General features: G+C 60.9%; 52 protein-coding genes and 1 pseudogene (2 of these 53 running past the window's edge). 20 read left to right on the top strand and 33 right to left on the bottom strand.

The window, feature by feature from the left end; all coding sequences use genetic code 11:
- On the top strand, positions 1–2,146 hold the 3' portion of the coding sequence (locus AC0T4W_RS16765) for an EAL domain-containing response regulator (RefSeq protein WP_476320881.1). 5 nt of this gene lie to the left of the window's left edge; only the last 2,146 of its 2,151 coding nucleotides appear in the window; its start codon lies beyond the left edge, outside the window; it ends in the stop codon at positions 2,144–2,146.
- An 88-nt stretch (positions 2,147–2,234) separates the two neighbouring features.
- Here the strand turns inward: AC0T4W_RS16765 and AC0T4W_RS16760 are convergent, their stop codons facing one another.
- The 4 genes from AC0T4W_RS16760 to AC0T4W_RS16745 all read right to left on the bottom strand — a co-directional run bounded on the left by AC0T4W_RS16760 (position 2,235) and on the right by AC0T4W_RS16745 (position 7,096).
- Entirely contained in the window at positions 2,235–3,140 is a 906-nt protein-coding gene (locus tag AC0T4W_RS16760) for an acyltransferase (protein ID WP_476320879.1), read from the bottom strand.
- Between the two features lie 205 nt (positions 3,141–3,345).
- The gene (pta, locus tag AC0T4W_RS16755) at positions 3,346–5,439 is read right to left on the bottom strand and encodes a phosphate acetyltransferase (RefSeq protein ID WP_476320877.1); all 2,094 of its coding nucleotides are present in this window, start codon (positions 5,437–5,439) and stop codon (positions 3,346–3,348) included.
- A 97-nt stretch (positions 5,440–5,536) separates the two neighbouring features.
- Positions 5,537–6,724, bottom strand: a complete 1,188-nt coding sequence (locus AC0T4W_RS16750) for an acetate kinase (RefSeq protein ID WP_476320875.1) — start codon at positions 6,722–6,724, stop codon at positions 5,537–5,539.
- Positions 6,725–7,096 (bottom strand): DUF3565 domain-containing protein, encoded by a 372-nt coding sequence (locus tag AC0T4W_RS16745; RefSeq protein WP_476320873.1) that lies wholly within the window; start codon positions 7,094–7,096, stop codon positions 6,725–6,727.
- On the opposite strand from AC0T4W_RS16745, the gene AC0T4W_RS16740 reads away from it, so the two are divergent.
- Together AC0T4W_RS16740 and AC0T4W_RS16735 are read left to right on the top strand one after the other, a co-directional pair.
- Positions 7,065–7,550 (top strand): FKBP-type peptidyl-prolyl cis-trans isomerase, encoded by a 486-nt coding sequence (locus AC0T4W_RS16740; RefSeq protein WP_476320871.1) that lies wholly within the window; start codon positions 7,065–7,067, stop codon positions 7,548–7,550. The genes AC0T4W_RS16745 and AC0T4W_RS16740 overlap by 32 nt on opposite strands.
- 223 nt (positions 7,551–7,773) lie before the next feature.
- Positions 7,774–8,256 carry a glutathione peroxidase gene (locus AC0T4W_RS16735; protein WP_476320869.1) on the top strand — a complete coding sequence of 161 codons (483 nt, stop codon included), beginning with the start codon at positions 7,774–7,776 and terminating at the stop codon, positions 8,254–8,256.
- Between the two features lie 77 nt (positions 8,257–8,333).
- Here AC0T4W_RS16735 and AC0T4W_RS16730 read toward each other — a convergent pair whose 3' ends face one another.
- From AC0T4W_RS16730 to AC0T4W_RS16705, 6 genes are read right to left on the bottom strand one after another with little or no spacing between them, the layout of a single operon-like run.
- The gene (locus tag AC0T4W_RS16730) at positions 8,334–9,665 is read right to left on the bottom strand and encodes a DUF58 domain-containing protein (protein WP_476320867.1); all 1,332 of its coding nucleotides are present in this window, start codon (positions 9,663–9,665) and stop codon (positions 8,334–8,336) included.
- A gap of 40 nt (positions 9,666–9,705) precedes the next feature.
- Positions 9,706–10,812 (bottom strand): AAA family ATPase, encoded by a 1,107-nt coding sequence (locus AC0T4W_RS16725; protein WP_476320865.1) that lies wholly within the window; start codon positions 10,810–10,812, stop codon positions 9,706–9,708.
- Entirely contained in the window at positions 10,809–12,059 is a 1,251-nt protein-coding gene (locus tag AC0T4W_RS16720; RefSeq protein WP_476320863.1) for a DUF4350 domain-containing protein, read from the bottom strand. The genes AC0T4W_RS16725 and AC0T4W_RS16720 overlap by 4 nt, the downstream gene beginning before the upstream one ends.
- A complete protein-coding gene (locus AC0T4W_RS16715) occupies positions 12,056–13,639 on the bottom strand; it encodes a DUF4129 domain-containing protein (RefSeq protein ID WP_476320861.1) in 1,584 nt (527 codons plus the stop codon). Before AC0T4W_RS16715 ends, AC0T4W_RS16720 begins: the two co-directional genes overlap by 4 nt.
- The gene (locus AC0T4W_RS16710) at positions 13,626–14,606 is read right to left on the bottom strand and encodes a stage II sporulation protein M (RefSeq protein ID WP_476320859.1); all 981 of its coding nucleotides are present in this window, start codon (positions 14,604–14,606) and stop codon (positions 13,626–13,628) included. The genes AC0T4W_RS16715 and AC0T4W_RS16710 overlap by 14 nt, the downstream gene beginning before the upstream one ends.
- Positions 14,603–15,325: an RDD family protein gene (locus tag AC0T4W_RS16705; RefSeq protein ID WP_476320857.1), complete on the bottom strand. Its 723-nt coding sequence runs from the start codon at positions 15,323–15,325 to the stop codon at positions 14,603–14,605. The genes AC0T4W_RS16710 and AC0T4W_RS16705 overlap by 4 nt, the downstream gene beginning before the upstream one ends.
- A gap of 164 nt (positions 15,326–15,489) precedes the next feature.
- Between AC0T4W_RS16705 and sbcB the strand changes: the two genes are divergently transcribed.
- Complete coding sequence (gene sbcB / locus AC0T4W_RS16700; RefSeq protein WP_476320855.1) at positions 15,490–16,920, top strand: exodeoxyribonuclease I; 1,431 nt, start codon at positions 15,490–15,492, stop codon at positions 16,918–16,920.
- A 103-nt stretch (positions 16,921–17,023) separates the two neighbouring features.
- Here the strand turns inward: sbcB and mvaT are convergent, their stop codons facing one another.
- Positions 17,024–17,398 (bottom strand): histone-like nucleoid-structuring protein MvaT, encoded by a 375-nt coding sequence (mvaT, locus tag AC0T4W_RS16695; protein WP_476320853.1) that lies wholly within the window; start codon positions 17,396–17,398, stop codon positions 17,024–17,026.
- A 301-nt stretch (positions 17,399–17,699) separates the two neighbouring features.
- On the opposite strand from mvaT, the gene purU reads away from it, so the two are divergent.
- From purU to AC0T4W_RS16680, 3 genes are read left to right on the top strand one after another with little or no spacing between them, the layout of a single operon-like run.
- Positions 17,700–18,551 carry a formyltetrahydrofolate deformylase gene (purU, locus tag AC0T4W_RS16690; protein ID WP_476320851.1) on the top strand — a complete coding sequence of 284 codons (852 nt, stop codon included), beginning with the start codon at positions 17,700–17,702 and terminating at the stop codon, positions 18,549–18,551.
- A 45-nt stretch (positions 18,552–18,596) separates the two neighbouring features.
- Complete coding sequence (locus AC0T4W_RS16685) at positions 18,597–19,022, top strand: CBS domain-containing protein (RefSeq protein WP_476320849.1); 426 nt, start codon at positions 18,597–18,599, stop codon at positions 19,020–19,022.
- A gap of 27 nt (positions 19,023–19,049) precedes the next feature.
- A complete protein-coding gene (locus tag AC0T4W_RS16680) occupies positions 19,050–19,235 on the top strand; it encodes a hypothetical protein (protein ID WP_476320847.1) in 186 nt (61 codons plus the stop codon).
- A gap of 43 nt (positions 19,236–19,278) precedes the next feature.
- Here AC0T4W_RS16680 and AC0T4W_RS16675 read toward each other — a convergent pair whose 3' ends face one another.
- Positions 19,279–21,156, bottom strand: coding sequence for a methyl-accepting chemotaxis protein (locus tag AC0T4W_RS16675; protein ID WP_476320845.1), 1,878 nt, complete (start codon positions 21,154–21,156; stop codon positions 19,279–19,281).
- A gap of 129 nt (positions 21,157–21,285) precedes the next feature.
- On the opposite strand from AC0T4W_RS16675, the gene AC0T4W_RS16670 reads away from it, so the two are divergent.
- Positions 21,286–22,785: a helicase HerA-like domain-containing protein gene (locus AC0T4W_RS16670; protein ID WP_476320843.1), complete on the top strand. Its 1,500-nt coding sequence runs from the start codon at positions 21,286–21,288 to the stop codon at positions 22,783–22,785.
- Positions 22,786–22,843: 58 nt separating this feature from the next.
- On the opposite strand, the gene AC0T4W_RS16665 is transcribed toward AC0T4W_RS16670, so the two are convergent.
- Complete coding sequence (locus AC0T4W_RS16665) at positions 22,844–23,056, bottom strand: hypothetical protein (protein ID WP_476323732.1); 213 nt, start codon at positions 23,054–23,056, stop codon at positions 22,844–22,846.
- Positions 23,057–23,720: 664 nt separating this feature from the next.
- Here AC0T4W_RS16665 and AC0T4W_RS16660 point away from each other — a divergent pair.
- A complete protein-coding gene (locus AC0T4W_RS16660) occupies positions 23,721–24,005 on the top strand; it encodes a hypothetical protein (protein ID WP_476320841.1) in 285 nt (94 codons plus the stop codon).
- Between the two features lie 9 nt (positions 24,006–24,014).
- On the opposite strand, the gene AC0T4W_RS16655 is transcribed toward AC0T4W_RS16660, so the two are convergent.
- Complete coding sequence (locus AC0T4W_RS16655; RefSeq protein WP_476320839.1) at positions 24,015–24,572, bottom strand: tetratricopeptide repeat protein; 558 nt, start codon at positions 24,570–24,572, stop codon at positions 24,015–24,017.
- A gap of 220 nt (positions 24,573–24,792) precedes the next feature.
- Between AC0T4W_RS16655 and AC0T4W_RS16650 the strand changes: the two genes are divergently transcribed.
- Positions 24,793–25,926: a M14 family metallopeptidase gene (locus tag AC0T4W_RS16650; RefSeq protein WP_476320837.1), complete on the top strand. Its 1,134-nt coding sequence runs from the start codon at positions 24,793–24,795 to the stop codon at positions 25,924–25,926.
- A gap of 52 nt (positions 25,927–25,978) precedes the next feature.
- Here AC0T4W_RS16650 and gcvT read toward each other — a convergent pair whose 3' ends face one another.
- The 7 genes from gcvT to AC0T4W_RS16615 all read right to left on the bottom strand — a co-directional run bounded on the left by gcvT (position 25,979) and on the right by AC0T4W_RS16615 (position 35,138).
- Positions 25,979–27,103 (bottom strand): glycine cleavage system aminomethyltransferase GcvT, encoded by a 1,125-nt coding sequence (gcvT, locus tag AC0T4W_RS16645; protein WP_476320835.1) that lies wholly within the window; start codon positions 27,101–27,103, stop codon positions 25,979–25,981.
- A 126-nt stretch (positions 27,104–27,229) separates the two neighbouring features.
- Positions 27,230–28,606 carry an L-serine ammonia-lyase gene (locus AC0T4W_RS16640; RefSeq protein WP_476320833.1) on the bottom strand — a complete coding sequence of 459 codons (1,377 nt, stop codon included), beginning with the start codon at positions 28,604–28,606 and terminating at the stop codon, positions 27,230–27,232.
- A gap of 114 nt (positions 28,607–28,720) precedes the next feature.
- Positions 28,721–29,974: a serine hydroxymethyltransferase gene (gene glyA / locus AC0T4W_RS16635; RefSeq protein WP_476320831.1), complete on the bottom strand. Its 1,254-nt coding sequence runs from the start codon at positions 29,972–29,974 to the stop codon at positions 28,721–28,723.
- Between the two features lie 213 nt (positions 29,975–30,187).
- The gene (gene gcvP / locus AC0T4W_RS16630) at positions 30,188–33,040 is read right to left on the bottom strand and encodes an aminomethyl-transferring glycine dehydrogenase (RefSeq protein WP_476320829.1); all 2,853 of its coding nucleotides are present in this window, start codon (positions 33,038–33,040) and stop codon (positions 30,188–30,190) included.
- An 18-nt stretch (positions 33,041–33,058) separates the two neighbouring features.
- Positions 33,059–33,442, bottom strand: a complete 384-nt coding sequence (gene gcvH / locus AC0T4W_RS16625) for a glycine cleavage system protein GcvH (RefSeq protein WP_090248917.1) — start codon at positions 33,440–33,442, stop codon at positions 33,059–33,061.
- A 409-nt stretch (positions 33,443–33,851) separates the two neighbouring features.
- Positions 33,852–34,655, bottom strand: a complete 804-nt coding sequence (locus AC0T4W_RS16620; protein ID WP_476320827.1) for a transglutaminase family protein — start codon at positions 34,653–34,655, stop codon at positions 33,852–33,854.
- 222 nt (positions 34,656–34,877) lie between these two features.
- Complete coding sequence (locus AC0T4W_RS16615) at positions 34,878–35,138, bottom strand: YebG family protein (protein WP_476320825.1); 261 nt, start codon at positions 35,136–35,138, stop codon at positions 34,878–34,880.
- Between the two features lie 284 nt (positions 35,139–35,422).
- Between AC0T4W_RS16615 and AC0T4W_RS16610 the strand changes: the two genes are divergently transcribed.
- Positions 35,423–35,929, top strand: coding sequence for a phosphate-starvation-inducible protein PsiE (locus AC0T4W_RS16610; protein WP_476320823.1), 507 nt, complete (start codon positions 35,423–35,425; stop codon positions 35,927–35,929).
- A 7-nt stretch (positions 35,930–35,936) separates the two neighbouring features.
- Here AC0T4W_RS16610 and AC0T4W_RS16605 read toward each other — a convergent pair whose 3' ends face one another.
- From AC0T4W_RS16605 to AC0T4W_RS16580, 6 genes and pseudogenes are all read right to left on the bottom strand, one after another.
- Entirely contained in the window at positions 35,937–38,573 is a 2,637-nt protein-coding gene (locus tag AC0T4W_RS16605; protein WP_476320821.1) for a DEAD/DEAH box helicase, read from the bottom strand.
- A gap of 98 nt (positions 38,574–38,671) precedes the next feature.
- A complete protein-coding gene (locus AC0T4W_RS16600) occupies positions 38,672–39,547 on the bottom strand; it encodes a helix-turn-helix domain-containing protein (protein WP_476320819.1) in 876 nt (291 codons plus the stop codon).
- Between the two features lie 101 nt (positions 39,548–39,648).
- Positions 39,649–39,882: a thioredoxin family protein gene (locus AC0T4W_RS16595; protein WP_476320817.1), complete on the bottom strand. Its 234-nt coding sequence runs from the start codon at positions 39,880–39,882 to the stop codon at positions 39,649–39,651.
- 26 nt (positions 39,883–39,908) lie between these two features.
- On the bottom strand, positions 39,909–40,913 hold the full coding sequence (locus tag AC0T4W_RS16590; RefSeq protein WP_476320816.1) for a permease: 1,005 nt from the start codon (positions 40,911–40,913) through the stop codon (positions 39,909–39,911).
- Between the two features lie 100 nt (positions 40,914–41,013).
- Positions 41,014–41,119, bottom strand: a pseudogene (locus AC0T4W_RS16585) (arsenical-resistance protein); the annotation flags it as partial.
- A 42-nt stretch (positions 41,120–41,161) separates the two neighbouring features.
- Complete coding sequence (locus AC0T4W_RS16580) at positions 41,162–42,235, bottom strand: ArsO family NAD(P)H-dependent flavin-containing monooxygenase (protein ID WP_476320814.1); 1,074 nt, start codon at positions 42,233–42,235, stop codon at positions 41,162–41,164.
- A 107-nt stretch (positions 42,236–42,342) separates the two neighbouring features.
- Here AC0T4W_RS16580 and AC0T4W_RS16575 point away from each other — a divergent pair, with 107 nt between their 5' ends.
- Genes AC0T4W_RS16575 through AC0T4W_RS16555 form a run of 5 tightly spaced genes read left to right on the top strand, consistent with a single transcriptional unit; the run spans position 42,343 to position 45,738 of the window.
- Positions 42,343–43,143, top strand: a complete 801-nt coding sequence (locus AC0T4W_RS16575; RefSeq protein ID WP_476320812.1) for a metalloregulator ArsR/SmtB family transcription factor — start codon at positions 42,343–42,345, stop codon at positions 43,141–43,143.
- Positions 43,140–43,850: an arsenical resistance protein ArsH gene (gene arsH, locus AC0T4W_RS16570; RefSeq protein WP_476320810.1), complete on the top strand. Its 711-nt coding sequence runs from the start codon at positions 43,140–43,142 to the stop codon at positions 43,848–43,850. Before AC0T4W_RS16575 ends, arsH begins: the two co-directional genes overlap by 4 nt.
- Positions 43,851–43,883: 33 nt before the next feature.
- Positions 43,884–44,378 carry a phosphatase domain-containing putative toxin gene (locus AC0T4W_RS16565; protein ID WP_476320808.1) on the top strand — a complete coding sequence of 165 codons (495 nt, stop codon included), beginning with the start codon at positions 43,884–43,886 and terminating at the stop codon, positions 44,376–44,378.
- Between the two features lies 1 nt (position 44,379).
- Complete coding sequence (locus AC0T4W_RS16560; RefSeq protein WP_476320806.1) at positions 44,380–44,712, top strand: YnfA family protein; 333 nt, start codon at positions 44,380–44,382, stop codon at positions 44,710–44,712.
- Positions 44,713–44,736: 24 nt separating this feature from the next.
- Entirely contained in the window at positions 44,737–45,738 is a 1,002-nt protein-coding gene (locus AC0T4W_RS16555) for an ArsJ-associated glyceraldehyde-3-phosphate dehydrogenase (RefSeq protein WP_476320804.1), read from the top strand.
- A gap of 337 nt (positions 45,739–46,075) precedes the next feature.
- On the opposite strand, the gene AC0T4W_RS16550 is transcribed toward AC0T4W_RS16555, so the two are convergent.
- Positions 46,076–47,095, bottom strand: coding sequence for an IS110 family RNA-guided transposase (locus AC0T4W_RS16550; RefSeq protein ID WP_476316403.1), 1,020 nt, complete (start codon positions 47,093–47,095; stop codon positions 46,076–46,078).
- A 172-nt stretch (positions 47,096–47,267) separates the two neighbouring features.
- Here AC0T4W_RS16550 and arsJ point away from each other — a divergent pair, with 172 nt between their 5' ends.
- Complete coding sequence (gene arsJ, locus AC0T4W_RS16545; RefSeq protein WP_476320802.1) at positions 47,268–48,485, top strand: organoarsenical effux MFS transporter ArsJ; 1,218 nt, start codon at positions 47,268–47,270, stop codon at positions 48,483–48,485.
- A 122-nt stretch (positions 48,486–48,607) separates the two neighbouring features.
- Here the strand turns inward: arsJ and AC0T4W_RS16540 are convergent, their stop codons facing one another.
- From AC0T4W_RS16540 to AC0T4W_RS16520, 5 genes are all read right to left on the bottom strand, one after another.
- On the bottom strand, positions 48,608–48,997 hold the full coding sequence (locus AC0T4W_RS16540) for an arsenate reductase ArsC (RefSeq protein ID WP_476320800.1): 390 nt from the start codon (positions 48,995–48,997) through the stop codon (positions 48,608–48,610).
- A gap of 147 nt (positions 48,998–49,144) precedes the next feature.
- Positions 49,145–50,260: an ACR3 family arsenite efflux transporter gene (gene arsB, locus AC0T4W_RS16535; RefSeq protein ID WP_476320798.1), complete on the bottom strand. Its 1,116-nt coding sequence runs from the start codon at positions 50,258–50,260 to the stop codon at positions 49,145–49,147.
- 2 nt (positions 50,261–50,262) lie between these two features.
- Positions 50,263–52,029: an arsenical pump-driving ATPase gene (gene arsA, locus AC0T4W_RS16530; RefSeq protein WP_476320796.1), complete on the bottom strand. Its 1,767-nt coding sequence runs from the start codon at positions 52,027–52,029 to the stop codon at positions 50,263–50,265.
- A gap of 15 nt (positions 52,030–52,044) precedes the next feature.
- Positions 52,045–52,404: an arsenite efflux transporter metallochaperone ArsD gene (gene arsD / locus AC0T4W_RS16525; RefSeq protein ID WP_476320794.1), complete on the bottom strand. Its 360-nt coding sequence runs from the start codon at positions 52,402–52,404 to the stop codon at positions 52,045–52,047.
- Positions 52,405–52,476: 72 nt separating this feature from the next.
- Positions 52,477–52,830, bottom strand: a complete 354-nt coding sequence (locus AC0T4W_RS16520; protein WP_476320792.1) for an ArsR/SmtB family transcription factor — start codon at positions 52,828–52,830, stop codon at positions 52,477–52,479.
- A gap of 262 nt (positions 52,831–53,092) precedes the next feature.
- On the opposite strand from AC0T4W_RS16520, the gene AC0T4W_RS16515 reads away from it, so the two are divergent.
- The 3 genes from AC0T4W_RS16515 to AC0T4W_RS16505 form a co-directional block, all read left to right on the top strand.
- Complete coding sequence (locus AC0T4W_RS16515) at positions 53,093–54,040, top strand: DnaJ C-terminal domain-containing protein (protein ID WP_476320790.1); 948 nt, start codon at positions 53,093–53,095, stop codon at positions 54,038–54,040.
- Positions 54,040–54,342, top strand: a complete 303-nt coding sequence (locus AC0T4W_RS16510) for a chaperone modulator CbpM (protein ID WP_476320788.1) — start codon at positions 54,040–54,042, stop codon at positions 54,340–54,342. Before AC0T4W_RS16515 ends, AC0T4W_RS16510 begins: the two co-directional genes overlap by 1 nt.
- Before the next feature lie 102 nt (positions 54,343–54,444).
- Positions 54,445–55,386, top strand: the 5' portion of a protein-coding gene (locus AC0T4W_RS16505) for an HlyD family secretion protein (RefSeq protein WP_476320786.1). Its footprint extends 129 nt past the window's final position; 942 of the gene's 1,071 nt are visible here — the first part of the coding sequence; it begins with the start codon at positions 54,445–54,447; its stop codon lies beyond the right edge, outside the window.

Below are 55,386 nucleotides of genomic sequence, written 5' to 3'. Positions count from 1 at the left end.
ACACGTGCAGTTAACGGTCGCCGCCATTACGCAGACTCTGCTGGTGGTAGATGACCGTCCGGAAAATCTGGAGGCCATGCAAGCCCTGCTGGAAGAAGGCGACTGGAAACTGCGTTGTGTTGACTCCGGCGAGGCCGCCCTGCAGTGCCTGCTTGAAGAGAACGTTGGTCTGGTGCTGCTGGATGTGCAGATGCCACGCATGGATGGCTTCGAAGTCGCTCGGTTGATGCGCGGTAACCCGCGTACGCGCTACACCCCGATCATTTTTATCTCCGCCATTGCGCAAACCCAGGATTCGGTCATCAAAGGCTACGCCACCGGCGCGGTGGACTTTATGCTCAAACCCTTCGATCCCAGCGTATTGCGCCACAAGATTCATGCCCTGCTCGAACATGAGCGCAGTCGCAGCGAGCTGCTGCAGCTGACTCAGCAACTGGATACGGCGCGGGCGTTCAACGCCTCGGTACTGGATAACGCCGCCGAAGGCATCATGGTGGTGGGTGAGGATGGCCGGATCAATTTTGCCAACCCGGCCATGGCGCGCATGCTTGAAGGCTCGATCAGCGATCTGCAAGGCAGTGAAATGCTCTCCTACCTGGTCAGCCCGCAAGTGACCAGCGACTGGCGTCTGTCCGAGTTTTACCTGCAGTGGCGGCGCGGCGAGGCCTATCGCCTGCATGACGCCAATTTGCGCACCCTGAACGGCGGGCAGGTGCCGGTGGCGCTGTCCTGTTCACCCTTACCGCGCTTGCAGCACGCGATGGTGGTCATGGCGCTGGATATGTCGGTGGTGCGTCATTTGCACAAGCAATTGGAGTCGCAGGCGATTACCGATGCCCTCACGGGCCTGCTCAACCGCCGTGGTTTTTATCAGGCGCTGGAGTCGTCACTGTCACGGATCAATCGCAGCGGCCAGCGTATGGCCGTGCTCTATCTCGACCTGGATGATTTCAAACGCATCAATGACTCACTCGGCCACGATATTGGCGACCGCTTGCTCGAACTGGTCGGCGAACAGCTCAAGGCCAGCCTGCGCCCCTATGACAGCCTGGCGCGAATTGGCGGCGATGAATTCACCGTCTTGCTCGACAGCCTGGAGCACCCGGAGGACGCCGCGCGCATCGCCGAAAAGCTGATAGAGCAGGTGTCGGTGCGGCATAACCTCGGCGGCATTGAGGTGACTCTGGGTGCGAGCGTAGGCATTGCCTGCTTCCCTGAATGTGGACAAACCGTGGAAGGCTTGCTGCGTGCCGCAGACATGGCCATGTACGAGGCCAAGCGCACCGGTCGCCAGCAATACCGCTTTTTCTCTCCGGAAATGAATGGCCGTGCGCGCTCACGACTGATGCTGGAGGAAAGCCTGCGTAGTGCCATCGAGAATGATGACTTCGTGCTGGTCTATCAGCCGCAGATCTACCTGGAAAGCGGGCGCCTGCGTGGCTTCGAGGCCCTGCTGCGCTGGCAGCACCGGGTTGCCGGCACCGTGGCGCCGGGGGTGTTTATTCCGCTGCTGGAAGAGACTCGCCTGATCAATCGCCTGGGCAGCTGGATCTTTCAGGCTGGCATCGAGAAATGCCAACAGCTGAGCCAGCAATACGGCAACGAATTGGTGCTCAGCCTGAATGTCAGCCCGGTGCAGTTCGGCATGCCGCAGCTGGTTGATGACTTGCGTCGGGTGCTCGAAGCGCACCAGTTGAACCCTCAGCAGCTGGAAGTGGAAGTTACCGAAAGCGCACTGATGCAGAACCTGGAAACCAGCCAGGAGCAGTTGCGCCAGCTGCGCAAGCTGGGTGTAAAAATCGCCATTGATGATTTTGGCACCGGTTACTCCTCGCTGGCCTACCTGCGCCATTTCGAACTGGATACGCTGAAGATCGACCGCTTGTTTATCTCCAATATGCTCGACTCGCCGCGCGATGCGGCGGTGGTCAGCACCATCATCGACCTGGGCCGTCACCTGGGGTTGGACGTGGTCGCCGAGGGCGTGGAAACCATGGCCCAGCGCGATTGGTTGGCCGCGCATAACTGCGCAATCATGCAAGGCTTTCTGGTCGCGCCGGGGCTGAGCGCCGAGGAGGTGAAGACTTTCCCCGCGCGAGTGGATTGGCAAAACCTGCCTGTGCGCAATGAAAAGCCCGCCGAATAGGGTGACAGACTGTAGGAGCCAGCTTGCTGGCGATGCTTTTGCCCTGCTGATCGCCAACAAGCGGCTCCTGCCCAAGCAATGTAGCGATTTAGCGCGCAGGATAACGCGCCTTCAGCTCGTCAAGCTGCGCATCCTTGTCCAGCCACAGCTGGTTGACCCACTGCTGAAACTGCAGGCGATAGGCTTCGTCCTGATCGTAGTTGCCGCCGATAAATTCCTTGGGAATCTGCAGCTCATCGAAACGCACCACCACCTGCTCGATTCGCCCGCACAACAGGTCCCAGAACCCCGGAATGCCCTGCGGGTAGTGAATGGTGACGTTGACCAGGCTGTGCAGCTGTTCGCCCATGGCATCCAAGACAAAGGCAATGCCGCCGGCTTTGGGCTTGAGCAGGTGCTTAAAGGGTGATTGCTGCTGCGCGTGTTTGGCTGGCGACAGGCGCGTACCTTCGAGGAAGTTGAACACCGACACCGGGTTGGTTTTGTAGCGCTCGCAGGCCTTGCGCGTGGTGGCCAGATCTTCACCGCGCTTTTCCGGGTGTTTGGCCAGGTATTCCTTGCTGAAGCGCTTCATAAAGGGGAACTCCAGCGCCCACCAGCACAGGCCAATCACCGGTACCCAGATCAGCTCCTGCTTGAGGAAGAACTTGAGAAAGGGAATGCGCCGGTTGAGCTGGTATTGCAGCACCAGGATATCCACCCAACTCTGGTGGTTGCTGGTCACCATGTAAGAGTGCTGCATATCGAAGCCCTTGAGCCCTTCGACATTCCACTCGGTTTTGCCCACCAAGTGCATCCAGAATTTGTTGGCGGAAATCCAGAACTCAGCAGTCGCATGCATGGCCGAGCGCAGCGCGCGCTGCACCTTGGGAATGGGCAGCAGAAATTTCAGCAGGGCCCCGATAAATAGCGGCCAGCAGCAGATAAGGGTATTCACGGCGAGCAGCAGGCCGGCAATCAGACCGCGTAATGGAGCAGGTAGAAAATGCAGCATGGGGACAGGTGCCTCTAGAAAAAGGGCGTAGGCCCCGACTTATTTACTTATGCCTGTGGTTTTCCACCACAGATCGGTCGGCGCACAGGTTAACGCCTGCGCACCGAACTGCAACCCCTCGAAATGCGGGTGATCGCCGTTGATCGCCACCTTTTGCTGCTATTTGTTGCGTCAGGCCGGTTTAGTCCGGCCTTTCAGGCGCGGCTTACTCGGGCAGATTGGCGGCCTGGATCGCAGTCAGGGCAATGGTGAAGACGATGTCATCGACCAGCGCGCCGCGCGACAGGTCATTCACCGGCTTGCGCAAGCCCTGCAGCATCGGCCCGACGCTGACGCAATCGGCGCTGCGTTGTACCGCCTTGTAGGTGGTGTTGCCGGTGTTCAGATCGGGGAAGATAAACACCGTGGCGCGGCCTGCGACCGGGCTACCGGGTGCCTTCTGCCGGCCGACGCTTTCAATTGCAGCCGCGTCATATTGCAGCGGGCCGTCGAGCAGCAGCTGCGGGGCCAGGGCCTTGGCCAGGCGCGTGGCCTCGCGTACTTTCTCTACTTCTTCACCGCTACCGGAGTCGCCGGTTGAGTAGCTGAGCATCGCCACCCGCGGGATGATGCCGAAGGCGCTGGCCGAGGCCGCGCTTTGTATGGCGATTTCTGCCAGCTCCACCGCTGTCGGGTCGGGGTTTACTGCACAGTCGCCGTACACCAGCACCTGGTCGGGCAGCAACATAAAGAACACTGACGACACCAGCTTGTAGCCGGGTGCAGTCTTGATCAGTTGCAGCGCCGGGCGGATGGTGTTGGCCGTGGTGTTGATTGCCCCGGATACGAGGCCGTCGACTTCATCCAGGGCGAGCATCATGGTGCCCAGCACCACGGTGTCTTCCAGTTGCGCGGCTGCCATCGGCGCGTTCAGCCCTTTGCCTTTGCGCAGCTCGACCATGGGCTCGACATAACGCTCGCGGATCAGGTCTGGGTCGAGGATTTCCAGCCCTTCCGGCAGTTCGATGCCGTGGGCGTGGGCCACTGCGTGAACATCCTCCGGCTTGGCCAGCAGTACACAACGGGCGATACCGCGTGCCTGGCAGATGGCGGCTGCTTGCACGGTGCGTGGTTCGCTGCCTTCCGGCAAAACGATGCGCTTGTTGGCTGCCTTGGCGCGTTGCACCAACTGATAGCGGAACGCTGGCGGCGACATGCGCAGTTCGCGCGGCGTGCCGCAGCGGGCGAACAACCACTCGTGGTCAATATGGCTGGCGACGAAGTCGGCGACCGTTTCAGCACGCTCTTTGTCGTCGACCGGGATTTCCTTGTTCAAGCGATTGAGATTGGTCGCGGTGTCGTAGGAGCCAGTACTCACCGTCATCACCGGCAAGCCGCCCTGCAGCGCGCCACGGCATAGTTCCATGATCCGTGGATCGGGGGCGAAGTCGCTGCACAGCAGCAGACCTGCCAACGGCATGCCATTCATCGCAGCCAGGCTGGCGGCGAGAATGATGTCGTCGCGGTCCCCCGGCGTAACCACCAAGGTGCCGGGCTTGAGCAGTTGCACGGTGTTGGCCACGGCGCGGGCGCAGAGCACGATCTTCAGCATGCGCCGCTGTTCGTAATCACCGGCATTGAGCACCCGCGCGCCGAGCAGGTCGGCGATGTCGCGGGTGCGCGGGGCGTTCAGCTCGTCTTGCCAGGGGATGCAGCCGAGCAGGCGGAAGTCATTGCCCTTGAGTAGCGGCGAGTGTTCTTTCAGGCGATTGGCGAAGGCTTCGATGCCATCGTCACTGCGCACTTTGTTGAGGATGACGCCGAGCATTTTCTCGTCTTTCGGTCCGCCGAACAGCTGTGCCTGGATCTCCACCCGGTCGCTCAGTTCGCTGAGGCTTTCCTGCTCCGGTGCGGAGACCAGAATTACTTCGGCATCCACGCTCTTGGCCAGGTGGAAGTTGACCCGCGCGGCATAGCTGGCCTGGCGTGTCGGCACCATGCCCTCGACGATTACCACGTCTTTGCCTTCGGCCGCTTGCTGATAGAGGCTGATGATTTCTTCCAGCAGCTCATCCAGCTGGCCGTCGCCGAGCATGCGCTCGACATGCGTCAGGGCCAGCGGTTTGGGTGAGTGCAGGCCGTGGGTGCGGGCGATTAATTCACTGGAGCGTTCCGGGCCCATATCGCCCTGATGCGGCTGGGCGATGGGCTTGAAGAAACCGACCTTGAGGCCGGAGCGCTCCAGAGCGCCGACCAGGCCCAGGCTGATTGAGGTAAGGCCGACACCGAAACCGGTGGGGGCAATAAAGAAGGTGTGCATGGTGCTTCCTTTGTGTCGTAGGAGCGGGCCATGCCCGCGAAATGTTGTTGGCCTCTGTCGTGGGCATGAGGCTGGTGCGTCGCCCCTGCGCCGCAGCTCAGGCTTCGAGTAGCGCCAGGGTGTCGAGGGCTATTTGTCGTTCTTCATTGGTCGGCACGACCAGCACACGCGGGTGGCCCAGGGCCTGGATCGGCCCGGCCGCGCCGCGCATGGTGCGGGCGTTAGCCTGCTCGTCGAGGGCCAGATTAAGCAATCTTAGGTGGGCAACGGTCTTGCTGCGAATCAGCGCCGAGTTCTCGCCGATGCCGCCGGTAAAGATCAGTCCATCGAGTTGCGGCAGGGCGCAGCTCATGGCTGCTAGGGATTTTGCCAGGCGATAGCAGAACACCTCGATGGCCAGGGTGGCGCCGGTATGACCCTCTTCGCGGGCCTGCTCCAGGGTGCGCATGTCGTTGGACACGCCTGAAAGGCCCAGCAGGCCGCTGTCTTTATTGAGCATCGCGTCGATCTGTTCCAGGCTCCAGCCCAAGGTGCGTGCCAGATGGCTATGCAGGTTGGGGTCGACATCGCCGCTGCGTGTGCCCATCACCACGCCTTCCAGCGGCGTCAGGCCCATGCTGGTGTCGCGGCTCTGGCCATCGACGATGGCGCAGGTCGAGCAACCGTTGCCCAGATGCGCCACCAGCCAGCTGCTGGCATTCACTTGCAGCCCGGCCATTTGCGCAGCGCGCTGGCTGACAAAACGGTGGCTGGTGCCATGAAAGCCATACCGACGCACGCCGTGCTCACGGTACAGGTGGTCGGGCAGGGCGTAGCGGTAGGCGTGTTCGGGCAGGGTCTGGTGAAAGGCGGTATCGAACACCGCTACTTGGGTCAGGCTGGGAAATAGCTTAATAGCCGCTTCGATACCCAGCAGGTTGGCCGGGTTATGCAGCGGTGCAAGCGGCGCGGTGGTGCGAATCGCGGCGAGGCTCAGTGCATCCAGGCGACAGGCTGCGGTGAAGTGCTCGCCGCCATGCACCACGCGGTGACCGATGCCATGCAACTGGCCGCCCGCAGCTGCCTGCACCAGGGGCAGTACCTGAGCGAGGGCGGCGCGGTGATCGGCATGGGGCAGAATCAGGCTGTCTTTGCTGTCGCCCTGTTGCCAGTGAACTTGCGCATCCGGGCTGCCCAGGCGTTCGGCCAGGCCGCTGAGGATAAAGGCGTCTTGCGCTTCGTTGATCAGGGCAAACTTGATCGATGAACTGCCGCAGTTGATCACCAGAATATTGCGTGCGGGCATTTACCGCTCCTTGTTCAAATCTTGGTTCGGGCGCTGTGTTACCGCCTCGCGTGCGTCGTTTTCGGTCGCGCACCAGCCGCAGATGAAAGGCTCGCCCAGCTGCGCCTGGCGCTGCTGCGCATCCAGCACCCAGGCGCGATTCTGCCAGGGCGGCTGGTGGCGCAGGTGTTGAGTATGGCCGCAGGACAATACTGCCAGCCAATCGTCGTGCTCATCCTGACGGAAATCAAGCACGCGCACTGCTGCTGCGTTTGGCCGTCCGTCTGTGTCAGGTTCGCTTTCGCGCGTGCCCTTGGGTAAACTTGCCCGCTCTTTATTTCCAAGCAAAAGGTCTCGCCCCATGCTGATCGCCGCCAATAAGGCCGTCTCCATCGACTATACCCTGACTAACGATGCCGGTGAGGTGATCGACAGTTCCGCAGGCGGCGCGCCGCTGGCTTATCTGCACGGTGCCGGCAACATCATCGGCGGCCTGGAAAAAGCCCTGCTGGGCAAGCAAGTTGGCGACGAGCTGGAAGTTGCAGTTGAACCGGAAGATGCCTACGGCGAATACAGCGCTGAGCTGGTAGCCACCCTCAACCGTTCGATGTTCGAAGGCGTTGATGAGCTGGAAGTCGGCATGCAGTTCCACGCCTCCGGCCCAGACGGCGGCATGCAGATCGTCACCATCCGCGAACTGGAAGGCGACGACGTGATCGTTGACGGCAACCACCCACTGGCTGGCCAGCGCCTGCACTTCAAGGTCAAAGTTGTCAGCGTGCGTGATGCCAGCGAAGAAGAAGTCGCTCATGGGCATATTCATGGCGAAGGTGGTCATCATCATTAAGGTTTAGCCTTATGTCGTAGCCGCGAGTCGACTTATGGTCGTATCAACCGCTGGCTCGACTGCTAAGCTGCAACAGAAGAAAGGCGCCTTCAGATAGGCGCTTTTTTTATGACCCGCCATCCTTGGCGGTCACCCTGCGGGCCGTCGCGGTGCGACGTTAAAAATGGCTCCCGGCCATTTTTTGTCCGCTACGCGCAACCTGTGTGTTCTCAAGGAGTTAACCATGAGTGCCTTTCACGACCTCAACCTGCGTGCATTGGATGGCCAAGCGCTGCCGCTGGCACCCTTCAAGGGGCAGGTGGTGTTGGTGGTCAATGTGGCCTCCAAGTGCGGCCTGACGCCGCAATACGCCGGCCTGGAAAAGCTTTATCAGCAGTACAAGCACCTGGGTTTCAGCGTGCTGGGCCTGCCATGCAACCAGTTTGCCGAGCAGGAGCCTGATAGTGAGGAAGCGATTCGCGAGTTTTGCAGCCTCAACTACGGTGTGACCTTCCCGTTGGGTAGCAAGCTTGAGGTGAATGGGCCGGATCGCCATCCGCTGTACCGTCTGCTGGCGGGTGAAGGTGCCGAGTTCCCAGGTGACATCACTTGGAACTTCGAAAAATTCCTGGTCGGACACGACGGTCGCGTGCTGGCGCGCTTCTCCCCACGCACTGCACCAGATGATCCGAGCATCATTCAAGCTATCGAAAAGGCCCTGGGCTAAAGCCATTTGCGCCATGGCTGCGGACTAAGCCGCCCGCAGCTTGGGAGGCTGCTGGATTTCGGCATCGCGGTCGGTTCTTACAGTACGCCGGCTTTTTTCCAGGCCAGATAACTGCTCACCAACTGCGGCCCTAGCTCGCTAGGGCGCGCATCCAATACCGGCACTTTATTGGCAATCAGGTGTTCGTGCAGGCCGGCTCGGGCATTCAGGTAATCCAGGGTGCCGCAGTAATCCAGGGCGCTGGAGAGGTCCTGCACCGGGGTGTGGCGCAGGGTGTCCAGCACTTCTTCGCGCAGGCTGGCGACCAGCACGCGGTGCTGACGGCTCAGGCGTTTGACTGCGCCGAGTAGCGCTTGATCATCTTCATCACGCAGGTTGGTTACCAGCACCACCAGGGCGCGGCGGCGCTGACGGCTGAGCAGGTTTTCCACGGCGGCGGTGAAGTCTGCGGGCTGCTGGGTGCTGCGCAGGTCGTACAGGGCATTAAGCAGCACATTCAGCTGCGCCTGGCCTTTGACCGGGGCGAGGAAGCGGTTCTGTTCGCCGGCGAAGGTCGACAGGCCCACTGCATCGCCCTGGCGCAGTGCTACATAGCTGAGCAGCAGGCAGGCGTTGAGGGCGTGGTCGAAGTGCGACAGCTCGCCATCCTGGCTGCGCATGCGCCGGCCGCAGTCGAGGAGGAAGACGATCTGCTGGTCGCGCTCGTCCTGGTACTCGCGGGCAATCGGTGTGCGTTTGCGCGCGGTGGCCTTCCAGTCGATCTGCCGCAGGGTGTCGCCGTCGCGGAATTCGCGTAGCTGGTGGAATTCCTGACCCAGGCCGCGACGCTGTTGCTGGCGCACGCCAAGCTGGCTGAGCCAATCATCCACCGCCATCAGTTGCGCGCCGTACAGGCGGGCAAAGTCCGGGTAGACGCGGGTTTCACCGGCCACTGGTAGATACCGCCGAGCGCGCCATAGGCCCATGGGGCTGGGCAGGCTGACTTCGCACTGGGGGAAGTGGAAGTGCCCGCGCAGTAAAGGCCGCACGCGGTAACTGACCTGAGTTTGCTCACCGGGGTGTAGATCAACCTTGAGCGGCAGGTGCTCGAAGGCCATATCGCCGGGCAGATGGTCGAACACTTCCACCTGCAGCGCACGGTTGTAACCGTGGTGCAGGTTCAGCCGCACGTCGCTCCAGCGCCCCAGCGGCAGGTTGCCGGGCAACTGGCGTTCGATGCGCGGCGACGGCACCTGGCGCAGCAGCAGGGCGTCGATCAGGGCCAAACCGAGCAGTACTAACAGCAGGCCCCAGTAAATCGGCGTGAAGCTGCGCGGCACGGCTATGGCCAGAGCACTGCAGATACCCAGCGCAATGCCGAGGACGAACAAACCTGCGAGCAGCGCCAGCAGCGCGCGTGAGGGTTTCATGCCGTTGCGCCTTGCAATACGTGCTTTTTCAATGCGGGGGTCATAGGCGCGGTGCCGGAACCTGGTCGAGCAGTTGTTGCAGCACCTGATCCACCGACAGCCCTTCGATATCCAGCTCTGGTGACAGGCGTACGCGGTGGCGCAGTACGGCCAGGGCGCAACCCTTGATGTCATCCGGCAGCACGAAATCACCACCGCGCAGCAGGGCGCGGGCCCGGCCGCAACGCACCAGGGCAATCGAGGCGCGCGGCCCGGCGCCGATGGCCAGGCCCGGCCAGGTACGGGTGGCGCGGGCAATGCGCACGGCGTAGTCGAGTACCTGCTCATCGATTGGCAGATCGCTGGCGATCTTCTGCAGCGCCAGTACATCGCGGGCTTGCAGCAGGGTACGCAGTGGGGTGACTTCAAGCATGTCGGCTTTGCTTGAGCGCGCCACCTGGCGAACCATGTTCAGCTCTTCGCTCTGCTCGGGGTAGTCCATGCGCAGCTTGAGCATAAAGCGGTCAAGTTCGGCCTCCGGCAGCGGGTAGGTGCCTTCCTGCTCGATCGGGTTCTGCGTGGCCAGCACCATAAACGGCAGCGGTACGTTCAGGGCACGGCCTTCCAGGGTGACTTGGCGTTCCTGCATCACTTCCAGCAGCGCCGCCTGGGTTTTGGCCGGAGCGCGGTTGATTTCGTCCGCCAGCAGCAGGTTGGTAAACACTGGGCCCTTGCGCAGTTTGAACTGCTCACTCTGTAGGTCGTACACGGCGTGGCCGGTGACGTCGCTGGGCATCAGGTCCGGGGTGAACTGGATGCGTGAGAACTCACCGCCAAAGCAGCGCGCCAGGGCACGCACCAGCAGGGTCTTGCCTAAGCCGGGTACGCCTTCGACCAGGACATGGCCGCCGGCGATCAAGGCGCTGAGCACGTCATCAATCACCGCCGTCTGGCCGATCAGGGCTTTCTGCAGCTCAGTGCGTAGCGCCTGAGCCAACTGACTGGCGCGCTGGCGCTGGGCATTCGGATTGGCCGCAGCGGCTGCCGGGGCCGCTGGCGCTGGTGCCGCAGCGCCAGCTGCAACCGGCGTCTCGGTGACGGGCTCAGGGGTTACGGCAGCGGGTTCAACTTCGCTTTCCGGCTGTTCGGGGGTGTGTTCGCTCGTCATAGGGCATTCCTGAGGGTTTGCAGGTTGGCGACCTGGCGGGTGAAGTCGGCGGCGGCCAGTCGCTGCTTGGGCAACGGCCGCATGGCTTGGCTGATAACGCTGGAGGGTTGGCGGGTCAGGCGGCTAAGCACCTGCCACTGCTCGGCCACCGCGAGGCGTTCGAAACCGGGGTGACGATGGCGGGCGCGGCGCTGTATGTCCTGCTGCAAGCCTTGTAGCAGGGTGTGCTGGCCGTTGTGGCGCAGGAGGAAATCAGCGCTGCCACGCAGATGTTCCTGCAACTGGCGGCGATTGCGGCTGGCGGGCAACAGCAGCGGCCCCTGGCGCATGCCCAAATGCCACAAGCCGAATGCCAGCAGCAGCGCCAGGGCGACCAGCGCTTGCGGGAAGTGTTCCAGCAGCAGGCTGAACAGGTCATCGCGGTCGGCGCGGTAGAGTAGGGTGACCTGGCTGTCCTGGGTCATGTACCAGAGCAGCCAGGCGTTGTCGTACTCGTTGATGCTGTGGTTCTGCCAGATCCAGCTGTCGCTGACCACGCTGATCAAACCATCGCCATGGTAGAGCTGCAGCAAGTGGGTGGCGGCATCGCTGTTGGCCCAGGCGTGGGCGCGGTCCTCGGCATCGTAGAGGTGGAAGTCGGTATCGAAGTTGAAGTAGGCCGGCGCCTCTTCGTTTTCCAGGTACAACTGGGTCAGTTCCGGGTAGGCGTTGCCTTCATCTTCAGCTGCCGGGGCTTCTTCTGGTACGGGCTCGGCTGATGGCTCGGCGTTGGGTTCGTCCTCTGCTGCGGCCTCTTCATCCGCTGCTTCGCTGGCGTCTTCGTCGAGTTCTTCACTTTCGTATTGCTGGATGCCCAAGCTGTCGAGCAGCAGGTCGCCGCTTTTGCCTTCATCTTCATCCCACAGCCGCTCTGCGACAAACAGCAGGTGGCCGCCCTTGGCGGTCCAGGCCAGCAGGCGTTCGGCCTGTTTGGGTGTCATGCGGTTGCGATCACCGAGCAGCAGCAGGGTTTGCCCGACGCTTGGCAGGTCTTTCATGACTTCCAGACCATCGGCGCGCTGCACCTGCAGGCCTTGCTTGCGCAGGAAGTGTTCAGCGGCGAGGTAAGGGTTGGCCCGCGCTTCGGGATCGGGGCCGTGTTCGAGGGTTTCCTGGTAGGGCGTGAGTTTGCCCAGCAGGTAGATGCCTAGCAGGCCGAGCAACAGCAGCAGGCCCGCGCCGAGGAAAAACTGGATGCGCCGGTTCATGCCTGCGCCCCTTGTTCGAACAAGCGCCGCCAGGCCGTACACAGGCTTTGCTTAAGCGCAGCAGGCGGCAGACGATGGCCGTAGGCGAGGTTCTGCCAGTGGAGGGTCAGGGCCTGGCTGAAGTGGCTGAGGTCCTGTTGCTGAAGCGCCTGTACCCGTTGCAGCACTTCGGCTTCGGTGTGTGAGCTTTTCAGCGCCAGGCGCTGTTCATGCAGCATACGGCTGAGCAGGGCGCGGTAGAGCAGGCCGAGGGCTGCGCGCGGCTGTTCATCCCAGAGTCGTTCAACTTCGCCGGGAATATCGGCTGGCAGGCTTTGCGGCGCCACTTCCAGGCCGAATAGCTGTTCTGGCGCTTGGTAGGTACGCGCTTGTGGCAAGCGTAGGCGCCCGGCAAAGGTGCTCAGCCAATCGCGGTAACGCCACAGCAGCCAGGCGATCAGGCTGAACAGCACAGCCCATAGCAGTACCTCGAAAAACAGTGCCACTGCATCGATGCTTTTCCAGAACTCAGTGAGTTTGAAGAACTTCTCTAGCAGCTCGATCAGGGACTTGGCGTCTTCTTCGCTCGGCTCCTTGGGTTTTTCGCCTATGCGCCAGCGGGTAACGGTTTCGCGGTGTTCGAAGGGCGGCAGGTCGAGCAGTTGGCTGATGCTTTGCTGGGCCTGCGCGCTGGTCAGCGGTTGTTTGAGCAGGCGGTCGGCCTCTGGCCCCAAGGGGTCTTCAATCGGCAACGGGCAGCTGCTGGCGGTTGCGGTATCGGCGGCCATGGCGCTGTTTGGCACCTGCATTAACAGCAAGCCGCAGCCCAGCAGTAGGGCATAGGCCACGCCGGTCAGGCGTTGGCGTAAACGGCGGAACACCAGTTCGATGTCCCAGGCTTCCAGGGCGGTGCGGCGGTTTAGGTAGAGGGTGAAGCCGCAGGCCACATAGATTGGCTCCCAGAGAATCAGCAGCAGCACATAGATCAGGTTGGACAGGTGCTCCAGCCATAGCCACTCGCCTGAGGCGGCATTGATCAGGCTGTCCCAGGTCCAGTCCAGCTCCATCTGCGCCGGCAACAGCATGTAGACGAAGCTGATGATGCCGAACCACAGCGCCATTTCCAGGTGTACGCCGACGATGGTCAGCCAACTGGCACCGCCTGCATCGCGCTGGCCGAGGACGATCAGGCGCTGGCTGCGGGCCTTGCCGGACAGGCCTTCGAGCTGCATCACGGGCAGGTCGAAGCTGCGCGTGGGGCTTAGCCGGCGCCAGGTCAGGCTGGCCAGCAGTTGCGGTTTGAGCAGGCCGGGCAGGGCTTTTAGCGCTTGTTTAAGGCTCGGCGTGGCGCCGAACAGCGCGTGCGAAAGGATATACAGCGGCAGGCGTTCGTAAGCCGGTTTCAGCCACCAGAAAATCAGCACGGCGATGCTTGGGTAATCCCACAGCAGTATGCACAGCAGCGCGAAGATCGGCACGGTCACCAGCGCCCAGCTGGCCATCAGCAGGCCGGCGTGCTGCTTGGCCAATAACACGCCGAGGTCGACGGCTTCCCAGGCGCTGCGTGGGCGAATGGCGACGCTGGCATCAGTCAGGCGCATGCACACCTCGGCCAGCCAGCAGCAGGTAGCTCAGCACTAACAGCCAGAGTGCGGCGCCGACTGCGTATTTGATCGCGGGACTGGCCAGGTCCATGGATGACCAGTAGGCCTCGATAAAGGCCGCCAGCAGCAGAAACACAATGACCCCGCCGATCAGCCTTACGCTAACGCCGGCAGCTACCCGCAAGGCTTCACCGCGCGGTAGGCGGCCGGGCAACAGCAGCGCCCAGCCGAGTTTCAGGCCGGCGGCACCGGCCAGGGCAATCGCCGTCAGCTCGAAAGAACCGTGGCCGACGACGAACGACCAGAAGGTTTCGCCATAACCAATCTGCGTCAGGTGGCCGGCCACTGCGCCGATCATCAAACCGTTGAACAGCAGGAAGAACAGGCTACCCAGGCCAAACAGCAGGCCACTGGCAAAGGTCTGAAAGGCGATACCGATGTTGTTCATGATGTAGTAGCCGAACATCATCCAGTCATCGCCGGAGTCACGTTCGCTGAAACGGCCGATGCGCCTGGCGTCGGGGTCGTACATCTTCTCCATATCGGCGACTTGGTCGGGGGCCATTACCCCGTAGACCAGATCGGGGAAGTGATACACCAGTGTGCCCATCAGCAGCAGGCTGCCGAAAAACAGCAGGCTGGCGGCGGCGACAAAACGCCATTCGGCGCGGACCAGGCGCGGAAAACCCGCCAGGATAAAACCGAGCAACTGGCCGCCCAGCGGGCTGCGGTGCCGATAGAACTGCTGATGGCCGCGCATCGCCAGCAGTTGCAACTGTTCGATCAGGTGGCTGCTGTAGCCACGGCTCTGCGCCAGGGCCAGGTGCTGGCACAGGCTGCGGTAGTCGGCGGCAAAGGCTTTGCACTGCTGGCTGTCGGCCTTGCCACGCTCAAGGGCTTCGAGCTGCGTGTTGAAGGCTTGCCAGTCGGGTTGGTGCTGGCTTTCAAACAGGCTCTGTTTCATGTCGGCCCCAACAAGCCACGGGCAATGCCGTGAATCTGCTGCTCGGCCTGTTCGGGCGGCACCTGCAAGGGTTCGGCAAGAATGCTCGCCAGCTCCTGACGCCGTGCGCTGGATAGGCTCTGCGCGCGTTCGGCAAAACTGAGCAGGGCGCGCTGCTCATTCAGGTCCATGCTGAACGGCGCGCGCAAGGCTTCAGCTTGTGGTAGTTCGGGGGCTGTAGGGGCGTTATCGCGATACACCACCAGGGTGCCGGCGGCGATATCGCCCAGGCGCTTGAACGCCGGGTGATTCAGGCAGCTGAGAATACCCAGGGTGTAGCCAAAGGGCAGAATGTCGACGAAACGCAGCAGGTTGCGCGTGAGCGAGGCGGCCCAGCCAATCGGCGTGCCGTCGTCATGAATCACCCGCAGGCCCATCATCTGCTTGCCCGGTGAGCGGCCCTGGTTGAGCACTTCAAACAGCACCATGTACCACCAGGTCACGAGAAACAGCAGGATGGTGCCCAGGCCCATACCGAACTGCCCGAGCAAGGCCAGCACGGCAAACAATGCACCGAGCAGCGCGCCGCGAATCAGCAGGTCAATGCTGAAGGCCAGCGCGCGCGGCACTACCCCCGCCGGGCGCAGGATTAGATCGATGCCTTCCGGTGTTTCCACCTTATAGCGGGTATCCAGCAGCGGGCGAGCGGCGACTGAAGCAGGGTTTGGCGTGGGCGACATCGGCAGACTGCGTCAAGGAAAGCCCGATGCTAGCCAGCCGCTGCGGGCTAAGCAACCTGTCTGCATGCAATCTGCGGTTTAGTAGCGGTATGGCGCGGCTCTTTGGCCGCGATGGCCATGCAGGCGATGCTAGACTGCCAGCGCCTCAGCATCAGGACATAACAGTGACTTCCAGCCTTTTTTGGTACGACTACGAAACCACCGGTATTGACCCACGGCGCGACCGCCCGCTGCAAGTCGCGGGAATTCGCACCGATGAAGACCTCAATGAAATTGCTGAGCCGCTGAATATTTACTGCCAGCCCAGCGACGATATTCTGCCGCACCCGGCGGCCTGCCTGGTGACCGGGATTACCCCAAGCACGCTGGCACAACATGGCCTGGATGAAGCCGAGTTTATGAGCCGTGTGCATGCCGAGCTGTCGCTGCCCGGCACCTGCGGGGTGGGCTACAACAGCTTGCGCTTCGATGATGAAGTGACGCGCTACAGCCTGTACCGCAATTTCTATGACCCCTACGCCCGTGAGTGGCAGGGCGGTAATAGTCGCTGGGACCTAATCGACCTGGTGCGTACGGCCTACGCGTTGCGCCCGGAAGGCATCGTCTGGCCGGAAGAGGAAGGGCGGGCGACGCTCAAGCTGGAGCGGCTGACGGCTGCCAATGACATCGAGCACGGCCAGGCCCACGATGCACTGTCCGATGTGCGCGCTACCATCGCCCTGGCGCGCGTGCTGCGCAGCAAGCAGCGCAAACTCTATGACTATTTGTATCAGCTGCGCAGTAAACAGCGCGTGCAGGATCAGATAAAACTGCTGCAACCCCTGGTGCATATCTCCGGTCGCTATGCCGGGGCGCGGCATTACCTGGCAGTTGTGTTGCCGCTGGCTTGGCACCCGCGTAACCGCAATGCACTGATCGTTTGTGATCTGCAGGCCGATATATCACCGCTGCTTAATGAGTCCGCCGAGACATTGCGCACGCGCCTCTACACCCGCCGCGATCAATTAGCTGAGGGTGAGTTGCCTGTACCGCTGAAATTGCTGCATATCAACCGTTGCCCGGTTGTTGCGCCGATGAATGTATTGCGCGCGGAAGATATTCAGCGCCTGCAACTCGATGTGCCGGCTTATCAGGCACAGGCCGAACAATTGCGCAGTAATCCTGGGCTGTGGCAGAGCAAACTTGCCCAGGTGTATGCCGAGGAGCAGTTCGCCGCCAATCAAGACCCTGAGCAGCAGCTATACGATGGCTTTATTGGTGATCGTGATCGCCGACTTTGCGAACAGGTGCGGCGTGCCGAGCCGCAGCGTTTGGCCGACGCTGTTTGGCCATTTGATGATGGGCGTTTACCGGAGCTGTTGTTTCGTTACCGGGCGCGCAACTTTGCCTCGACCCTGAGTGCTGAAGAGCAACAACGTTGGTGGGCATTTTGCCAGCAGCGTTTGAGCCAGCCCGAGTATGGTGCGCCGAATACGCTCGAGCAGTTCAGTCAGGCACTTGCCGCAGTACTTCCAGATAGTGGTGCGTCGCAGCAAGCTATGTTGCTGGAGTGGCGTGATTATGCCGAGCAGTTACGCCAGCGTTATGCCCTGTAACCGGTGGGGGTAAATGCTGGTTGCACTCCTGAAACAGCACCCATAAAAAACGCCAGCAGTGCTGGCGTTTTTGCTTAAAGCGTGTGGTGCTTACGCGGCAGGCTTAACCCAGCAGGGTTGCCCAGCCTTCAACGACATCGCCGTTCCACTTGGCTTTCCACTCTTTCAGAGTCTTGTGGTTGCCGCCTTTGGTTTCGATAACTTCACCGGTGTGCGGGTTTTTGTACTGCTTAACTTTGCGTGCGCGCTTGGTACCAGTGGTTTTGCTGGCGGAAGTGGCTTTGCTGCTTTTGGCGGTTGGGTCGAGCATGGCAATAATGTCGCGCAGCGACTTCTGGTATTCACCCATCAGTGCGCGAAGTTTGCCTTCGAATTCCAGTTCTTTTTTCAGCTTGTCGTCTTGCGACAGATTCTTCAGGCGATCTTGCAGCTCTTTGATGGCTTCTTCGGTGGCGCGGTATTCGTTGATCAACGACATATTGAGGTACCTGTATTCGGGATTGACGATTAAGTGACAGCAATAGTAGTCAGGCACTTTTCACAAGTAAACCGCTTTGTTGGTATTTTTTCTGAATTGTATTGTTAAATAACTTATCGAGGACGCTATCTGTTGCGTGCGCCCAGTTATTCACCCGTTATTACGGTGGTGTTTGCTCCATGGACGCTGCTGCAACTCTTCGAGCTTGCGCCACTGCGGTGTTGGCTGGGTTGTTTGAGTACTGCAGTTTTCCCTGGCTGTGACTAGAATGGCCGACTTTATCTGAGCGCTGGAGCCGTTGATGCGTACTTTTCGATTGGTCATCGCCTGTCCGGACCGGGTCGGGATCGTGGCCAAGGTCAGTAACTTTTTGGCCACCTATAACGGTTGGATTACTGAAGCGAGTCATCACTCGGATAACCAGAGTGGTTGGTTCTTTATGCGCCACGAGATTCGCGCGGATTCGCTGCCTTTTGATCTGGAGGGTTTCCGCCAGGCGTTTGCACCGATTGCCCGTGAGTTCTCCATGGAGTGGCGGGTGACCGATTCTGCACAGAAAAAGCGCGTGGTGCTGATGGCCAGCCGCGAGTCACACTGTCTGGCCGATTTGCTGCACCGCTGGCACAGCGACGAGTTGGATTGTGAAATCCCCTGCGTGATTTCCAACCATGACGACCTGCGCAGCATGGTTGAGTGGCATGCCATTCCGTACTTCCATGTGCCGGTTGATGCCCAGAACAAGCAGGCGGCCTTCGATGAGGTGGAACGCCTGGTCAAGGCACATCAGGCCGACGTTATCGTCCTGGCCCGCTATATGCAGATTCTTCCCGCACAACTGTGTGCCGAGTTTTCCCAGCGGGTGATCAATATCCATCACAGCTTTCTGCCGTCGTTTGTCGGCGCCAAGCCGTATCATCAGGCGTCGCTGCGTGGGGTCAAGCTGATTGGCGCGACCTCGCACTATGTCACCGAAGAGCTGGATGCCGGGCCGATCATTGAGCAGGACGTGGTACGCGTCAGCCATCGCGACAGCATCGAAGAGATGGTGCGCCTGGGTAAGGATGTAGAAAAGATGGTGCTGTCGCGTGGTCTACGCTATCACTTAGAGGACCGGGTGCTGGTGCACGATAACAAGACGGTAGTGTTCGACTGAAGTGCATCGGGCAGTTTGGTTCAGTGCTGACAGAGGGATTTACTGATGCTCAAGTCAATCAAAGTACGTGATTACATGACCCGCAATCTGGTGACTTTCCGCCCTGAAATGAACCTGTTCACCGCCATCAATCGTTTGCTTGAGCACCGTATTTCCGGTGCGCCGGTGGTCGATGGGCAAGGTCACCTGGTGGGTTTGCTGTCAGAGGGTGATTGTTTGCGCGGCATTCTTTCCGGGGCTTATTACGAGTCGGCGGGTGGCGATGTCAGCTCTTACATGACCACCGAGGTGGAAGTGATTTCGCCTGAGGCGGATATCATCGAAATTTCCGAGCGTTTTTTGCGTGGCCGGCGTCGGCGTTTGCCGGTGGTCGAAGAGGGGCGCCTGATCGGGCAGGTCAGCCGCAGCGATGTGCTGCGTGCGGTCAAGGAGTTCGCCCAGCATGACGAAGGTCATGTGGTGCTTAATTGAAGACAGGCAGCGTGCACTGGAGGTTTTATGACGGACCCGCTCGCGCGTGGCACATCCTGCGCCCCACCTGTGCTCGGGGAAGGCTGTACCCAGCGCTATGACCCGCAGGCGCTGACCCCCGAGGACGGTACCGAGTTTGCCGATGCCGCCGAGCTGTGGCGGCAATTGCAGCAAGACGAACAGTTGCCAACGAGCAACGACAAGCAGAAATAAAAACGGGGCGCTCACTGAGCGCCCCGTTTTTTTGCTGCGTGAGTTAAATGCGGAAGCTATCGACCAGCTGCTTGAGTCGACTGGCCTGTTGCTCCAGATCACCGCAGGCGCGCAGGGTGGCGTTGAGGTTTTCCACGCCTTCCTGGTTAAGGGTGTTGATTTCGGTGATGTCGACGTTGAGTGATTCAATCACCGAGGTCTGCTCCTCGGTGGCGGTGGCCACCGACTGGTTCATGCCGTCAATCTCGCCGATGCGCTCGGTTACGCTCCCCAAGCGCTCGCCAGCCTGGTTGGCAATCACCACGCTTTCTTCGCTGTAGCGTTGGCTTTCGGTCATGGTGGTGACCGATTCGCGCGAGCCGACTTGCAGCTCCTCGATCATTTTCTCGATCTCTTGCGCCGACTCCTGGGTGCGGTGGGCCAGGTTGCGTACTTCATCGGCTACTACGGCAAAGCCACGGCCTGCTTCACCGGCGCGCGCGGCCTCGATGGCGGCGTTAAGCGCGAGCAGGTTGGTTTGCTGGGAGATGCTCTTGATCACCTCAAGAATTTGGCCGATGTTCACCGTCTTGCTGTTGAGGGTTTCGATATTGCTGCAAGAGGCGCTGATCTTGGCCGACAGCTCGTTCATCGCCACGATGGTTTTTTCCACCACCTGGCGGCCGTCCTCGGCCAGGCCGCGCGCATCGGAGGCCTGGGTTGAGGCGTCAGCGGCGTTACGCGCAATTTCCTGAGCGGCGGCCCCCAATTCGTTGATCGCTGCGGCCACGCTGTTAGTGCGGCTGGCTTGCTCGTCCGAATTGATCATCGACGAGTTGGAGGCGCCGACCACTAGTTTTGCTACTTCATTGACCTGGCTGGTGGCTGACGACACTTCACGGATCGAGCTGTGGATACGCTCGACGAACTGGTTAAACGCGCTGGCCAGGCGGCCGAACTCGTCGTTGGACACAATGGTCAGGCGCTTGGTCAGGTCGCCTTCGCCCTGGGCGATGTCCTCCATGGCTTTACCCATGACATTCAGCGGTTGCATCAGCACGCTGATCAGCATGCTCAACAGCAGCATGATCAGCACCACCGCGATGATGGTGGCGACGATCGCCGAGGCGCGGAACTCGTTGAGCATCGAATAGGCCTTGGCCTTGTCGAGTGACAGGCCTACATGCCAGTTCACCGAGGGCAGGCCCTTGACCGGGGCGAAAGTGAGGATGCGAGTCTCGCCATTAAGCTCGGCTTCACTGAAATCGCCGCTGATCCGTGGGGTATTTTTCGGGTAGACCTCGCTGAGGTTTTTCATCACCAGAGATTTGTCCGGGTGCACCAGGATCTTGCCGTCAGCGCTGATCAGAAAGGCATAACCCATGCCGGCAAAATCCAGCGAGTTGATGATGTCGACCAGGGTGTTAAGGCTCAGGTCACCCCCGACCACCCCGGCCGCTTTGGCGGGCGTGGCGATGGTGATGATCAGTTCGCTGGTGGCAGCGTCGACATAAGGTTCGGTCAGGGTGCTGCCGCCGGCGGCCATGGCGTCCTTGTACCAGGGGCGCTGGCGCGGATCGTAACCATCCGGCATGTCATCATTCGGGCGCATGGTGAAGCTGCCGTCGGCGCTGCCCAGATAAGTAAAGGCGAATGTGGACGCCAGCACTTTCTGCTCCAGCAGGCCGGTCAGGGCTTCGCTGGATGAGTCGCGAGCGACCGATTGAGCGACGTTTTCCACCAGCAGGATGCGCCCTGATAGCCAGTTGGAAATGTTGCTGGCGGTGACATTACCCATCTCCTGAAGATAACTTTCCAGATCATCACGGATGGCGTTGCGTTGCAGGTAATCGTTGTACAGGGTGAACAGCGAGAAGGCGGCGATCACCACCAGCGAGGCAGCGAGCAGAATCTTGTGGCTGAACTTCAGGTTGTTGGTCATGGCTTCTTGCGTCCGGTAAGTTCTGGCATCAGTCTTGGGCTGATGTAAGGCAATGGCTGTCGCAGGGTATGCGGCATGCTGACTATGTCGGCTTAGTTGTAGTAAAGCTTTAATCATGGAGATAACAAGATGGCGCAAACCGATCAGTTTGTTGTGGGGGCCGATCTTGAGGGGCTGCCGGTAGGGCAGGCGTTACGCCTCGCCAACCGTCACGGGCTGATTGCCGGCGCGACGGGCACAGGCAAAACGGTGACCCTGCAGCGCTTGATCGAAACCTTCAGTGATGCCGGCGTGGCGGTGTTTGCCGCCGATGTAAAGGGTGACCTCTGCGGCCTGGGAGCAGCCGGCGCACCGCAAGGTAAAGTGGCCGAGCGCATTGCCAGCATGCCCTGGCTTAATCACCAGCCGATGGCCTACCCGGTAACCCTGTGGGATGTGCATGGCAAGAGCGGCCACCCATTGCGCACCACACTGAGTGAAATGGGGCCTTTGCTGCTCGGGGCGCTGCTGGAGCTGACCGACAGCCAGCAGGCGGCACTTTATGCTGCATTTAAGGTGGCGGACCGCGAAGGTTTGCTGCTGCTCGACCTGAAAGATCTTAAGGCGTTGTTGGCGCATCTGAAAAGTCACCCTGAGGTGCTGGGTGAAGACAGCGCGCTGTTTACCTCAACCTCATCGCAAGCGCTGTTGCGCAAACTGGCCGGGCTAGAACAGCAGGGCGCCGAGGCGCTGTTTGGCGAACCAGCCCTGCAGTTGGAAGACATTCTGCACCCAGACCGCGATGGTCGTGGGCGCATCCACCTGCTCGACGCCAGCCGTTTGGTGCATGAGGCGCCGAAGGTCTATGCAACCTTCCTGCTCTGGCTGTTGGCCGAATTGTTCGAGCAGTTACCAGAACGTGGCGATGCCGATAAGCCGCTGCTAGCGCTGTTCTTCGATGAAGCGCACCTGCTGTTTGCTAATACGCCCAAGGCCTTGCAAGAGCGCCTGGAGCAAGTAGTGCGGCTGATCCGCTCGAAAGGTGTTGGTGTGTATTTCGTTACCCAATCGCCAGGTGACTTGCCGGACGATGTACTGGCGCAGTTGGGGCTGCGCATTCAGCACGGCCTGCGTGCCTTTACCGCCAAAGAGCAGAAGTCGCTGCGTGCGGTCGCCGATGGTTTCCGGCCCAATCCGGCTATCAACACGCTGACGGTGTTGACCGAGCTGGGCATTGGTGAGGCCCTGGTCGGCACGCTGGAGGCCAAAGGTACGCCGGCCATGGTCCAGCGCGTAGCCGTTGCGCCGCCGCAGTCGCGTATCGGGCCGTTGAGCGAGGCTGAGCGTGCGGTCTTGATTCAGCAGTCGCCGTTGCGTGGTCGCTACGACAAGCCGGTTGATCGTGAGTCGGCCTATGAATTGCTCACAGCCCGGGCCGAGCAGGCTGCGCAGCAGGCCGAGCCAAGCAAACCGGGCGCTGCAAGCAAGCAAGCTGAGACCAGTGGTGGGATTGCTGGCGCTGCCGGCGAACTGCTTGGTGGTCTGGCCAGTCAGGTGATGAAAACGGCCATGCGCCAGGCAGCCAATCAGCTCGGTCGGCAACTGGTGCGCGGTCTATTGGGTTCGCTGATGGGGGGCAAGAGGCGCTGAGTCCGTGGTCATCTCAATCAGGGATGGCCACGTGATCTGACATCAAGGCTACTGGGCGTCAGTCTGACGCCTCGTCGGCCTTGGTTTGCAGCTCTTTTTCGATTTTCACCAACTCTTTTTCAAACGCTTGGTCGAGAAGATTGCTCTTCTTGCGCCACGGCTTGCGCTCGGGGTCCGGTTGAGCGGCGTAGGTAATCACTTCCCCGCCGTATACATCCTTGTAACGCTGCGCCTGGCGCTCGAGTTCGGCGCGCAGTTCGTCTTTCGTCACGTAGTTACCCATGGTCTTGAACAGAATTTTGGCTGAATACCAGGCATGCAGCCTTGGCACCTAAGGTGGCCAAACAGTTTTAGCCTGCGCATTTATAAACGCCGCGAATAGTTTTAACGACTATTGCCGTCGCGAGTCTGCCCTTTAATTGTGGGTTACCTGAACCTGTTGTCAGGTTTTTTAAAGGGCTCACATGGAAGCATCCGGCAATTATGGCGAAGCCCAGTTAAATGTCCAGCCTGCTTGATTGGCAGGCTCTAGACCGTAGCGCTGCGGAATAGTTGCAAGCTGGCCGTTATCACGCAGTGAACCCAGCCCGCGATTAAGCACACCACGCCTTGCTCACCGAAACGTCTGGCATTGAGCATCAATAATAGGCGATTGAATCCTTTAGTTGCGATGAAAGCTGCGGGTGCGCAGTAACTGGGACCTGCTAATTAGCGTGCACAGTGGTTGGCATTATTAGCCCAGTGCCTGTTTGCGCCCGACTACTTGGCAACACCTTGCAACCTCTATGCGTTTGAGTAAACCCGCGTGTCTCCCTACATTTGCGCCCGCACCAGTAAGTCATCCAGCGGTTGATCAGTCGGGTTGGTCAATCAAGGCAGTGGCAACTGGGCTGCGGCCGCCAATCAGGCCGCTAACGGCTGCTATGGAGAACGTTATGCGTAAGTCGATGAAAATGGGTGTATTGGGGCTGGTGCTGATTGGCCTGGTCGGTTGCGAGGCGGCTGAACAGTCGGCGCAAAAACTCGTTGAGAAGGCCGAACAGGCAGTGGTGGACGTCGCCCGCGAAGCGGTTGATGAAACCGTGAAAGAGTTTAACAAGCAGGTCGACGAGGTGCAGCAGTCGACCAATGAGTGGTTGGGCAAGCCTGCTGAAGAGGCGGAGCCGCAACAGCCCGAGCAGCCGGCTAGCGAACTTGCTACCCCGGCTACCGAAGTCTAGGTCGATGTTTCAGGGCATTTTCTGCAGCGCTATGCAACTGGCGCTGTAGTTCTGCTGGCAGGCGCTGGTGAACAGACGTCTGGCCTGGTTAACGTCCTGGGGTACGCCTTGTGCGCCGCGCAGGTAGAGGTTGCCGAGGATGTGCTGAGCCATCGAGTTGTCGCCTGCGGCGGATTGATTGAGGTACTTGAGCATCTGCTGCGGGTTGTTGAAATCCGGGTTGTCGCGACCGGTGTACAGGTAGGCGAGGCTGACGGCGGCCATGGCGTGGCCCTTGTCGGCGGCCAGCTTCCACCAGTACTCGGCTTGTTTCAGGTCCTTGTTCGGCTTACCGACGAAGTGCAGGCTGCCGAGCTGGAACTGGCTGTCGAGGTCGCCGCGATTGGCCTGGCTACGCAGGTTGGCTTCGGCGGCGCTTGGTAGCGCTGGTTGCTCCGCTTGTGCAGTCGGGTTGCCTGCGTGTTGATCTGTGGATTGCTCCTCAGGCTTGCTGGCGCAGCCGCCGAGTAGCAATCCGGCACAGAGCAGTGCAGGCAGCAGATGACGCATGTGTACCGCAATAGCCATGTGTTTCTCCCTGAAATGAAGCAGCGCGAAGGTGTCAAGTTCTGCGAGTCAGCAGAAGACTGCCGGCACGCCGATGAGTTGCATTGGGCGAGCGGCTGGTGGCTCGCTCATGTGCTGCAGGTTGCATAATTCGTATCAGTTTGTCGCCTGCAGCGTTTCGCCCGCGCGGCAGAGCTGCGATTCTTGGTCATCTTCGCGTTATCCGAGCTTTGAGGTTCCCATGCATATCAGCGCCAACTTCGACAGCGGCAATATTGAGGTCATCGACGCCAGTAATCCGCAGCAGGTGCAGCTGGCGATTCGGCCCGATCTCAACAGTGGGCATTTCCAGTGGTTTCACTTCAAGGTTGAAGACCTGCAGCCAGGGCAGCGTTACGGTTTTAGCCTGGGTAATGCCGGGCAGTCATCCTATCCGTGTGCCTGGGACGGCTATCACGCCGTGGCCTCCTACGATCAGCACACTTGGTTCCGCGTACCCAGCCGCTTTGCAGACGGCGCGCTGAGTTTCGCTATCGAACCGCAGCACGCGCAGATCTGGTTCGCTTACTTCGAACCCTACAGTCGCGAGCGCCACGGACGGCTGATCGAGCAGGCGCTGAGCCAGGCCGGTGCCGAGTTGTTCGCTACCGGTAAAAGTATTGAAGGCCGCGATATTCAGGTGCTGCGTGTCAGCCGTAACCCGGCTGCCCAGCGGCGGATCTGGATCATCGCCCAGCAGCACCCGGGCGAGCATATGGCCGAGTGGTTTATGCAGGGGCTGATCGATCGCCTGCAGCGGCGCGATGATGCCGAGCTGAATGCCTTGCTGGAGCAGGCGGATTTGTATCTGGTGCCGAACATGAACCCGGACGGCGCTTTCCGTGGCCATCTGCGCACCAATGCCGCCGGTTGCGACCTCAACCGCGCCTGGCAGTCGGCCTGCACGACGCAAAGCCCTGAGGTGTTTTTTGCCCAGCAACTGATGCGCCAGACCGGCGTTGACCTGTTTTTGGATATCCACGGTGACGAGGAAATCCCCCATGTGTTTGTTGCCGGCTGCGAAGGCAACCCTGGCTATAGCCCGCGTCTGCAAAGCCTGGAAAACCAGTTCAAGCAGTTGCTGATCGATAACGGTGCCGAATTCCAGACCACCTTCGGTTACACCCCTGATCAGTTCGGCCAAGCCAACACCAGCCTGGCCTGCAACTCAGTCGGCATGGAGTTCGATTGCCTGGCCTTCACCATCGAAATGCCGTTCAAGGACCACGACGACAACCCCAACCCGCACACCGGCTGGAATGGCACGCGTTCCATGCAGTTGGGCAACGATGTGCTCAGCGTCGTGGCCGCCATGGTGGGGCAGCTGCGCGACTAGCGGAACGGTTAACAAGTAGCCCGGAGTGATCCGGGCTAAGTTTGGCCAGGATTTAACCGCGGTAGTAACGCTGCGGCACAAACGGGGTTTTGGCCACTTTCATCGCCACGCGCTTGCCGCGCACCATGGCCCATACCTCGGTATCCAGGGCGATATGGCTGTTCTGCACGTAGCCCATGGCCACTGGCGCGGCCAGGGTAGGGCCGAAGCCGCCGCTGCATACAGTGCCGATCACCTTGCCGTCGGCATCGACGATTTCCGCGCCTTCACGCACCGGTACCCGTTCCTGCGGCAGCAGGCCGACGCGCTTGCTGGCAACACCTGCTTGTTGCTGGGCGAAGATTCGCTCTGCACCGGGGAAGCCGCCAGCGCGTGCGCCATCGGCGCGGCGTGGCTTGGACATGGCCCACAGCAGGCTGGCTTCTATTGGCGTGGTGCTGCTGCTCATGTCGTGGCCATACAGGCACAGGCCGGCTTCCAGGCGCAGCGAGTCGCGGGCGCCGAGGCCGATGGCGGCCACTTCCGGTTCGGCTAGCAGGCTGCGCGCCAGGGTTTCGGTGTGTTCAGCGGGTACCGAGATTTCAAAGCCGTCTTCGCCGGTGTAGCCGGAGCGGCTGACGTAGCAGTCGACGCCGAGCAGGCGCACCGAGGCGAATTGCATAAAGGTCATTTTGGCGACTTCTGGTGCCAGGCGCGCCAGTACGTCGACGGCTTTCGGGCCTTGCAAGGCTAACAGCGCGCGCGCTTCGAACAGGCTTTCGATCTGGCACTGGCTGCCGATGTGCTTTTGCAGATGGGCCAGGTCCTGCTCCTTGCAGGCGGCGTTGACCACCAGAAACAGGGTGTCATTACCCAGGTTGGCGACCATCAGGTCGTCGAGGATGCCGCCCTGGTCATCGGTGAACATGGCATAGCGCTGCATACCCACGGGCAGGTCGATGATATCCACCGGTACCAGGCTTTCCAGAGCCTTGGCGGCATCTGCGCCGCGCAGGACGATCTGGCCCATATGCGAGACGTCGAACAGGCCGGCGGCTTCGCGGCAGTGCAGGTGCTCCTTCATTACACCCAGCGGGTATTGCACCGGCATGTCATAGCCGGCAAACGGCACCATGCGCGCGCCCAGTTCGAGATGCAGGGCGTGAAGCGGGGTTTTCGCCAGGGTTTCAGTGGTCATGCGGTTCTCCAAAGCTAAGTGTCTGTATGACGGATAGAGATTTAATGTAGGAGCGGGCCATGCCCGCGATGCTTTGCTTCAGCGTTTTTCGCGGGCATGGCCCGCTCCTACGGGGTGTTGTTGGCTTTAGCACTCGACAATATTTACAGCCAAGCCGCCTCGGGCGGTTTCCTTGTACTTGTTGTTCATGTCGGCACCGGTCTGGCGCATGGTGCGGATTACTTTATCCAGTGAGACGAAATGCTGGCCGTCGCCGCGCAGGGCCATGCGCGCGGCGTTGATCGCCTTCACCGAGCCCATGGCGTTGCGTTCGATACAGGGTACTTGCACCAGGCCACCGATGGGGTCGCAGGTCAGGCCGAGGTTGTGTTCCATGCCAATTTCGGCGGCGTTCTCCACCTGGTTGACGCTGCCGCCAAGCACTTCGCACAGCGCGCCGGCGGCCATCGAGCAGGCCACGCCGACCTCGCCCTGGCAGCCGACTTCGGCACCGGAGATCGAGGCGTTTTCTTTATAGAGAATGCCGATGGCGGCAGCGGTGAGCAGAAAGCGCACCACGCCGTCGTCGTTGGAACTGGGAATAAAGCGGCTGTAGTAGTGCAGCACCGCTGGCACTATGCCGGCCGCGCCATTGGTGGGGGCAGTGACTACGCGGCCGCCGCTGGCATTTTCCTCATTCACCGCCAGGGCGTAGAGGTTGACCCAGTCGAGCACGCTCAAGGCGTCGCGCAGGCCTGCTTCCGGGTGCTTGCACAGTTGGCGGTGTAAATCAGCGGCGCGGCGTTTGACCTTGAGCCCGCCGGGCATGATGCCCTCGTTGCGGCAACCGGCTTCGACGCAATCCTGCATCACCTGCCAGATATGCAGCAGGCGCGCACGGGTTTCGGCTTCAGGTCGCCAGGCAGTTTCGTTGGCCAGCATCACCTGGCTGATCGACAGCTTGTGTTCGGCGCAATGCGCCAGCAGCTGCTTGCCGGTGGTAAAGGGGTATTGCAGCACGGTGCTGTCTTCGACGATGCGGTCTGCGCCTGCGGCCTGTTCATCGACCACGAAACCGCCGCCCACCGAGTAGTACTCGCGCGAGCGGATCTGCAAGCCGGCGGCGTCGAAGGCGCGAAAGATCATGCCGTTGGGGTGAAAGGGCAGTGACTTGCGGATCATTGCCAGGTGCTGCTTTTCGACAAAACGAATCGGCTTTTCGCCGAGCAGATTGAGCTCGCCACTGCTACGAATTGCCGCCAGGCGGGCGTCGACGTTCGTGGTGTCGATGCTGTCCGGCTGTTCGCCTTCCAGGCCGAGTAGCACGGCTTTGTCGCTGCCGTGGCCCTTGCCGGTGGCTCCGAGGGAACCGTATAGCTCCACTTTCACGGCATCGGTTGCGGCCAGCAGCTCATCGCGGCGTAGCCCTTCGGCAAAGCGCAGGGCGGCCAGCATCGGGCCCACCGTATGTGAACTGGACGGGCCGATGCCGATCTTGAAAAGGTCAAAAACGCTAAGTGACATGTGATCTCCGTGGGCGAGTCAGCCATCTTGACGTAGGAGCGGGCCATGCCCGCGATACGCGGTGACATTCGCGGGCATGGCCCGCTCCTACCCTTGGCTTAAACCTGCACCTTATTAGTCAGCGTAGACCGGGAAGCTGGCGCATAGGTCCGCAACCTGACCACGAACGCGCTTGATCACAGCTGGGTTGTCCAGCTCATCGAGGATGTCGCAGATCCAGCCGGCCAATGTGCGGCACTCGCCCTGCTTAAAGCCACGGGAGGTTACCGCTGGAGTGCCGATACGGATGCCGGAGGTGACAAAGGGCGACTGCGGGTCGTTCGGCACGGCGTTCTTGTTGACCGTGATATGCGCCGCGCCCAGGGCTGCGTCGGCGGCCTTGCCGGTGAGGCCCTGCTTGATCAGGCTGACCAGCATCAGGTGGTTGTCGGTGCCGCCGGAGACCACATCAAAGCCGCGTGCAACGAACACTTCGGCCATGGCCTGGGCGTTGTCGATCACCTGCTGCTGGTAGGTCTTGAAGCCAGGCTCCAGTGCTTCCTTAAAGCACACGGCCTTGGCCGCGATCACATGCATCAGCGGGCCGCCCTGGCTGCCGGGGAACACGGCGGAGTTGAGCTTTTTCTCGATCTCTTCGTTGGCCTTGGCCAGGATCAAACCGCCGCGCGGGCCGCGCAGGGTCTTGTGGGTGGTGGTGGTCACCACGTCGGCAAACGGCAGCGGGTTGGGATACAGACCGGCTGCGACCAAACCGGCAACGTGGGCCATATCGACAAACAGCAGCGCGCCAACCTTGTCGGCAATGGCGCGGAAGCGGGCGAAATCCAGGGTGCGCGAATAGGCGGAGAAGCCGGCGACGATCATCTTTGGCTTGTGCTCAACGGCCAGGCGCTCGACCTCGGCGTAATCGATCAGGCCCTGCTCGTCGATGCCGTACTGCACGGCGTTATACAGCTTGCCGGAGGACGACACCTTGGCGCCGTGGGTCAGGTGGCCGCCGTGGGCCAGGCTCATGCCGAGGATGGTATCGCCGGCATTGAGCAGCGCCAGGTACACCGCGCTGTTGGCGGAAGAACCGGAGTGCGGCTGCACGTTGGCGTAGTCGGCGCCGAACAACTGCTTGGCACGCTCGATGGCCAGGGCCTCGACCTTGTCGACATGCTCGCAGCCGCCGTAGTAACGCTTGCCCGGATAGCCTTCGGCGTACTTGTTGGTTAGGCCGCTGCCCTGGGCCTGCATGACGCGCTGGCTGCAGTAGTTTTCCGAGGCAATCAGCTCGATATGGTCTTCCTGGCGCTGCTCTTCGGCGTTGATCGCGGCGAGCAGGGCGTCATCGTAGCCCTGCAGTTGGTCGTGCTTGCTAAACATGGTGAGGCCCTCTGGTTTTTATATGAGGTGCAGCTAACCCGCCTCGGGTAGAGGTGAGTCGAAATTCTGGGGTAAACAAAACCGTAGGATGGGTTAGCGGCGTATGGCACTGAACATGCCACGACACCGCTCTTGAGCGCCGCGTAACCCATCGATGATGAGTATGCGGTGATGGGTATCGCTGCGCTCAACCCATCCTACGTTTACATCGCCTTACGCGTCCTGATACGCCTCGATGGACGGGCAGGCGCAGATCAGGTTGCGGTCGCCGAACACGTTGTCCACGCGGCCGACCGGCGGCCAGTACTTGGCCTCGATCAGGCTGGCCACCGGGTATACGGCCTGCTCGCGGCTATAGCCGTGAGTCCACTCGCCGGTCAGTTCCAGGGCGGTGTGCGGGGCATTTTTCAACGGGTTGTCGTTGGCGTCCAGGCTACCGGCTTCCACCGCACGAATCTCTTCGCGGATGGCGATCATGGTGTCGCAGAAGCGGTCCAGTTCTTCCTTGGATTCGCTCTCGGTCGGCTCGATCATCAGGGTGCCGGCCACCGGGAAGGACATGGTCGGCGCGTGGAAGCCGAAGTCGATCAGGCGCTTGGCCACGTCGTCAACGCTGATGCCGCTGCTGTCCTTGATCGGGCGGATATCCAGAATGCACTCGTGCGCCACCAGGCCGCCTTCGCCCGAATACAGCACGGGGTAGTGCTCTTCCAGGCGGCGGGCGATGTAGTTGGCGTTGAGAATGGCCATCTGCGATGCGCGCTTGAGACCTTCGCCGCCCATCATGCTGATGTACATCCAGGTGATCGGCAGGATGCTGGCGCTGCCGAACGGCGCGGCGCTGACTGCGCCTTCCTTGCGGGCCATATGGCCGTGGCCGGGCAGGAATGGAATCAGGTGCGATTTGACGCCAATCGGGCCAACGCCTGGGCCGCCACCGCCGTGGGGGATGCAGAAGGTTTTGTGCAGGTTCAGGTGCGAAACGTCGCCGCCGAACTTGCCTGGGGCGCAGAGGCCGACCATGGCGTTCATGTTGGCGCCGTCGATATACACCTGGCCGCCGTTGTCGTGGATGATCGCGCAGATTTCGCGGATGCCTTCTTCGAACACACCGTGGGTCGAGGGGTAGGTGATCATCAGCGCGGCCAGACGCTCCTTGTGCTCTTCGGCCTTGGCCTTGAGGTCGGCGATATCGACGTTGCCGCTGCTGTCGCAGGCGGTTACCACCACGCGCATACCGGCCATGCTGGCGGTCGCCGGGTTGGTGCCGTGGGCCGATTGCGGGATCAGGCAGATATCGCGCTGATCATCGCCACGGCTCAGGTGGTAAGCACGGATGGCCAGGAGGCCGGCGTACTCGCCCTGGGAGCCGGCGTTGGGTTGCAGGGAGATGCCGTCGTAACCGGTGGCCGCGCAGAGCATGGCTTCCAGTTCAGTAGTCAGCTGGGTGTAACCCTGGCTCTGCTCAACCGGGGCGAAGGGGTGCAGGTTGCCGAACTCGGCCCAGGTCACCGGGATCATCTCGCTGGCGGCGTTGAGCTTCATGGTGCAGGAGCCCAACGGGATCATGCTGCGGTCCAGGGCCAGGTCCTTGTCGGCCAGCTTGCGCAGATAGCGCATCAGCTCGGTTTCCGAGTGGTAGCGATTAAATACCGGGTGGCTGAGGATTTCGCTTTCGCGCAGCAGGCCTTTTGGCAGCTGGGCGATCACGCCGGCAGCCAGCTCAGCGAAGGCAGGAACAGCCTTGCCCTCGGCAAACACCGCCAGCAGCGCTTCGACTGCGGCCTGGTCGCTGGTTTCATCCAGGGACAGACCCAGGCGCTCGCCGTCTACTTCACGCAGGTTGATCCCGGCCTTGCGCGCAGCAGCGTGCAGAGCAGCGGTTTTGCCGCCGGTGGCCAGGGTCAGGGTGTCGAAGAAGAATTCCTGCTCGACGCTGTAACCCAGGGCGCGCAGGCCCTTGGCCAGAATCGCGGTGAACTGGTGTACACGCTGGGCGATCTGCGTCAGGCCTTTCGGGCCGTGGTACACGGCGTACATGCTGGCGATGTTGGCCAGCAGCACCTGGGCGGTACAGATGTTACTGGTGGCCTTCTCGCGGCGGATATGTTGCTCGCGGGTTTGCATGGCCAGGCGCAGGGCCGGCTTGCCGAAACGGTCGATCGACATGCCGACCAGACGGCCTGGCATATCGCGCTTGAATGCGTCGCGGGTGGCGAAGTAGGCGGCATGCGGGCCACCGAAGCCCAGCGGCACACCAAAGCGCTGCGCGCTGCCCAGGGCCACGTCGGCACCGAATTCGCCCGGCGGAGTGAGCATGGTAAGGGCCAGCAGGTCGGCGGCGACGGCCACCAGGGCATTGGCAGCGTGGAAGCGCTCAATCAGTTCGCGGTAATCGAAGATGTCGCCATTGCTCGCCGGGTATTGCAGCAGCGCGCCGAAGTAGGCGCTGGCATCAGTGATTGCAGCTTCGTCGCCGATGACCACTTCAATGCCCAGCGGCTCGGCACGGGTGCGCAGCACGTCGAGGGTTTGCGGGTGGCAGTGCATGGATGCGAAGAAGGCGTTGCTGGCCTTGTTCTTCGACAGGCGCTTGCAGAAGGTCATGGCTTCGGCAGCGGCGGTGGCTTCATCGAGCAGGGAGGCGTTGGCGATCTGCATACCGGTGAGGTCGCTGATCAGGGTCTGGAAGTTCAGCAGCGATTCCAGACGGCCCTGGGAAATTTCCGGCTGATACGGGGTGTAGGCGGTGTACCAGGCCGGGTTTTCCAGCAGGTTGCGCAGGATCGGGCTTGGCGTATGGGTGCCGTGATAGCCCTGGCCGATATAGGTTTTGAACTGCTGGTTCTTGGCCGCGATGGCCTTGATCTTGGCCAGGGCGTCGGCTTCCGACAGGCCCGGCTGAACACCCAGCACGCTGGTGCCCTTGATGCTCTCGGGGATGACGTTATCGGTCAGCGCGTCGATGCTGGCGTAGCCGAGCAGTTCGAGCATGGCAGCGGTATCGGTGTCACGTGGGCCGATATGGCGGGCGACAAATTCGTTCTGGGTACTTATGTTGGCCATGTTGGTCATCACACTCTCTCAGGCGTCAGCATTGGCGTTGAGCAGGCGCTCGTAGGCGGCCTGGTCGAGCAGGTCGGCTACCGCGCTGGCATTGGCCGGACGGAAACGGAAGAACCAGCCCTTGCCCAGGGGATCTTCGTTGACCAGCTCAGGGCTGGATTCTAGCTCGCCATTCACCTCAACCACCTCACCGTCCAGCGGCATGGCGATATTGCTCGCCGCTTTTACCGATTCCAGCACTGCCACTTCGTCACCCTCGGCGTAGCTCTGGGCTTCCGGCAGCTGCACGAATACCACGTCACCCAGGGCTTCCTGGGCATAGGCAGTAATGCCCACGGTCACCAGGCCATCGGCATCCTGACGCAGCCATTCGTGCTCAACGGTAAAACGCAATTCGCTCATGTGAACTCCTCAAGTGTGGTGACTCGCCCTTTCTGCTGGGGGCGATGTGCTGGACGCGCGTGCCGGGCACAAGCGTAAGGTGCAAAGACCTTAGCAAGGTAGGTGCCATTATGATTTTTATCAATAAAAACAATAAGTTAAGTTGTTTTGAGTGGTTCAGTTCAGTGGTGCTTGTATCGGTTTCGATACGAGAATGGCCGATTCAACCATAAAGAGCAGTGCAAAGGCTCTGGCGTCGAGGGTTGAACGCTTTGTGTCGCTTTCAATACGATGTATTTAAATCGATACAGTTGTCGGCGGCCCCGGTGGGGTGCGAAGCGAGTCAAATGCTTATCGATAACGCGTAAATTCCGCTTTTGCCTGTTTTCGCCTTATCTCAGCTGCCTCGCCTACATTTTTCAACGGCCTGCTAGTGCAGCGCCGGGCTGTCGCTGAGCGAGCGCAGGCGCTGATTAAGTTGCAGGTGTTGCGCCGGGTCATCGCTGAGCAACAGGGCGCACTGCAGATCGAAGCGCTCGCCCTGCGGACAATCGAGCAGTTGATAGATATCCGCGCGGGCCAAGTGATCGTGCGGGGTTGGCGTACCGAGCAGCAGCACGCGCTCGGCATCGCGCAGCGCGGCCAGTGGGTCATCATCCAGTTGATGCAGTTGCCGCAGGTTGCGCGACAGGCGCTGCAACATGCTGCGCGCATCGCAAGGCTGCAGTTGGTTGGCGCTTAATTCGGCAGTTGGGCCCAGATGGCGTTGCAGCAGCTCGCGGCATTCGCGGGTATACAGACGGCGGCCGCTGCACGGGTCGAGCAGATGATCGGCGCCTGGTACGCGTAGCAGAAAGTGGCCGGGAAAATTCACCCCCTGCAACGGAATCCCCAAACGCCTGGCCAGCTCCAGTGCCAGTAGGGCCAGGGATAACGGTTGACCGCGACGGCGCAACAACAGTTGATCCAGCAGCGCCGCCCTTGGCCGTAGCGGGCGTTCATCGTCTTCATGAAAATCCAGCTCACTCAGTCGGCGCAGCAGCGGTTGCGCCAGTTCCTGCGGCGGCAGGTTAGGCAAGCCCTGGCTGACCTGCTGTTGCAGGCCGTTTAGCCGTTGCAGCACATCCGCCGGTTGCAGTGTTGGCTGGTGCTCCACGGCAATCCACAGCGCCGCCTCGAACAGCGCAGGCGGGTTCTGTTCCAGGCAGGCAAGGCAGGCGGCGCGTGGGGTCATAACAATCTCCCGATGTCTCTGGCTTTGTAGTCAAGCGCCGGGGCTTCGTCCAGTGGATTGTTATGCGCAGCGAAACCCAACAGGGATTGGCGTATTTCGTTGGGCTTCGTCGCTGCGCTCCTTAACGGAGCGCCGCCCGACCCAACCTGCGCTTGATTGGGTGAGCTGCCAGAAACGCAAAACCCCAGTCATTGACTGGGGTTTTGTTTACTGCCGCTAGCGTTACTCGGCAGCAGGTTCGTTCAGTTCACTCAAGGCGTCCGGCTGGTTTTTGAACGCCTTGGCAAAGATGTCACGGTTCTTCGCCATATAAATCCCCAGCTCTTCACCCTGGGCTTCATTCAGCGATGGCACGGCTTTTTGCAGCACCTCGGTGAGCAACTCGGCCAGTTCGAGCATTTTGTCATGACGGTCGGCTTCGGCTTTATCCATGAATAAACGCTCCAAATCCCGGCTGCTGCGGTACACCACTTCGACGGCCATTCATCACCTCTACGCCTTCACGCTGATAGGTTGCAATAAACTGTTTATTTGTACAGTGTTTGCGAGCATAAAGAACTCGTCTGCATTTGGCCAGCAGCAATTGCTATGCCGGCTATCAACATAGCCGATTCTTCAGCGTGCAACCGCCAGTCGCCAGCATGGCGCGGCGGTTGCAGGTGTTTTTTCGCCCGCAGCAAGCTTCTTCTACTGGCATTGTTTTCTACTGGCATTGTTGGATGATGGCGCGCGGTGCTGTCGTTATTTTTGATCTTTTAGGAGCTTTTATGGGTAAGCCAAACTGGGCTGAGCAGATGCGCGAACGCATGCATGGGCTGGCGGAATCGCTGGGCAATCTGCTGATGGAGGCGTTCCACTACTTGGCGTTGTTCGCCATTGGTGCAGTCACCGCCTGGGCGGCGGTGATGGCCTTTCTGGGTATGCTGGATAAGGGCCAGATCACCGTAGATGACATCCTGCTGCTGTTTATCTATCTGGAATTGGCGGCGATGGTGGGTATCTATTTCAAGACCAACCACATGCCGATCCGCTTCATGATTTATGTGGCGATTACCGCGCTGACCCGCCTGATGATTTCCGACATCTCACACAACCACAAACCCGACATGGGCGTGGTGATGGTGTCTGGGGCGATTCTGTTGTTGGCGGTGGCGATTTTTGTGGTGCGCTACGCCTCCTCACGCTTTCCTGCAGTGCAGGCCGATGGGCCAAAGCGCAAACGCAATTCGGCGGATGAGGCGGCTGAGAAAGACGATACGCAGAGCGACGATTAAAAGCGGGTCAGTCGCTTAACGGCGCAAACAACGCCTGCAGGTCGTCTTCGCTGAGCTGCAGCTGGGTTTGGCTGCCGCCTTCCAGTACGCCTCGGGCCAGGTTGGCTTTGGCTTGCTGCAGCTGCTGGATCTTCTCTTCGACGCTGCCACGGGCGATCAGTTTGTAGACGAACACCGGCTTGTCCTGGCCGATGCGGTAGGCGCGGTCGCTGGCCTGAGCTTCGGCGGCGGGGTTCCACCAGGGATCGAAGTGGATCACCGTGTCGGCGGCGGTCAGGTTCAGGCCGGAACCACCGGCTTTCAGGCTGATCAGGAAGATCGGCAGTTTACCGGCCTGGAACTGCTGCACCGGGGTGCGGCGGTCCTGGGTGCTGCCGGTGAGTTTGGCGTAGGGGATATTGCGCGCCTTTAATTCGGCTTCGATCAGCGCCAGCATCGAGGTGAACTGCGAGAACAGCAGCACCCGCCGGCCTTCGGCAAACAGCTCTGCAAGCATGTCCAGCAGGCCGCTGAGCTTGCCGGAGTCCGCACTCGTGAGGCTGCTATCGCCTTCCTCTCCAAGCAGACGCAGGTCGCAGCAGGCCTGGCGCAGGCGCAGCAGCGCTTCAAGAATCACGATCTGGCTGCGCGCCAAACCCTGGCGGGCGATTTCCGCGCGGACCTTCTGGTCCATAGCCAGGCGCAAAGTTTCGTAGCGGTCGCGCTGCGCCGCGCTGAGTTCGACCCAGTGGGTGATTTCAGTTTTCGGCGGCAGTTCGCTGGCCACCTGCTCCTTGGTGCGGCGCAGGATAAAGGGCTTGATCCGCCCGGTCAGGTGGCTCAGGCGTAGCTGGTTGGCGTTCTTTTCAATCGGCGTGCGGTAGTCGCGGGTAAAGCTCTTGCTATCGCCGAGCCAGCCGGGCATCAGGAAGTTGAACAGCGACCACAACTCGCCCAGGTGATTTTCCAGCGGCGTGCCGGTCAGACACAGGCGTTGCCCGGCCTGCAGTTGCCCGGCGGCGACGGCGGCCTTGCTGCGCGGATTCTTGATGTTCTGCGCTTCATCGAGAATCAGCAGGCGATAACGGTAGTCGCTCAATGCCTTGAGATCGCGCGGCAGCAGGGCGTAGGTGGTGAGGATGATCTGGTGTTCATCGATCTGCTTAAACAGTGCGCGGCGTTTTGGCCCGTGCAGGGCCAGCACCTTGAGCTGTGGGGTAAAGCGCGCGGCTTCATCCTGCCAGTTGGGAATCAGGCTGGTGGGCATAACGATCAGCGCCGGCTGCTGCAAACGCCCGGCGTTGAACTCGCAGAGGATATGGCCGAGGGTCTGCAGGGTTTTGCCCAGGCCCATGTCATCGGCAAGCAGGCCGCCGACTTCCAGCTCGGCCAACCCTTGCATCCAGGCCAGGCCTTGCAGCTGATAGGGCCGTAGCTCGGCTTGCAGGCCGGCGGGCGCTTGCAAGGTGGCGCTCTCCAGGCGCTGCAGGCGTTCGGCGAAGTCGCGTAGCTGGCTGCCGCCTCGCCAGTTCAGGCGCGGGCCCTGCTCCAGTTGGCCCAGGCGTGCGGCATCCAGGCGCGACAGGCGCAGGCGCTGGTTGGATTCGCCGGGCTCGCGGAAGAACAGCTCGCCGAGGGTGGCCAGCAACGGCTTGAGACGGGCGAAGGGCAGGGCGACGCGCTTGTGGTTGTGCGGCAGGCTGACCAGTAGCACCTCGTCATCATCGCGCTTGTTCAGGGCCTCGCCATTGAGCAACCAGGGCGTGCGGCGAATCGCCTGCAGCAGAATCGGCAGCAGACTGATGCGCTGGCCTTCCACCTCGATACCCAGCTCCAGATCGAACCAGTTCTGCTCGGGGTCTTCCTCGACTTCGGCGTACCAGTCATCCACGGGCGTCAGGTTGAACTGGAAGTCCGGCTGTATGCGGATCTGCCAGCCTTCCTCACGTAGCTGCGGCAATTGCTCACGGACAAACTGCAGCCAGGCGGCGTCATTGGGGTGCTCGTAAGCTTCGCCGGCGCTTTCCGGCAGGGCTTCGCTTTGGCGTAGCGCCACTTGCAGGCCGGTTTGCTCCAGACGTTTGCGCAGCAGGGCTTCACTGCTGGTGTCGCGCACGATGCGCAGGCTGTGCTGGGCGCTCTGCTTGATCAGCAGGTCTTTGCCTTGTTTGCCAGATGCCAGATGGCCCTGATAATCGAAGGCCAAGGCCGCGCGGTGCTGGGTCTGTTCCTGCATACGGCCCTTACGCGCATCGAAGTGCACACGCACCAGGCTGCCGAGGCTTAGCACGGGGCTGGGCTGCAGATTCTCCAGGCTCTCTTCGCGGGCTTCTGGGCTGCTGACGATCAGCGGCGAGAGGTCGACGCCTTGCTCCTGCTGGGTTTGCAGGGTGAGCAGGGCGCTGGCCACGTGTTTGCAGTTGAAGCCCACCGGGCAGCTGCAATGGCCGGTCACGCCCCAGCCCTGGCCATAATGGTGCAGGGTGATGCGCTGTTGGTAGGTTTGCGCCCCAGAGCCCCGGCAGCTGGCCAGCAGGGTACTGCCCTTGAGGCTGAGCAGGCGGCTGCGGCCTTGCGCGGCATAGCCCTGGCCGCGCTGCAAATCGCCCACGCCGAATTCCGCGCGCCAGTCTTCCAGGCGGATATGCAGCAGATCCAGGGGCATCAGCTGCGCCCTGCGAGGCAGTAGGTGTGAGTTGGCATAATGGCGATGTATCTGGAGTACAGCCGAGGATTCTGGCACAGCTCGCGGTGAATTAGGTGCTAGCCGCTGAATGCCTGGCGATACTGCCCCGGTGTAGTGCTGAAGGCCTGACGGAAACGGTTACTGAAATGGCTGGCGCTGGCAAAACCACAGGCCAGCGCCACATCAGCCAGTGGCAGCGTGCTGTGTTGCAGCAACTGCTGGCCATGGCGCAGGCGTTGCGCCAGTACATAGCGATGCGGCGGCAGGCCGAAGCTGAGCTGAAACATACGCGCGAAATGGTATTCGGACAGCGCGCACAGCTCTGCCAACTGGCCCAGGCTAAGCGGCTCACTGAGGTTGGCCTGGATAAATTCGCGTACCCGCCGGCGCTGCACGGGTGCCAGACCGCCCCTCAGGCGCAGCCCCTCGCGCCGCCCGACCTGATGCAGCAGGGCGTGGCTGACCAGCTCATGGGCCAGGCTGCTGCTGAGCAGGCGTTCACCCGGCTCGCTCCAGTCCATGCTGCTGAGCTGGCGAAAACGTCGGGCCTGCTGCGCATCATCCAGAAAAGTGCCTTCACGTAGCTCCAGTTCCCGTGGCTCACGATCCAGCAGGTTAACGGCCGCCAGGGCGAACTGCTCCTGGCTGATATACAGATGGGCCAGATGGATTTCACCGTTGATCACCCACTCTGACTGATGGCCGGCCGGGAGGATGCACAGCTTGTCTGGCGCTCCCCGGCTGTGCGGGCTTTCCCGGCGAAAGGTGCCGGTACCGCCGGCCAGGTAGCAGGACAGTGTGTGGTGGCTAGGGGCCTCATAGTCGCGAGCATCATGGCGGTTGCTCCATACGGCCGCCGCCAGCCCATCGCCCAGCTCGGCGCTGCCGTGCAGCTGAGTGTTGGGCGAGCTGTGCATGCTCTGGAAAACCTGTAGGTGCTCAAGGTGCGACATAAATCCTCCGTCGCGCCATGCTACGCCGGCCCGCATCGGCTGCCAGCCCCCGACTGGAGAAATGCGCAAGATTGTGCAAGCGGGTGGCCGCAATAGACGACTCAGGCGTTGAGCAGTTTTTCCACTTCGCCGACTGTTAGTACCTTGCCGACCGATACCACCTTGTCGTCAATCGCCAGGGCTGGCGTCGACATCACGCCATGGGCGGCGATTTCGGCAAAGTCGGTGACCTTCAGCACCTGCGCCTCGCGCCCCAGATTAGCGAGGGCGGCCTGGGTGTTTTCTGTCAGGCTGATGCACTTCTTGCAGCCGGTACCGAGGATTTTGATGATCATGGCTTGCTCCTGGTTTGGGATAAAAATCAGATAAACAGATAGGCGAACGCGTTAAACAGATAGCCAATCAGCACAATGCCGACCGTGACGATGCCGAAGAACAAGGCAAGCAGCGGTGCCTTGACTACCTTTTTGAGCATGATCAGTGACGGCAGCGACAGCGCGGTAACCGCCATCATAAACGCCAGCGCCGTGCCCAGGCCGATGCCCTTGGCGACCAGCGCTTCGGCAATCGGCAGGGTGCCAAAGATGTCGGCATACATCGGCACGCCTACCAGGGTGGCCAATGGCACTGACCACCAGTTGTCCTGCCCCAGCAGCGCTTCGATCCAGTCCGCCGGAATCCAGTTATGGATCGCCGCACCAATGCCCACACCAATCAGCACATACAGCCAGACCCGGCGGAAAATATCGCTGACCTGAGCCCAGGCGAACTCGGCTCGGTCGCGCCGCGTCAGTTCTGCCTGGGGGATGTCGAGCATCGGGTTGTGCATGACAAAGGCTTCGACGTAACGCTCCATTTTTGCCCGGCCGATCAGCGTGCCGCCGAGCACGGCTAGCACCAGGCCGATCAGCACATAGGCGATAGCAATCGACCAGTTGAAGATGCTCGCCAGCAGAATCACCGAAGCCAGGTCCACCAGCGGTGAGGAAATCAAAAAGGCGAAGGTCACCCCCAGCGGCAGGCCGGAACTGGTGAAACCGATAAACAGCGGGATCGACGAGCAGGAGCAGAACGGCGTGATGGTGCCGAGCAACGCGCCGGTGAGCTTAGCCTTGAAGCCGCTCATGCCGCCGAGAATGCGCCGCGTGCGTTCAGGCGGAAAATAGCTCTGCACCCAGGAGATACTGAAGATCAGCACGGCCAGCAGGATAAATATCTTGATCACGTCATAGATAAAAAAGTGCAGGCTAGCGCCGGTCCGGCTGGCCATGTCCATACCAAAACCATCTTCCAGCAGCACGCGTACCAGCCAGGCGAGCCAGTCCATGCGCAGCAGTTGGTCATTCAGCCATTTGAACAGTTCCATGGGGCTTCCTTAGTCGTGTACCGGGGCGCGCTCGTTCCAGCTTTTGCTTTTATTGATCATGCTCACCAACCAGAGCATCACTGGGAACTCGATCACCCTGGCGCTGCTGGTAGACCTCGCCAATGGCGCTGAAATCAATCTTCATCAGCATGGGGTGATCATCACCCAGATCAGTAGCCCCACCGGATATTCACCTGGGCGATTTCCTTGCTGCTGAGCGCCGAGTCTAGCGGCGCTCGGGTGGTCTGCTATTGATCCAAGTCGCCCTGTAGGGCTGCTGTTATTTCATTGACCGTGCTGCGCGCGGTGCGGGTGACGCCGATCAGGGTGGCCGAGGCCGCGCCGGTCCATTCGCCATAACCGACCAGCCATAATCCGGGTTGCTTGCAGGCGCGGGTGCCGTCGACGGCGATCTTGCCATCGGCTTCCAGCACATCCAGACCATGCAGATGATCCAGCGCCGGGCGAAAGCCGGTGCACCAGATCACCGCGTCCACCGCCTCACGGCGACCATCGGCCCATTCCACGCCGTCCGCACTAAAACGCTGGAACGGCCGCTCGGCCACCAGCACACCGCGCTCGCGGGCATCGCGTACAGGTTCGACCATGACGATATCGCCCAGGCCACCCACTGGCTGATCGATTACGCGGCCTTCCTGTTGGGCCTTCCAGCGCTCGGTGGCGCGCTCGAACAGCACCCGGCCATCGACCTCATCGGGCAGAAAGGCCGGCGGTTCGGGGGTGATCCACAGAGTCTCGGCCACGGTCGAAACCTCGGCGAGAATTTGCGCCCCAGAGTTGCCGCCGCCCACCACCAGCACGCGCTTGCCGGCAAAGGCTTGCGGGTCGCGGTACTGCGCCGAGTGCAGCTGCTGGCCGGCAAACTCTGCACCGCCGGGGTAAGCGGGGATAAACGGCTTGCTCCAGGTGCCGGTAGCGCTGACCAGGGCGCGGCAACGCCATTGCTGGGTGCCGGCCTGTACCACAAACAGCTCGTCGTCGCGGGTCACCGAATCGACATGCACGGGTCGCACAATCGGCAGCTGGTAGCGCGCCTCGTACTGGGCAAGGTAGTCGATCACTGCATCGCGGTGCGGGTAGCCGGGTTCCGGATTAGGCATCTGCCAGCCGGCAATCGAACTCCAGGTGGCCGGGGAGAACAGCCGCAGCGAATCCCAGCCATGCTGCCAGGCGCCGCCAGGTTGCGCCTGATCATCCAGCAGCAAAAACGACAGCGGGGTGCGCCGCAGAAAGTAGGCGGTGGCCAGAGCAGCCTGGCCGCCGCCGATAATCAGAACATCCACTGGCTCATTCGCGGGCATGCAGTCGCTCCTTGGTTGATCTCGGGTCAGGCATCAGGATATGCGGTTTACAAGATATACGGTTATCAATATATTCACCAAACCGTATTTGCATGACGACCATCGCCATGAGCCAAAAGACCCGCGTGTTGTTCCTCTGCGTGGCCAACGCCGCCCGCTCGCAGATGGCCGAGGCGCTGCTGCGCCATACCGATCCTGACGGCTATGAGGCCTTTAGCGCCGGCACTCAGCCCGACGAGGTGGACCCGCGCGCGCGCCTGGCGCTGGAGCAGCTGGGGGTGAGCACCGAGGATCTGCACAGCAAACCTCTGGAAAATTTCGACGGCCAGCAGTTCGACTATGTGATCACCCTGTGTGACAAGTCCGCCTTCGAGTGCAGTACCTTGCCCGGTGCTGGCGAATATATCGCCTGGGATTTCGAGGACCCGGCCGGCAGCCGACAGAAGAATGCCTACAAGCACTGCCTGCAACAGATCCATGAACGCATCAAGATGTTCGTGCTGGTCAAAAGTAAAGCCAGCGTACCTGTGCAGATGCTCGCCCCCGTCACCCTGTTCAAGTGCCTGGCCGACGAGACCCGCGTGCGCATGACCCAGCTGATCGCCCAGGAAGGTGAGCTGTGCGTCTGCGAGTTGACTGCGGCCCTGGAGGAAAGCCAGCCGAAGATCTCCCGCCACCTGGCCCAGCTGCGCAGCTGTGGCCTGTTGCAGGATCGCCGCGCCGGGCAATGGGTTTACTACCGCGTGCACCCGCAGCTGCCAGCCTGGGTCGGGCAGATTTTGGCCCAGATGCTCACGGCGGATGACCCGCAGCTGGCTGAAGATCGCCTGCGCCTGCACAGCATGGGTGACCGCCCTGATCGCGCCGCGTGTGCTGCTGAACCACTGTTTTGCGGAGCAAGACCATGAACCCCGAACTGCCAAATATCGACCCCGAATTGCTTGATCTGCCGAGCCAGGAAAAACTGGCGCAACCGCCCGCCGCGCATAAACCGCGCATCCTGCTGCTGTACGGTTCCAACCGAGAGCGCTCCTACAGTCGTCTGCTGACCGAGGAAGCTGCGCGTCTACTTGAGCAATTTGGCGCCGAAGCGCGCATCTTCAACCCTAGCGGCCTGCCGCTGCCGGACGACGCGCCCGAGGATCACCCCAAGGTGCAGGAGTTGCGCGAGCTGGCGCAGTGGAGCGAGGGCATGGTCTGGTGCTCGCCGGAGCGCCATGGCGCGATGACCGGGGTGTTCAAAGCGCAGATCGACTGGATTCCCCTGAGCATGGGCGCGGTGCGGCCGAGCCAGGGCAAGACCCTGGCGCTGATGCAGGTCAGCGGCGGCTCGCAGTCCTTCAATGCGCTAAATCAGATGCGCGTGCTGGGGCGCTGGATGCGCATGTTCACCATCCCCAACCAGTCTTCGGTGGCCAAGGCCTTTCTCGAATTCGACGACGCCGGGCGGATGAAACCGTCAGCCTATTACGACCGCGTGGTGGATGTGATGGAGGAACTGGTCAAGTTCACCCTGCTGCTGCGCGGTCAGGCGGACTATCTGGTGGACCGCTACTCCGAGCGCAAGGAGTCGGCAGAGCAGCTGTCCAAACGGGTTAATCAGGCCTCCATCTAGCAAGCTTCCATTTAATTTTCAGGATCAATCCGTATGTCCCATCCCTTCGATTTTCTTAGCATCCCCAATCGCCCTGGCCGGTTGATTTTCACGCCTTGCCCTGGCACCAAGGACAGCAGCATCGATAGCGCTTTGAACACCCTGAAACAAGCCGGTGCCGATGCCGTGCTGACCCTGATGCCGACTGCCGAACTGGCGCTAAACGACGCCAGCGATTTGCCCGCGCTGTGCGCCTCGCAAGATCTGCTCTGGCTGCATTTGCCGGTGGCTGATGAGCAGGTGCCGCAGGCGGATTTCGACGCCGCCTGGCCGGTGGCTATGGCGCAGATGGCTGAGTTGCTGGCGGCTGACAAAGTCATCGCCATTCACTGTAAGGGCGGCTCCGGGCGCACCGGGCTGATCGCTGCACGCATCCTCATCGAGCTGGGTATTGAGCGCAGCGAGGCCGTCAGCCTGGTGCAGGCGCTACGCCCGAAAGCCATTCAGCATCCGGCCCATGCGGGCTGGATCGCCCAGTTCGGTAACTGAGATGAGTATGCTCAATACCCTGGGCCTGTTCGCCCTCACGGCGCTGGCCGAAATCATCGGCTGCTACCTGCCGTACCTGTGGCTCAAACAGGGCAAAAGTATCTGGTTGCTGGTGCCGGCCGCCGCCTCGCTGGCGCTGTTCGCCTGGCTGCTGACCTTGCATCCAACCGCTGCCGGGCGGGTGTATGCCGCTTACGGCGGGGTGTATGTGGCGATGGCAATTATTTGGCTGTGGCTGGTGGACGGCATTCGTCCCACCCATTGGGACCTGCTGGGCGCGGCTGTGGCCATGCTTGGCATGGCGATCATTATGTTTGCGCCGCGCAATATTTAATCACTTTCTAAAGGGAGTTCGTTTATGACTATCAAGGTAGGTATCAATGGTTTTGGTCGTATCGGTCGTCTGGCGCTGCGCGCTGCCTGGGGCTGGCCGGAGCTGGAATTTGTGCAGATCAACGACCCGGCCGGCGATGCGCCGACACATGCGCATCTGCTGAATTTCGACTCGGTACATGGCCGCTGGCAGCATGAAGCGAGCAGTGAAGGCGACTGTGTGTTGATCGACGGTAAGCGGATCACCGTCACCGCCAACAAGGCGATTGCTGACACCGACTGGAGTGGTTGCGATCTGGTGATTGAAGCCAGCGGCAAAATGAAAACTGTTGCGGTGTTGCAGGCGTACCTCGACCAAGGCGTAAAGCGCGTGGTGGTCTGCGCGCCGGTCAAAGAGCAGGGCGCGCTGAATGTCGTGATGGGCGTCAACCAGCAGCTGTTCGACCCGGCACAGCACCGCATCGTCACTGCCGCCTCTTGCACCACCAACTGCCTGGCCCCGGTGGTCAAGGTGATCCACGAGAACCTCGGCATTCGCCACGGTTCGATCACCACCATCCACAGCGTCACAAATACCCAGAGCATTCTCGATCAGCCGCACAAGGACCTGCGCCGCGCTCGCGCCTGCAGCATGAGTCTGATCCCCACCAGCACCGGGTCGGCCACGGCAATTGCCGAGATTTTCCCCGAGCTGCGCGGCAAGCTGAATGGCCACGCCGTGCGCGTGCCACTGGCTAACGCTTCGCTGACTGACTGCGTATTCGAGGTGGAGCGCGCGACCACGGTGGAGGAGGTTAACGCACTGCTCAAGGCCGCCGCTGATGGCCCGTTGGCTGGGATTCTTGGCTATGAGGCGCGGCCACTGGTGTCCATCGACTACCGCACCGACCCGCGCTCCTCGGTTATCGATGCGCTGTCGACCATGGTGGTCAACGGCACTCAGGTGAAGCTCTACGCCTGGTACGACAACGAATGGGGCTACGCCAACCGCGCGGTGGAGCTGGCGCGGATGGTGGGTTTGGCATGACCTGTATGGCCGGCCTCGCGGCCGGGTGGTGGGTTACGCCTTCGGCTAACCCATATATGGACTCCTCCCGTTTTGCCAGTGAAATACACATCCAACGAACCTAGGTACGACTGCTTCCGTATATCCGGCTTCTAATAAGGCGTTGGGTGCCTTGAGCCATGATGAATATCCGCTCATGTGTTCCTGATCGCCCTAGCGGCCTTGGTTTACAGAGGGCCTGTGGGTAAAGCAGGTTTTACACATGCCGGCTCGACCGGTTCGTCATCACTGCATGTCACTGTGCAATCGTGGTGGATCTTCTACGGTGTCACTTCATTCCTGCTTGGGTACTTCAGGTTTACGCCTCAGCAGGTTGATAGTCTTCCCCCTTGCTGAGGATTGCCCAGATGATCCGGGCATTCTTGTTCGCCAGGGCGACCGTGGCGATATTTGTGTTGCGTCGACACTGCAACTGCTGCAGCCAGGTGCTGCGTCGATCCGTCTTTTCCTTACAGGTCTTCAGCACCGCACGAGCGCCATGGACCAATAACGTGCGCAGGTAACAGTCACCCTTTTTGCTGATGTGCCCCAGACGTTCTTTGCCGCCACTTGAATGCTGGCTCGGCACTAATCCCAGCCAGGCCGCGAACTGTCTGCCCGAACTGAACTGCCGTGCATCACCCACTGCAGACACCACGGCAGTCGCGCTGATCGGGCCAACGCCCTCCACCTGCAGCAAACGCTGGACACGCTCATCCGTCTTAACCTGACGGTGAAGCATGCCGTCCAGCTGTTTGATTCGCTCATCCTGTCCCTGCAGCTCATCACGCAAGAGCTCCAGCATTTCGTGCAGCTCGCCCGGTAATGTCTGGTGTTCGTCCAGCGCCTGCTGCAGCAACGCGCGGGTGGCCGCTATTCCCTGGCGACTCGCAACCAAACCGAACTCGCCAAGCAAGCCACGTATCTCGTTAACCAACGCTGTACGCGCCCTGATTAACCGGCTTCTGATCCGGTGCACCGACTGCCCAGCTTGCTGGTCGGCACTCTTCACCGCGACATAACGCATCGTGGGTCGGCTGGCAGCCTCGCAAATCGCCTCCGCGTCGTTGGCGTCGTTCTTACCACTCTTGACGTAGGGTTTGACGAACTGCGGCGCAATCAACCGCACTTCATGCCCCAACTTGCCTAGCTCGCGCGCCCAGTAATGCGAACTACCACAGGCTTCCATCGCCACCAGGCACGGCTCTTGTTGGCGGAAGAAATCCAGCATCTGTGAACGCTTGAGCTGCTTACGGCACTTCACCTGCTCGTGGCTATCGACGCCATGAACTTGAAAAACCTGTTTTGCCAAATCGATGCCGATTCGCTTAAGTTTCATGGTGACTCCTCCCTTCGTGGCTGTTTGGTTGTGACAACCTCAGTCTGGCGCATAGACGCCGTAGGAGGGAGGAGTCCATCTCATTGCCCTACGCCAACGCCGCAGATCCGTAGGATGGGTTGAGCTTGGCGATACCCATCAAACATTCCATGCGGCACCACAGGATCTCCCCATGCACGCCTTATCCCGCCTAGCCCCCGAAGTGCGCCAATACCTGCTGGTCACCGGCAACTACTGGGCCTTTACCCTCACCGACGGCGCGTTGCGCATGTTGGTGGTGCTGCATTTTCATAGCCTGGGTTACACGCCGCTGCAGATCGCCGCGCTGTTTCTGTTCTATGAGATCTTCGGTGTGGTCACCAATCTGGTCGGCGGCTATCTGGGGGCGCGGCTGGGGCTTAATCGCACCATGAATATCGGCCTGGGCCTGCAGGTGGCGGCCTTGTTGATGCTCACCGTGCCGGCAGCCTGGCTGACGATTCCCTGGGTAATGGGCGCTCAGGCGCTGTCCGGTATCGCCAAAGACCTGAACAAGATGAGCGCCAAGAGCTCGATCAAGCTGCTGGTGCCGGACAGCCAGCAGGGCACCTTGTACAAGTGGGTGGCGATCCTGACCGGCTCGAAAAACGCGCTCAAGGGTGTGGGCTTTTTTATGGGCGGTGCGCTGCTGGCGCTGCTCGGTTTCGGCGGTGCTGTTTTGCTGATGGCCGCCGTGCTGGCGCTGATCTGGCTGGCCAGTGTGGTGTTGCTGAAGAAGGACTTGGGCAAGGCCAAGGCCAAGCCGAAGTTCCGCGACATTCTGTCCAAGAGCCGGGCGATCAATATCCTCTCCGCCGCGCGACTGTTTCTCTTCGGCGCGCGCGATGTGTGGTTTGTCGTCGCCTTGCCGGTGTATCTGTCCAGCGTATTGGGTTGGGATTTCTGGATGGTCGGCGGCTTTCTCGCGGCCTGGGTGATTGGCTACGGCATTGTGCAGTCCTTCGCCCCGGCCATCACCGGTAAAGCCAGCGGCCAGTTGCCGGATGGCCGTGCCGCCTTCGCGTGGGCCGCTGTGTTGGCCGGTGTGCCGGCACTTATTGCACTCGGGTTGTACAGCGACGTGTCGGCGCACGGGGTGCTGCTCGGCGGCTTAATGGTATTTGGCGCGCTGTTTGCGGTGAACTCCTCGTTACACAGCTACCTGATCGTCAGCTACGCCAAGGAAGACGGCGTGTCGCTGGATGTCGGTTTCTATTACATGTCCAACGCCCTCGGCCGGCTGATCGGCACGCTGCTGTCGGGCTGGGTGTATCAGGCTTATGGCCTAGAAGCCTGCCTGTGGGTGTCCTCGGCCTTTGTGCTGCTGGCGGCGTTGATTTCCATTGGTCTGCCTCGGCATGCCAGTCACTGATCTGCCCCTTTCCAGGCTATTGGCAAAGCGACATCACTGATAAGCCAATGCCCGTCTCTTTCGGAGTAGTCTCTGGTGTAGCGATATTTTGCTTATGACGCTGGGACACAGCACGACGCTGATCATCGGGCACTTGCGGCATGCCACCCGGGGCGCGGTGACCCTCGCCAATACCGGGCCATTAGTTCGCCATCTGTAGCGCCCGGATCGATGATGGGCCAATGCAGGCGTTTCACTTTGCCCGGGATAATCGGGCAGACCTCTTCGGCACAGAGGGTCACCACTAGATCAATAGCAGCAGGGTCGATGCTATCCACTGACTTCGATGTCTGGTGGCTGATATCGATGCCGGCATCCGCCATGGCAGCGATGGCATGGGGGTTGACCCGAGCGGGCTGTGAGCCGGCGCTCATGACCTCGACACCTGGCCCCAGAAGCTGGCGAGCCAGGCCTTCGGCCATCTGGCTGCGGGATGAATTGGCGACACATAAAAACAGAATTTTGTTTGTCACAACGCGCTCTCCGACTGTTTCAGGGCACCATCAACACCGGGCGCCCGGCGATTTCACAGAGGTTTGCCGCAGTGCTACCGTTCACCTTGCTGGAGGCCCAGAATGGGTTGCTCGGCTGGTGACAGATCGAGTGCAATTAGTGCTTTCTCAAACATGGCGTTGTTCTCCTTGAGCAGGGGCTTGGGCGGGGCAGGGCGCTATCTTCACGGCTTCCTTTGGGAACCAACCCTGGGTGCGGTTGGCGAAGGCCACCAGCGACAGCATCACCGGCACTTCCACCAGCACCCCGACCACGGTGACCAGGGCAGCCCCGGAGTTGAGGCCGAACATACCAATGGCAACGGCCACCGCCAGTTCGAAGAAGTTCGAAGTGCCGATCAGGGCGCAGGGTGCGGCCACATTGAAGGGCACTTTCCATACTCGCGCCGCCGCGTAGGCAATGGCGAAAATGCCGTAGGACTGAATCAGCAAGGGCGCGGCAATCAGGGCAATCAGCAGCGGCTTATCGAGAATGATCTGCCCCTGAAAACCGAACAGCAGCACCACGGTACCCAGCAGGCCGAGCACCGACAGGGGTTTTACCCGGGCGTTGAAGCGGCTGACCGCATGTTCGGCTTCGACTGCACTGCTGGCCGAGGCGCTGAGCTTGATGCGGGTGAATACCCCGGCGATCAGCGGGATCAATACATAAAGCCCGACAGAGAGGATCAGGGTCGCCCAAGGCACCTCAATATCGGTGACCCCGAGCAGCAGTGCGACCAGGGGGGCGAAGGCGAAGATCATGATCACGTCATTCAGCGCCACCTGGGCCAGGGTGTAGGTGGCGTCACCACGGGTCAGTTGCGACCAGACGAAGACCATGGCGGTACAGGGCGCGGCACCGAGCAGGATCAAACCGGCGATATATTGGCTGGCATCGGTCGGGTCGATCAGGTCGATAAAGAAATAATGAAAGAACAGCACACCCAGGCCAGCCATGGTGAACGGCTTGATCAGCCAGTTGACCACCAGGGTGATGATCAGCCCCTTGGGCCGCTCGTGAATGCGTTTGAGGCTGGAGAAGTCCACCGACACCATCATCGGGTAGACCATAAGCCAGATCAGCACCGCGACGATAAAGTTGACCGAGCCGTACTCAAGGCCGGCCATGCGCTGGAATAGTGTTGGAAACAGGCTGCCCAAGCCAATACCGGCAGCGATACAGAGCGCTACCCAAACCGACAGGTAGCGTTCAAAAAAACCAATAGGCTGTGTAGCGCTCATACTCAAACCTCTTCTCTGTGCGCCAGCGCGCGCAAGTTGTGGATACCCACCGGCTCGTTCTTAAGCAGCGGCACCAGGGCATATCGGCGGGCGTGTATGTTGGCAACGGCGCTGATCTCGCGGCGCTCGTTGACAGCGCGTTGCAGCAACAGGGGGGAGCGGGTGTTCGCGGCGGCGATGCTATTGTTGATCACCCAGGCCCAGGACTCGATACCGGCGCGACGCAGGTCCTCCTGCAGGCCGGCGGCCTCTAGCACCGGTGTGGTTTCGGCCAGGGTCACCAACAGCACCTTGGTCTGCTTAGGGTCCTGTAGCTGCATCATCGGCGTGGTGAAATGCACGCCTTTGTCGCTCATCTGCCGGGCGATATCACGGTGATAGGCGCCGGTGGCGTCGAGCAACAGCAGGGTGTGGCCAGTCGGTGCGGTGTCCATCACCACAAACTGCTTGCCGCCCTCGCGGATGATCCGCGAAAAGGCCTGGAACACGGCGATCTCTTCGGTGCAGGGCGAGCGCAAATCCTCTTCGAGCATGGCACGGCCCTGGGCGTCGAGCTTGGCACCTTTGCTTTGTAGCACCTGTTGGCGGTAGCGCTCGGTTTCGGCATGGGGGTCGATGCGACTGACTTTCAGGTTGTCCAGCGCCTCGCTCAGGGTTTCACTCAGATGCGCGGCCGGGTCCGAGGTGGTCAGGTGCACCGGCAACCCACGTTGCGCCAGTTCGACCGCCACGGCCGCAGCCAGGGTGGTTTTACCCACGCCGCCCTTGCCCATCACCATGATCAGGCCGTGGCCGTCGGCGGCGATCTCATCGACCATGGTCGCCAGCGTTGGTGCATCAAGCGGCTCGGACGGTTCTGGGGCAGTAGCGGCGATCGGCTGCGCGTCGCTGTCGAGCAGCTGCTGCAGCGCGTCGAGCCCCACCAGGTTGAAGGCCTTGAGCGCGATCTGGTCGCGGGGTAGTGCCTGTAACACGCTCGGAAGCGCCGTGATCACCGCCTGCTCACGGGCGACAATCGCCGCAGCCAGTTCATCCTCTGCCGCCTCGGCGGCGGGCAGCACGCCATTGATTACCAGGTACTGCTGGCGCAAGCCAATCGCGGCCAGTTCCTCATGGGTACGTGCGGCTTCGCGCAGGGTCGAGGCCTGTGCGCGGGCGACCAGTACCAGGCGGGTACGCAGTGGATCGGCCAGGGCTTCTACCGCAGCCTGGTACTGGCTGCGCTGCTTTTCCAGGCCGGCCAGCGGGCCGAGGCAGGAGGCATCGCCTTTGCCGTCTTCGAGAAAACCACTCCAGGCGCCGGGCAGTTGCAGCAGGCGAATGGTGTGCCCGGTGGGCGCAGTGTCGAAGATAATGTGCTGGTAATCCTGAGTCAGTGCCGCATCGGTGAGCAGCGCGGTGAACTCGTCGAAGGCGGCGATTTCCGTGGTGCAGGCACCGGACAACTGCTCCTCGATGCTCTTGACCACGGCCTCGGGCAACACGCCGCGCACCGGGCCGACGATGCGGTCGCGATACAATTGCGCGGCCGCCTGCGGGTCGATTTCCAAGGCTGACAAGTTCGCCACCGTAGGGATGCGGGTGATTTGATTGCCGATGCTGACGCCAAATACCTGGCCGACATTGGAGGCCGGATCGGTACTCACCAGCAGCACAGATTTGCCCTCGGCGGCCAGCCGCACGGCGGTAGCGCAGGCAATCGAGGTTTTGCCCACACCGCCCTTGCCGGTAAAGAACAGAAAGCGTGGTGGTTGATCGAGAAAGTGCATGGAGCTCTCCTGAGTTCAGCAGCAGTTGCCGCCGGAGCAGCAAGAGGTTTGTGCTTTGACGTCGACAGGCTCGGTAATGCCCAGCCAGCGGGCTAGTTCGCCACGATTCGGGTAACGCCCGGCCAGGGCCACTTCGCCATCGAGCAGCAGCAAGGGCAGTGCCTCCTGGCCAGAGCGTTGCAGAAAGGCTTTGGCTGCGGCGTTTTCGGCAAACATCAGCGGCTGCTGGGCCAGATTGAAACGCTCGATCCTGGCCCCTTGCTGGCGCGCCCACAGCACATCAGCGGCAAAGCTGACCAGCGCCTGGTCAACCTCAACGCCGCACACGCCGGTGCTGCAGCAGAGGGCAGGGTCAAAGACTTCAAGGGTTTTCATTTTAACTCTCCAACGATTGTTGAAATGTTACTCGGCAGCAGTAGAGCACGGCGGCTCATGTTCAAACTTGATTCAGGTCAGCGGTGGTAACACTGCAGGTGCGCAACTGGACTGGGTTCGCAGGCCGGCGCATTGCTCCGGGTTGCCGGCACAACACTCCTCGGTGAGGTAGGCGATCAGGTCCAGCATCAGCGGGATATTGGCGCGGTAGCGCTGGAAGCGGCCCTCCTGTTGCACCGTCAGCATCCCGGCCTGGGTCAACGCCTTGAGGTGGAATGAAAGATTGGTCGGCGGAACATCCAGGGTTGTGGCGATTTCGCCGGCGACCAGGCCTGTGCTGCCCTGTTTGACCAATAGCCGGTACACATCCAGGCGCAGGCCAGATGACAGGGATTCGAAAATGCTGATGGCGGTTATCTTTTCCATGGGACAACACTACAACTATTGTTGAAGTGTTGGAATAAAAAATAGGCTATGCCCCGTTAACTGCTGTACGCAGCATTGCCTGGTGGGTTGCGCGCCGCACCACTCATCTCATCTCATGCCTTGGTGCAGGACCAGCCCTGCAGCGCGTCGCAGCCCCAGGGTTCAGTAATGCCAATTCTCTTGATCTCTGACAAAGCGTCTTGCACCTGACCAGCGTTTACTGGTGCAAGCAATGCGTCTGTAGACGACCCAAGGTGGCTCGATGGACTTCAAGGATTACTACAAGGTGCTCGGGCTTGAACCGGGAGCTGATGACAAAGCCGTGAAGACGGCTTACCGCAAACTGGCGCGCAAATACCACCCAGACGTCAGCAAGGAAACGGATGCGGAAAATAAATTCAAGGAAGTCGCCGAAGCCTATGAGGTGCTGAAAAGCGCCGAAAAGCGCGCTGAGTACGACGAGCTGCGCAAATACGCCGAGCAAGGCCGCCCCTTCGAGCCGCCACCGGGCTGGCAACCGCCAGGTCATGCGGGGTTTTCCGAAGGTGGCAGCGCTGGCAGTGAGTATTCCGAGTTTTTCGAGTCGCTGTTTGGTGGCGCTGGACGTTTCCAGGACGCCGGCCGCAAACGCGCGCGCAGAGGCCAGGACGTTGAAATGGCGCTGCCGCTGCTGCTGGAAGAAACCTTGGCAGATGAAACCAAAACAATTGCCTTCCAACTCCCGCAATACAGCCCTGACGGTCAGCCTCTGCCGGCGATCAGTAAGACCTTGAATGTCAAAATCCCGCCTGGAGTAAGCAATGGCGAACGCATTCGCCTAAAAGGGCAGGGCGCGCCGGGGTTAGGTGGCGGCGCCAATGGCGATTTGTACTTGATCATTCACTTCGTGCCCCACCCACTGTTCGATGTTGAGGGGCACAACCTGGTCCTCACTGTGCCATTGGCGGCCTGGGAAGCCGTGCTGGGCAGCCAAGTTACGCTGCCGACGCTGAGCGGCAAAATCAACCTGCGCATACCCGCCAATACCCAAGCAGGGCAACGGCTGCGGATCAAAGGCAAGGGGCTGCGCAACAAGGCCGGCGAACCGGGTGACCTGTATGCGTTGTTCAAGATCGTCATCCCGGCTCAAACTGACGAGTCTGCGCGCGCGTTATGGGCACAGCTGGCCGAGCAAGCCGCTTTTAATCCGCGCGCGCAGTGGAGCCAGTGATGAGTAGCCAGAGCCTGCAATTAGATATTCACGAGTTCTGCCTGTGTGCTGAGCTGCCGCAGGCGGTGCTGTTGGAAATTGTCGAACACGGCATCGTCCAACCCTGTGGTGCTACACCGGAGCAATGGCGGTTTAGTGGCCATGCACTGTCCGTCGCCAAGCGGGCGTTGCGCTTACAAGTTGAACTGCAAATTGAGTGGGCGGGTGTGGCCCTGGCGTTGCAGTTGCTTGATGAGTTGGAGCACCTGCGCGCCGAAAACAGCCACCTGCGGCGCCGCTTGAGCCGTTTTGAACAGCCCTAGGAGCCTGTCGGACTTGACACTGTTCTACTGCGGAAAAGCCCTAGCGCTGTGACGCCGAGTACCGTAGCCCCCAATTCCTCTGTTTAGAGACTCAAGGTCATTATGTCAGTCAGCCGAAAATGGATCTTTCCTGTCGCCAGTGTCGCCGTCGTGGCAGTTATCGCTGGCCTGCTTTGGTACACCCTGCGCCCCGAGGGTCTGGGGGATGGCTTCGCCAGCGGTAACGGGCGGATTGAAGCCACCGACGTTGACGCGGCCAGTAAGCTACCAGGGCGCATCGCCAGTATTGAGGTTGAGGAGGGCGAGTTCGTCGAAGCCGGACAAGTGATTGCGCGCATGGACACCCAGGTACTCCAGGCGCAAGTGCTGCAGGCCCAGGCGCAAATGCGCCAGGCGCAGAACAGTCAACTGACGGCCAGTGCCCAGGTACGCTTGCGTGAGAGTGAGAAAGTTACCGCGCAGGCCATCGTACGCCAGCGTCAGGCGGAAGTGTCTGCCGCGCAAAAGCGCCACGCCCGCAGCGTGATCCTGGTCAAACGCAGTGCCATGGCGCAGCAGCAACTGGATGACGACCTTGCCAGGCTGCAAAGCACCCAGGCCGCTCTGGCGGCCGCACAGTCCCAGGTTATTTCGGCTGAGGCGGGCATTGCCGCCGCACAATCACAGGTGATTGAGGCGCAGTCTGCTGTGGAGGCCGCCCAAGCCAGCGTCGCGCGGTTACAGATCGATATCGAGGACAGTCAGCTTAAGGCGCCGCGGGCAGGGCGTGTGCAATACCGCATCGCCGAGCCGGGTGAGGTGATCGGTGCGGGCGGCAAGGTGCTTAACCTGGTTGACCTGAGTGATGTCTACATGACCTTTTTCCTGCCTGAGCAACAGGCTGGCCGGGTGGCGCTGGGTGCCGAAGTTCGTTTGGTGATTGATGCCGTACCGCAGTATGTAATTCCGGCCAAGGTCAGCTACGTGGCCAGCGTCGCCCAGTTCACCCCGAAAACTGTGGAAACCGCCAGCGAGCGTGAAAAGCTGATGTTTCGGGTTAAAGCA

This window comes from Pseudomonas sp. C7.1 (genome assembly GCF_056312395.1).
This window is presented reverse-complemented; position numbering and strand designations above follow the sequence as displayed.

Coding starts and splice junctions, on each gene's coding strand:
- AC0T4W_RS16520 (WP_476320792.1), bottom strand. CDS start 52,830: ATGGAAAAGATAACCGCCATCAGCATTTTCGAATCCCTGTCATCTGGC.
- purU (WP_476320851.1), top strand. CDS start 17,700: ATGCGTACTTTTCGATTGGTCATCGCCTGTCCGGACCGGGTCGGGATC.
- gcvP (WP_476320829.1), bottom strand. CDS start 33,040: ATGGCCAACATAAGTACCCAGAACGAATTTGTCGCCCGCCATATCGGC.
- AC0T4W_RS16670 (WP_476320843.1), top strand. CDS start 21,286: ATGGCGCAAACCGATCAGTTTGTTGTGGGGGCCGATCTTGAGGGGCTG.
- AC0T4W_RS16595 (WP_476320817.1), bottom strand. CDS start 39,882: ATGATCATCAAAATCCTCGGTACCGGCTGCAAGAAGTGCATCAGCCTG.
- AC0T4W_RS16745 (WP_476320873.1), bottom strand. CDS start 7,096: ATGGAGACGGCCTTATTGGCGGCGATCAGCATGGGGCGAGACCTTTTG.
- AC0T4W_RS16610 (WP_476320823.1), top strand. CDS start 35,423: ATGGGTAAGCCAAACTGGGCTGAGCAGATGCGCGAACGCATGCATGGG.
- gcvH (WP_090248917.1), bottom strand. CDS start 33,442: ATGAGCGAATTGCGTTTTACCGTTGAGCACGAATGGCTGCGTCAGGAT.
- AC0T4W_RS16725 (WP_476320865.1), bottom strand. CDS start 10,812: ATGACGAGCGAACACACCCCCGAACAGCCGGAAAGCGAAGTTGAACCC.
- AC0T4W_RS16715 (WP_476320861.1), bottom strand. CDS start 13,639: ATGCGCCTGACTGATGCCAGCGTCGCCATTCGCCCACGCAGCGCCTGG.
- AC0T4W_RS16720 (WP_476320863.1), bottom strand. CDS start 12,059: ATGAACCGGCGCATCCAGTTTTTCCTCGGCGCGGGCCTGCTGCTGTTG.
- arsH (WP_476320810.1), top strand. CDS start 43,140: ATGAACCCCGAACTGCCAAATATCGACCCCGAATTGCTTGATCTGCCG.
- AC0T4W_RS16550 (WP_476316403.1), bottom strand. CDS start 47,095: ATGAAACTTAAGCGAATCGGCATCGATTTGGCAAAACAGGTTTTTCAA.
- AC0T4W_RS16675 (WP_476320845.1), bottom strand. CDS start 21,156: ATGACCAACAACCTGAAGTTCAGCCACAAGATTCTGCTCGCTGCCTCG.
- AC0T4W_RS16515 (WP_476320790.1), top strand. CDS start 53,093: ATGGACTTCAAGGATTACTACAAGGTGCTCGGGCTTGAACCGGGAGCT.
- AC0T4W_RS16615 (WP_476320825.1), bottom strand. CDS start 35,138: ATGGCCGTCGAAGTGGTGTACCGCAGCAGCCGGGATTTGGAGCGTTTA.
- AC0T4W_RS16750 (WP_476320875.1), bottom strand. CDS start 6,724: ATGCCCGCACGCAATATTCTGGTGATCAACTGCGGCAGTTCATCGATC.
- mvaT (WP_476320853.1), bottom strand. CDS start 17,398: ATGTCGTTGATCAACGAATACCGCGCCACCGAAGAAGCCATCAAAGAG.
- AC0T4W_RS16730 (WP_476320867.1), bottom strand. CDS start 9,665: ATGAAACCCTCACGCGCGCTGCTGGCGCTGCTCGCAGGTTTGTTCGTC.
- AC0T4W_RS16560 (WP_476320806.1), top strand. CDS start 44,380: ATGAGTATGCTCAATACCCTGGGCCTGTTCGCCCTCACGGCGCTGGCC.
- AC0T4W_RS16660 (WP_476320841.1), top strand. CDS start 23,721: ATGCGTAAGTCGATGAAAATGGGTGTATTGGGGCTGGTGCTGATTGGC.
- AC0T4W_RS16650 (WP_476320837.1), top strand. CDS start 24,793: ATGCATATCAGCGCCAACTTCGACAGCGGCAATATTGAGGTCATCGAC.
- AC0T4W_RS16510 (WP_476320788.1), top strand. CDS start 54,040: ATGAGTAGCCAGAGCCTGCAATTAGATATTCACGAGTTCTGCCTGTGT.
- AC0T4W_RS16735 (WP_476320869.1), top strand. CDS start 7,774: ATGAGTGCCTTTCACGACCTCAACCTGCGTGCATTGGATGGCCAAGCG.
- AC0T4W_RS16685 (WP_476320849.1), top strand. CDS start 18,597: ATGCTCAAGTCAATCAAAGTACGTGATTACATGACCCGCAATCTGGTG.
- arsD (WP_476320794.1), bottom strand. CDS start 52,404: ATGAAAACCCTTGAAGTCTTTGACCCTGCCCTCTGCTGCAGCACCGGC.
- AC0T4W_RS16565 (WP_476320808.1), top strand. CDS start 43,884: ATGTCCCATCCCTTCGATTTTCTTAGCATCCCCAATCGCCCTGGCCGG.
- AC0T4W_RS16575 (WP_476320812.1), top strand. CDS start 42,343: ATGAGCCAAAAGACCCGCGTGTTGTTCCTCTGCGTGGCCAACGCCGCC.
- AC0T4W_RS16760 (WP_476320879.1), bottom strand. CDS start 3,140: ATGCTGCATTTTCTACCTGCTCCATTACGCGGTCTGATTGCCGGCCTG.
- pta (WP_476320877.1), bottom strand. CDS start 5,439: ATGCACACCTTCTTTATTGCCCCCACCGGTTTCGGTGTCGGCCTTACC.
- AC0T4W_RS16555 (WP_476320804.1), top strand. CDS start 44,737: ATGACTATCAAGGTAGGTATCAATGGTTTTGGTCGTATCGGTCGTCTG.
- AC0T4W_RS16655 (WP_476320839.1), bottom strand. CDS start 24,572: ATGGCTATTGCGGTACACATGCGTCATCTGCTGCCTGCACTGCTCTGT.
- AC0T4W_RS16580 (WP_476320814.1), bottom strand. CDS start 42,235: ATGCCCGCGAATGAGCCAGTGGATGTTCTGATTATCGGCGGCGGCCAG.
- arsJ (WP_476320802.1), top strand. CDS start 47,268: ATGCACGCCTTATCCCGCCTAGCCCCCGAAGTGCGCCAATACCTGCTG.
- arsA (WP_476320796.1), bottom strand. CDS start 52,029: ATGCACTTTCTCGATCAACCACCACGCTTTCTGTTCTTTACCGGCAAG.
- AC0T4W_RS16640 (WP_476320833.1), bottom strand. CDS start 28,606: ATGTCACTTAGCGTTTTTGACCTTTTCAAGATCGGCATCGGCCCGTCC.
- AC0T4W_RS16740 (WP_476320871.1), top strand. CDS start 7,065: ATGCTGATCGCCGCCAATAAGGCCGTCTCCATCGACTATACCCTGACT.
- AC0T4W_RS16590 (WP_476320816.1), bottom strand. CDS start 40,913: ATGGAACTGTTCAAATGGCTGAATGACCAACTGCTGCGCATGGACTGG.
- AC0T4W_RS16705 (WP_476320857.1), bottom strand. CDS start 15,325: ATGTCGCCCACGCCAAACCCTGCTTCAGTCGCCGCTCGCCCGCTGCTG.
- AC0T4W_RS16620 (WP_476320827.1), bottom strand. CDS start 34,655: ATGACCCCACGCGCCGCCTGCCTTGCCTGCCTGGAACAGAACCCGCCT.
- glyA (WP_476320831.1), bottom strand. CDS start 29,974: ATGTTTAGCAAGCACGACCAACTGCAGGGCTACGATGACGCCCTGCTC.
- AC0T4W_RS16605 (WP_476320821.1), bottom strand. CDS start 38,573: ATGCCCCTGGATCTGCTGCATATCCGCCTGGAAGACTGGCGCGCGGAA.
- gcvT (WP_476320835.1), bottom strand. CDS start 27,103: ATGACCACTGAAACCCTGGCGAAAACCCCGCTTCACGCCCTGCATCTC.
- arsB (WP_476320798.1), bottom strand. CDS start 50,260: ATGAGCGCTACACAGCCTATTGGTTTTTTTGAACGCTACCTGTCGGTT.
- AC0T4W_RS16600 (WP_476320819.1), bottom strand. CDS start 39,547: ATGTCGCACCTTGAGCACCTACAGGTTTTCCAGAGCATGCACAGCTCG.
- AC0T4W_RS16710 (WP_476320859.1), bottom strand. CDS start 14,606: ATGAAACAGAGCCTGTTTGAAAGCCAGCACCAACCCGACTGGCAAGCC.
- AC0T4W_RS16680 (WP_476320847.1), top strand. CDS start 19,050: ATGACGGACCCGCTCGCGCGTGGCACATCCTGCGCCCCACCTGTGCTC.